This window comes from Pseudomonas sp. R2-37-08W, assembly GCF_003851705.1.
Taxonomy (GTDB): Bacteria; Pseudomonadota; Gammaproteobacteria; order Pseudomonadales; family Pseudomonadaceae; genus Aquipseudomonas.
Genome location: NZ_CP027728.1, coordinates 1,215,152 through 1,272,822 on the forward strand (window position 1 = coordinate 1,215,152; position 57,671 = coordinate 1,272,822).

Here is a 57,671-nt window from a genome sequence, read left to right on the forward strand (position 1 = left end):
TTCCCGGTCGAGGCCCGGCGCGCTCTGGCGCAAGGCCTCGGGTTCCAGGCAGGCGCGCAGTTCGTAGTCTTCGGTGACTTCCCGCGCGGTCAACGGCCCGGCCAACCATTGGGAGTAGGGCTCTTTCTCCACCAGGCCACGGTCGCGCAGGCGCATCAGCGCTTCGCGGACCACGGCGCGGCTGACGCCGTAGTGGTCGGCGGCGGCTTGTTCGTCCAGGCGGTAATGGCCAAAGGCGATGCAGGTGGACAGTGCTGCGCCGATTTCTTCGACGATCCGCTCGCCCAGGGGCCGGGTGTCCACCAGTTCGTCGTCGCCGTTGAGGCCCAGGTGCGCGTGGCTCAGGGGCAGGCGCAGCGGCTCCACGGCCAGGCCTTCGGGATTGATCAGGTAGCCACGGCCGTTGAAGCGGCAGATCAGGCCCTCATCGTGCAGCAAGTCCAGCGCCTTGCGCACCGGCACGCGGCTGGTGCCGAACAGCTCGGCCAGCGGCGCCTCCAGCAGCACAAGCCCGTGGCGCGCGGTGCCGTTGACGATTGCGTCACGCATCACCTTGTGAATCATCGCGTAACGGGATGCCGGGGCGGACACTGGTTTCATCTGCTTCTCTGGGTCATGAATGCTAGGGCGTGACGATGGCCGGGGATTCTCTCATAGATGGGCCTGTCACTCCGCGCCACGTCGGTGGCACTTTTTTGGGGCCTTTGGCGCAGGACTGTTACTTTTTTGCACCAAAATGTATTTATTAATCAAAGATACGTTATTTAATTGAAGAGCAGACCCAGCGTTGATCTCGAAATATTTTGCTTCTTACAAAAGCCTCTATCCCGTGGATATTGACGAAAAGCCGAAATAATACGCGCGGACACATAAAGAGACTGGCACGAAAGCTGCCTCTACAAAACGTACATTTTATAAATATATACGTTTTATGGGGTGATCTTCATGTCAGACGCCACGTCAATGGCCGAAGCGTTCGCCACCGGTCGCAGCGACCCGGTGCAAGTGCTCGAACAAGCGCTTGCCCGCGCAAGCACGGCGCCCAGCGTGTTCATCTCGCTGTGCACCGAGCGTGCCCTGCGTGAGGCGCAAGCGTCCGCCGCGCGCTGGCGTGCCGGTCAGCCGCTGAGTGTTTTCGACGGCGTACCCCTGGCCTGGAAGGACTTGTTTGACGTGGCCGGCAGCATCACCACCGCAGGCGCCGCTTATCGCCGCGACGCGCCGGCCGCTTTGCTCGATGCGCCAAGCGTGGGGCTGTTGTGCCGCGCCGGGATGGTCAGCGTGGGCAAGACCAACCTCAGTGAGCTGGCGTATTCGGGCCTGGGCCTGAACCCGCATTTTGGCACGCCCCACAACCCCAACAGCAGCGACCAGCCGCGGATTCCCGGCGGCTCGTCATCGGGTTCGGCCGTGGCCGTGGCGGCCGGGATCGTGCCGATTGCCATGGGCACCGACACCGCTGGCTCGATCCGCATTCCCGCCGCCCTGAATGGCGTGGTGGGCTACCGCAGTAGCTGCCGCCGCTACAGCCGCGACGGCGTGTTTCCATTGGCGCGCAGCCTCGACAGCCTCGGCCCGCTGACCCGCAGCGTGCGTGATGCCCTGGCCATCGACGACCTGCTCCACGGCCGCGCGCACACCCATATCGCCCGCAGCCTGAAGGGCCAGCGGTTCGTGCTCGAGCAAGGCGCGCTGGAAGGCATTGAACCGGCGGTGCGCGATAACCTGCTGCGCGCGGTGGACCAGCTCAAGGCTGCCGGCGCATTGATCGACCTGCGCCCCTGCGCCGCCTTCCAGGCCGCCCTCGACCTGATCCGGCAACACGGCTGGCTTGGCGCTTTCGAAGCCTTCGCCCTGCACCAAGCCCTGCTCGACAGCCCCGACGCCGAGCAACTCGACCCCCGCGTGCGTCGCCGCCTCGAAGCCGCGCGCGGCTTGCCAGCCAGCCAACTGATCCACCTGACTGACGCCCGCAGGCGTCTGCAGAACCAACTGAGCGACGACCTCGACGGCGCTCTGCTGATCACCCCAACCGTCGCCCACGTCGCCCCGGCGCTGGCGCCGCTGGAGGCCGACGACGAATTGTTCGTCAGCACCAACCTGGCGACCCTGCGCCTGACCATGCCCGGCAGCCTGCTCGACATGCCGGGCGTCAGCCTGCCCAGCGGCCGCGATGCCCTGGGCCTGCCCACTGCGCTGCTGCTCAGCGCCCCTTGTGGCGAAGACGCGCGCCTGCTCAGGGCTGCGCTGTCGGTCGAAACCGCACTCAACCCTTAAGGAGACACACCATGGCTAAAGACATTCTCTGTGCATTTGGCGTCGACGTTGACGCCGTCGCCGGCTGGCTCGGTTCCTACGGCGGTGAAGACTCGCCGGACGACATCTCTCGCGGCCTGTTCGCCGGTGAAGTCGGCGCGCCGCGCCTGCTCAAATTGTTCGAGCGCTACGGCCTGCGCACCACCTGGTTTATTCCCGGCCACTCGATGGAAACCTTCCCCGAGCAGATGAAGGCCGTGGCCGACGCCGGCCACGAAATCGGTGTGCACGGCTACAGTCACGAAAACCCCATCGCGATGACCGCCGAGCAGGAAGAAATCGTCCTCGATAAATCCATCGAACTGATCACCCAGGTCACCGGCAAGCGCCCCACCGGCTACGTCGCGCCGTGGTGGGAATTCAGCAAAGTCACCAACGAGCTGCTGCTGAAAAAAGGCATCAAGTACGACCACAGCCTGATGCACAACGACTTTCACCCTTACTACGTGCGCAAGGGCGACAGCTGGACCAAGATCGACTACAGCCAGCACCCCGACACCTGGATGAAACCCCTGGTGCGCGGCGAGGAAACCGACCTGGTGGAAATCCCGGCCAACTGGTACCTCGACGACCTGCCGCCAATGATGTTCATCAAGAAAGCCCCCAACAGCCACGGCTTCGTCAACCCGCGTCACCTGGAAGAAATGTGGCGCGACCAGTTCGACTGGGTCTACCGCGAGCATGAACACGCGGTGTTCACCATGACCATCCACCCCGACGTGTCCGGCCGGCCGCAAGTGCTGCTGATGCTTGAGCGTCTGATCGAACACATCCAGAGCCATGCCGGTGTGCGCTTCGTCACCTTCGATGAAATCGCCGACGACTTTATCCGCCGTCAACCCCGCACCTGACCCCCACCCCGAGGCGCGCTCCATGTCTATCTACAACAAGCTTGACCTGACTGGCTGGAAACCCCGGCAACTGACGTCCCAGGAAGTGCGCTTCGCCACCTGGATCGCGTTTTTCGCCTGGGTGTTCGCGGTGTATGACTTCATCCTGTTCGGCACCTTGCTGCCGGAGATCGGCCGGCACTTTGGCTGGGGTGAAGTGGAGCAGGCGCAAATCGCGACCTGGGTGGCGGTGGGCACGGCGGTGGTCGCGTTCGCCATTGGTCCCATCGTCGATAAACTGGGGCGCCGCCAGGGGATTATTCTGACCGTGGCCGGCTCCGCGCTGTGCTCGGCGCTCACCGCGATTGGCGGGGCGTGGGGCAAGTCGCCGCTGATCCTGATTCGCTCGCTGGGTGGCTTGGGGTATGCCGAGGAAACCGTCAATGCGACGTATCTGAGTGAGCTGTACGGCGCCTCGCAAGACCCGAAACTGACCAAGCGTCGCGGCTTCATCTACAGCCTGGTACAAGGCGGCTGGCCGGTCGGGGCCTTGATCGCGGCGGGGTTGACCGCGCTGCTGCTGCCGATTATCGGCTGGCAGGGCTGTTTCGTCTTCGCCGCGATCCCGGCCATTGTGATCGCGATCATGGCGCGCAAGCTCAAGGAGAGCCCGCAGTTCCAGATTCACCAGCGCATCAGCCAACTGCGTAAACGCGGTGCGGTGAGCGAGGCGCAGAACGTCGCCGTGACCTACGGCGTGGATTATGACGAACACAGCAAGGCCGGCCTCAAGGCCGCATTCCGGGGCCCGGCGCGGCGCGCCACCCTGGTGATCGGCGCCGCGCTGTTGCTCAACTGGGCGGCGATCCAGGTGTTCAGCGTGCTGGGCACCTCGGTGATCGTCAGCGTGCACCACATCTCGTTCGAGAACTCGCTGATCATCCTCGTGCTGTCGAACCTGGTGGGTTATTGCGGGTACCTCAGCCACGGCTGGATGGGCGACAAGATCGGGCGGCGCAACGTGATCGGCCTGGGCTGGATGCTCGGCGGCCTGGCATTCGCCGGGATGTTGTTCGGCCCGAGCAACATGCCGATGGTGGTCGGGCTGTACAGCCTGGGCCTGTTCTTCCTGATCGGGCCGTACTCGGCAGCGCTGTTCTTCATCAGCGAAAGTTTCCCCACCAGCATCCGCGCCACCGGTGGCGCGATCATTCATGCCATGGGCCCGATCGGCGCCGTATTGGCCGGGTTTGGCGCCACCCAGGTGTTGTCCGCCGGCAGCGACTGGCAGACCGCCGCGCTGTGGTTCGGCGCGCTGCCGTGCTTCCTGTCCGGCGCCTTGATGTTTGCCGCGCGCCATGTGCGTCCGGAAACCGTTCAGTAAGGAGTTCTCGATGAGCCGTAAAGTTGCCTTGATTACCGGTGCTGCCAGCGGCATCGGCCAAGCCCTTGCCGTGGCCTACGGGCGCAGCGGCGTGGCGGTGGTGGGCGGGTATTACCCGGCCGATCCCCATGACCCGCAAAGCACGGTTGCCCTGGTGGAAGCAGCCGGTGGCGAATGCCTGATGCTGGCGCTGGACGTGGGCGACAGCGCCTCGGTGGATGCCATGGCCGAGCAAGCGGTGCAGCACTTCGGGCGCCTCGATTACGCGGTGGCCAATGCCGGCTTGTTGCGTCGCGCGCCGTTGCTGGAGATGAGCGATGCGTTGTGGGATGAGATGCTCAATGTCGACCTCACGGGGGTGATGCGCACCTTCCGCGCGGCGACCCGACATATGACCGAAGGCGGCGCGCTGGTGGCAATTTCCTCGATTGCCGGCGGCGTGTATGGCTGGCAGGAGCACAGCCATTACGCGGCGGCCAAGGCCGGGGTGCCGGGGTTGTGTCGTTCGCTGGCGGTGGAATTGGCGGCCAAGGGCATTCGGTGCAATGCGGTGATCCCGGGGTTGATCGAGACGCCGCAGTCATTGGATGCGAAGAATTCGCTGGGGCCTGAAGGGTTGGCCAAGGCTGCCAAGGCAATCCCCCTGGGCCGGGTAGGGCGGGCGGATGAAGTGGCGTCGCTGGTGCAGTTTTTGACCAGTGATGCATCGAGTTATTTGACCGGGCAAAGCATCGTCATCGACGGCGGCCTGACCGTGCGCTGGCCTGACTGAATGTACTCAATCGAAAAATGTGGGAGGGGGCTTGCTCCCGATAGCGGTGGGTCAGTCACTGATGTTTTGTCTGGGCCATTGCTATCGGGAGCAAGCCCCCTCCCACAGGGGAACTGTGTTTTTTCGGGAGTTTTTGTATGAAGCAACTGACCAATCGCCGCGCCGTCATCACCGGGGCCGGCAGCGGCATCGGTGCCGCCATTGCCCAGGCTTACGCGGTCGAGGGCGCTCGCCTGGTGTTGGCCGACCGCAACGCCGCGAGCCTGGCCGAAGTCGCGATCACCTGTCGCAACCTGGGTGCCGAGGTGTTCGAATGCCTGGCCGATGTCGGTACCGTCGAAGGCGCCCAGGCCAGTGTCGACCGGTGCGTCGAGCACTTCGGCGGGATCGACATCCTGGTCAACAATGCCGGCATGCTGACCCAGGCGCGTTGCGTCGATCTCTCCCTCGAGATGTGGAACGACATGCTGCGGGTCGACCTCACCAGCGTGTTCATCGCCAGCCAGCGCGCCTTGCCGCATATGCTCGCGCAGCGCTGGGGGCGGATCATCAACGTCGCCTCGCAACTGGGCATCAAGGGCGGTGCCGAGCTTTGCCACTACGCCGCGGCCAAGGCCGGGGTGATCGGCTTCACCAAGTCCCTGGCCCTGGAAGTGGCCAAGGACAATGTGCTGGTCAACGCCATCGCCCCAGGCCCGATCGAAACCCCGCTGGTGGGCGGCATCAGCGACAGCTGGAAACGCGCCAAGGCCGCCGAGCTGCCCCTGGGCCGGTTCGGCCTGGCGGACGAAGTCGCGCCCACCGCCGTGCTGCTGGCCAGTACCCCGGGCGGTAACCTGTTCGTCGGCCAGACCCTCGGCCCGAACGCCGGCGATGTCATGCCATGAGCGGGGCTTAGCCATGTGCGGACTCTGCGGCCTGCTCGGCGAAGACGTGCATTGGAGCGACCCCTTGGGCGATGCACTGCCCAGGCGACGCGAGCGCCTGCGCCGGATCGCGGCGATCAACCAGGTGCTGGCGGTGTTTCGGCTCAAGGTCGAGGATTTCCAGGGCGCGTCGTACCTGTTGCTCGGCGCGACCGGCAAACAGGCCCTGGCCAGCGGCCTGGATCAACTCTGGCAGGCGGCCGAAACCATGCTCGGCCGCCCGCTGGACCCCCTTGACCCGCGTCTACTTGACCACCTGGAAAACACCCCACTGTAGGAGCGAGCTTGCTCGCGAAAAACGTCAACCCTAACGCGTGTTGTCTGGATGTACCTGGCGCTCTCGGGTTTTTCGCGAGCAAGCTCGCTCCTACAGGGGGCGGAGGTAAATATGAGCATTGCTCTGAATGTGATCACCGGTTTCCTCGGCAGCGGCAAAACCACCTTGCTCAAGCGCCTGTTGCAGGGCGAAAGCCTGGGCGACACCGCGCTACTGATCAATGAGTTCGGCGATGTCGGCATCGACCATCTGCTGGTGGAGGAAGTCGCACCAGACACCGTCCTGCTGCCCAGCGGCTGTGTGTGCTGCTCGATTCGCGGCGAGTTGAAAGACGCACTGCTCGGCCTGTTGCAACGCCGTGAACGCGGGGAAATCCCGGCCTTCAAACGGGTGATCCTGGAAACCACCGGCCTGGCCGACCCCGCGCCGATCCTCGCCACGCTGAACAATGACGTGCAACTGCGCGGGCGTTTTCATATCGGCCTGGTGATCACCCTGGTCGATGCCAGCCATGCCGCCTTGCAGGAACGCCTGCACCCGGAGTGGCTGGCCCAGGTGGCGGCGGCCGACCGGCTGTTGCTGAGCAAGACCGACCTGGTCGACGATTGCGCCGCGCTGCGCGAGCATCTGCACGCCCTCAACGGCGGTACGTTGATCCTCGATACCCAGGCGATTCACAGCGGCGATCAACTGCTGCTCGGCGAGGGTGTGCGCGGCGCCGAGCCCGCCGTCGAGGTCAGTCGCTGGCAACTGCATCAACCCGTCACGGCCAACCACGGCGCGGCGCAGGTGTGCTGCCTGACCTTTGAGCAACCGCTGGACTGGGTCGGGTTCGGGGTGTGGTTGTCGATGCTGCTAAGATGCCACGGCGAACGAATCCTTCGCGTCAAAGGACTGCTCAACGTGAACGCAAGCTCGGCCCCCATCGTCATCCATGGTGTGCAGCACTGCCTGCATGCCCCGGTGCATTTGCCTGCCTGGCCAGGCACTGAGCGCCAGTCCCGCCTGGTGTTCATCCTGCGCGGCCTCGACCCCGCGCTGTTGCGCCGTTCCTTCGACGTGTTCGCGCGGCGGTTCGCGGCATGATCACACTGCGCGTGCTCGGCACCTCCGTGACCTTGCTCGAATGCCTGCGCGTGCGGGCCGAGCAGGAGCTGGGCATTCGCCTGGTGTACCAGGTGCATGATGTGGAACAAGCCCAGCGTATCGCGGTGATGCAGCCGGACAGCTACGACCTGTACGACCAGTGGTTCCACAACGTCGACTTTGTGTGGCCGGCGCGGGCGATCCAGCCGATCGACACGCGGCGCATCGCGCTGTGGCATGAGATCAACGACCTGCCCAAGCGTGGTCGACTGTCGCCCAACGACCGCCTGGGCAGTGGCAGCGTGCCGAGTGAGCGGCTGTTCGTGCAGCACGACGGCAGCCTCGGCAGCAGCGTAACCGAGCGCATCAGCATGCTGCCGCTGACCCACAACGCCGACAGTTTTGCCTATCGCCCCGAGCGTTTGCCCGAAGGTTTCTGCCACGGCAACGAAAGCTGGGGCTGGCTGCTCGACCCGGCGTGGCGCGCACGCACCGCCCTGCAAAGCGATGCCGCCATCGGCGCCCTGGATGCCGCGCTCGCCGTGCAGGGTGCGGGGCTGGCGCAGTTCCGGGACATCGGCAACATGAGCATTGAGGAGATCGATGTGCTGGCCGAGATCCTGGTGCGCAAGCAGAAGGAGGGGCACTTTGCGGCGTTCTGGTCGGACGACGAAGAAGCCGCGCAATTGATGCTCAGCCCGAGCATCGACATCCAGAGCCTGTGGTCGCCGACCTTGATGCGCCTGCACCGTGCCGGGGTGAAATACCGGCTCGCCGTGCCGCGCGAAGGCTATCGCGCCTGGTTCGGCGGCTTGTCGTTGTCGCGCCATGCCCAGGGGCCGGGGCTGGATGCGGCCTATGCCTACTTGAATTGGTGGTTGTCCGGCTGGCCGGGGGCGGTGATGGCGCGCCAGGGTTACTACATCGGTAACCCGGCGCGTACCCGCGATCATCTGAGCAGCGCGGAGTGGGATTACTGGTACGCCGGCAAGCCTGCGCGTGAAGAGCTGTCGGGCAGCGATGGCTTGCCATTGATCGACATCGGCGAGGTGCGCGACGGCGGCTCCTATGAGCAGCGCATGGGGCACATTGCGGTGTGGAACTCGGTGATGGACGAGCACAACTACCTGGTGCGCCGTTGGGGCGATTTCATGCGCGCACGTTGCGTGTAAAACCCACGACGGCTTATCAGGCGTGCACAAAAAAGGCGGCTACCCATCAGGTAGCCGCCTTTGTTTTACCGCCGGGTTTACTTAATCCGGCAGTTTGAACGCCATCACGTAGTCACCCTGCTTGGTGCCCAGGGAACCGTGACCGCCGGCCATGACCAGCACGTATTGCTTGCCGTCCTTGCCGGTGTAGGTCATCGGGGTGGTTTGCGCGCCTGCAGGCAGGCGGCCTTCCCACAGTTGCTTGCCGTTTTTTACGTCGTAGGCACGCAGGTACTGGTCGAGGGTGCCGCTCAGGAACGCTACGCCACCTGCAGTGGTGAACGTACCGCCCAGGCTTGGCACGCCCATGGTCAGCGGGATCGGAACCGGCGAGCTGTCACGCACGGTGCCGTTCTTGTGCATCCAGATGGTTTGGTGGGTGGTCAAGTCGACCGCCGCCACGTAACCCCAGGCTGGCGCCTGGCATGGCAGGCCCAGCGGCGAGAGCAGCGCTTCGAGGATCACACCGTACGGCGCGCCTTTGTTCGGCTGTACGCCTTGAGTTTCGCTGACACGTGGGCCTTGCTTGGCGATATCGGCGGCCGGGATCAGTTTCGATTTGAACGCCATGTAGCTCGGGTTCACGAAAGCGATCTGGCGGACTGGGTCAACCGAGATGCCGCCCCAGTCGAACACGCCGAAGTTACCTGGGTAGACGATCGAGCCTTGCAGCGACGGCGGCGTGAACGGGCCGTCGTAGCGCATCGACTTGAAGTCGATCCGGCACAGCATCTGGTCGAACGGTGTCACGCCCCACATATCGCGTTCTTTCAACGGCGGTGGCATGAAGTTCAGGTCGGACTTGGGCTGGGTAGGGGAGGTGCGATCGCCGGCAACGGCGCCCTGTGGTACCGGGATTTCATTGACGGGCACCACCGGTTGGCCGGTGGCGCGGTCCAGCACGTAGATGCTGCCTTGCTTGGTCGATGCCATCACCGCTTGCTTGACGCCTTCAGCGGTCTTGATGTCGATCAGCGAAGGCTGGCCGCCCACGTCCATGTCCCACAGGTCGTGGTGGGTGAACTGGAAGGTCCACTTCACGTGGCCGCTGTCGATGTCCAGGGCGGTCAGGCCGGCAGCGTATTTTTCGGAGTCATCGGTACGGTCACCGCCGTACTGGTCGGGCATCTGGTTGCCCATCGGCAGGTAGAGCATGCCGAGTTTTTCATCCACGGCGAACATGGACCACATGTTCGGCGAGTTGCGGGTGTAGGTCTTGCCCTCGGCCAACGGGGTGGTGTCGTCCGGGTTGCCGCTGTCCCAGTTCCACACCAGCTTGCCGGTGTGCACGTCGAACGCACGGATCACGCCGCTTGGCTCGTCGGTGGAGACGTTGTCGGTCACGTGACCGCCGATCACCACCAGGTTTTTGGTCACGGCCGGTGGCGAAGTGGAGTAGTAACCGCCTGGGGCGAAGGTGCCGATATTGGCACGCAGGTCGACCTGGCCTTTGTCACCGAAGTCTTCGCACATCTTGCCGGTGTCGGCATTCAGGGCGATCAGGCGGGTGTCGGCAGTCGGCACGAAGATGCGTTTCGGGCAGGCGGTCGGCGCGGCGGCCGGGCTGGCGCTGCCAGTCGGGCTCTGCTCGGAGGCGTAGGCGGCGTCATCGTGATACGACACGCCACGGCAGGTCATGTGCGCCCAACCCTTGAAGTTCTCGGCACCCTGGGTGGTGATCTTCGGGTCGAAACGCCAGATTTCCTTGCCGGTGTCCGGGTCCAGGGCGATAACCTGACTGTGCGGGGTACACACGTACAGCATGCCGTTGACTTTCAGCGGGGTGTTTTCCGCAGTGGTTTCACCGGGATCGCCTGCGCCCGGAATATCACCGGTACGGAAGGTCCAGGCCGGCACCAGCTTGTGCGCGTTTTCCGGCGTGATCTGGGCCAGTGGCGAGTAACGGTCACCAAAGGCCGAACGGCCGTACGAGTTCCAGTCGCCATCGGCCTGGGCAGGCGCCGCGCTGGCCATGCCAGGCACAGCATCGCGGTCCAGTTGGCCGGTCTTGACCATTTCACCGGGGTTGGTGAATTGGCTGGCCAGGGCGGCAGCACCCGCCAGCACCACGGCCACGCTCAGGGCGCCGGTGCCCAGCGGCGCGGCTTGACCACGCAGCAACGGACGGCGAAACCATGGCAACAACATGACGATGCCCAAGGCGAACAGCAGGGCCAGGCGCGGCACCAACTGCCACCAGTCCAAGCCGACTTCCCATAGCGCCCACACCGTGCTGGCGAACAGCACCAGTGCGTACAGGCCCAGCGCAGCGCGGCGGGTGGCCAGCAGCAAAACGCCGGTCAAGGCGATGCCGATACCGGCCAGCAGGTAATACAGCGAGCCGCCGAGCATGCTCAGCTTGACCCCACCGGCCAGCAAGGCCAGCCCCATGATCAGCAGCAAGACGCCTAGCAACCTGGGCAGCAGGCGGCTTGGGCTTGAGGCACCATCAGTGCTCATAGTGTGTTTCTCCGTTACGTTGGAATTATGTAAGCCCGTGCTTCACTCACTGTAGATGACGATTCGGCGCGGGCTTGGTTCAGCGTTATTTTGGGTTTTTTCTGTGGATAACTGGGTTATCCACAGGCGGGCAATAAACCCCCAGGCGCAGGTCGATTTAAGACAGCGCTGTCTTTGCGTGAAGGGAAGATTCGGCAAATGGGGTCAGACCGGGGGGTGAAGCGTTTCAGGTTGTTGCAAAGGATAATGCGGCGGGGCGTTTAGAGAAAGGGTGAATCGCAAGATGCATCATTTCAGATTTGGTAACAGTGACTCAGTGTCGCGGCAAAACAGTGTGGGAGGGGGCTTGCTCCCGATGGCGGTGGGTCAGTCATTTAATGTGCCGACTGGCGCACCGCTATCGGGAGCAAGCCCCCTCCCACAGGGGATTTTCGGCGCGGTTTAGAAAGTGGTACGGATGCCGACTTGCACGCTGCGCCCCGGCGCCGGCGCAATATCGCGCAGGATCGAGCTGGCGTAGCGCACGGTCTGGTTGGTCAGGTTTTCGCCATTGACGAACGCCAGCCACTGGCTGCTGCCGACATTGAAGTGATAACCCGCGCTCGCGCCGAGGGTGGTATAGCCATCGGTGCCGCTTTCGTTACTCGGCACGCGCCCTTGGCCGGCGGCATGTTCTACGTCGATACGCGCCTGCCAGCGATCCAGCTCCCACAGCAAACCGCTGTTCAAGCGCAACGGCGCAATGCGCGGCAGGGCTTCGCCGGTGTCCAGGTTGGTTGCACGCGTGTAATCGCCCGACAGCTCCAGGGCGAACTTGCCGTAGGCGCTTTCGCCAAGTTTCCAGTGATCCTGGGCTTCGAAGCCGGCGAAACGTGCGCGTACGCCGGAGTAGGTGTACTCGGGAATACCGCCTGCGTCCTCTTCACCTTCGTCGTTCAATGTACGGCCAGTGCCGAGCAAACCGATGTAGTTGGAGAAGCGGCTGTAGAACACGCCAAAGCTGCCCTTGTGGGTGCCATTGTCAAAGCGCAGGGCCAGGTCGCTGGACACGGCTTTTTCCTTCGACAGGTTGGCGTCGCCCAATTCATAAGTGCCGGTGGCGACATGCGCACCATTGGCGTACAGCTCGTAGAACGTCGGGGCGCGCTCGGTGTAGCCCAGGGTGGCGGCCAACGACCAGATCGGCGTCAGGCTGTAGACCGCGCCTGACGACAGGCTGCCTGCGGTGAAGGCATTGGCCTTGTCGGCATTGGCGAAGCGCGCATTGCCCTTGGCATCCGGGTCAACGCTGGTATGTTCCAGGCGCCCGCCGAGGCTGAGGGTGAGGCGCTCGGTGGCGTGCATCTGCTCAAGAATGAACAGTGCGCCGGCGTTGGTATCGGTCTGGGGCACGAAGGCTTCTTCGCCCAGGGCCGAAAATTCGTTGCGGGCCACTTGCGCGCCGACCACGCCGTCGAATGGCCCGATGGGCTGGTGGCGGGCTTCCACGCGGGCTTCATAGCCTTTGTTCTTGAAGGTGGTGCCGGTCTCGCCCCCTTCGATCTCGCGGTGCTGGTAGTCGGTGTAGCCTGCGTCGATTTTCACCGAGGTAAACGGGCCTTGCAGGTTGCGGATTTCGGAGGCGAACGCGTAGTGCTCCTGTTGCATGCGGATGCGCACGTCCTGCTCGGCGGGCGAGCCGTAGTTGCTGTCGTAGTTGCTGTAGGACAGGCCCGCGTAGCCATCGTCCCAGGTGTAGGACCCGCCCACCGCGCCGCCATCCTGGCGCCCGTCGCTGTTGCCCAGGCGACCGTTTTTGCCGGGGCCTGCGTCGGTTTCGGGTGCATGACGGCTGCGCGCATCACCTGGAATTTTCAGGTCGTTGAACTCCCGCGCGTTGGCGTCCAGGTGCAAGGCGAAGGTGCCGTCGCCGGCTTCCAGCTTGCCCGCGCTGCTGCGGGTGGTGTCGGCACCGCCGTAGCGCAGTTCACCGGCACCGTGGATGCCCTCGATGGCTGTGGTGGGGATGCGGTTGTCGAAGGTGTTGACCACCCCGCCGATGGCGCTGCCGCCGTACAACAGGGCCGCCGGGCCGCGCACGATTTCAATGCGCTCGACGTTGATCGGGTCCAGCGGCACGGCGTGGTCATAGGACAGTGACGACGCATCCAGCGCGCCCACGCCGTTGCGCAGCACGCGAATACGGTCACCGTCCTGGCCACGAATGATCGGCCGGCTGGCACCGGGGCCAAAGTACGAAGACGATACGCCCGGCTGTTTGTTCAGGGTTTCGCCCAGGCTGCCTTTTTGTTGCAGGGTCAGGTCGTCGCCCTCCAGCACGGTGGTGGGCGAGGCGAGTTGCGCGCTGCCCAGGGGATTGCCGGTGATGATTTGCGATGGCAGTTCCAGGGCGTGGGCTTCGGAGCAGATCAGCAGGGCGGCGGCGAGGGGCGACAGGCGCCAGAGACAGGAGAGCGACATCGGACATTCCTTGGCAGGATCTTGATAAGTATAGTTACAATATAACATCTCTTTTTTCGCTGAAAAGGGGAACTTTTACCGACGGGCTATATTCAATGCAGTGCTTCCACCGGTACGCCCCGTCCGCTAAGGTGCGCGGCTGTGTTTTCTCTCTCGCAAAAGGCCCGGCATGACCGCGACAAGCAACGACCCACTTCACGGCGTGACCCTGCAACACGTCCTCACCACCCTGGTGGAACACTACGAATGGGCAGGCCTGGCCGAACGCATTGATATCCGCTGCTTCAAGAGCGATCCCAGCATCAAGTCGAGCCTGACCTTCCTGCGCAAGACCCCATGGGCGCGGGAAAAAGTCGAAGGCTTGTACGTCAAGCTGATGCGCACCAAACGCCCGCTGGACTGAGCCCGTGAAGCGTTTTGTGACAGCGGCCGCGTTGGCCGGTTGGGTGGGGCTGGCGATTCAGCAATATCTGATTCTGTATTCGCGCTGGTCCAGCGGTGCCAGCTTGCTGGGCGGCTTGATCAGTTTCTTCAGTTTTTTCACGGTACTGACCAATACCTTGGTCGTCGTGGTGCTGAGCTATTGGCTGGTCAAGCGCGAATCAGCCGGCAAGCGGTTTTTCCTCGCGCCGGGTATCAGCAGTGGTATTGCCGCGAGCATTGTCGTGGTAAGCCTGGCCTACAACCTGTTGCTGCGGCACTTATGGAGCCCCGAGGGCTTTCAATTCATTGCCGATGAATTGCTGCACGACGTGATGCCGGTGCTGTTTCTGATCTATTGGTGGCGGTGCGTGCCCAAGGGCACCTTGCGGCTCAAGCACATTGCCGGGTGGGTGGTTTACCCCCTGGTGTACTTCGCCTATGTGCTGTTGCGCGGGCATTTGCTGGGGCAGTATCAATACCCGTTCATGGATGTGGGCAGCCTGGGTTACCCGCAAGTGTTCGTGAATGCTGGGGGGATTTTGCTGGGGTTCTTGCTGATTGCGCTGGCAGTGGTGGTCTTGGATAACCGCCTCAAATCACCCTCGACTTAAAGTGGGCACAGTCAATGTGGGAGGGGGCTTGCTCCCGATGGCGGTGTGTCAGATAGAGTTGTGTTAACTGACCCACCGCCATCGAGAGCAAGCCCCCTCCCACAGTTTTGACCGAGTTCAGGTTTAATCTTCTTCGCTGCCTTCCGCACGCCAGTAGCCTGCGGCCTTGAGGTACTCCTCATTGACCTTGTGCATATCCAGCAACACCCGCCGCACCTGGCGCGACAGCTTGGTTTCGGTCGCGACAAAGCTGTACAACTTTCCGCCGGGCAGCGTGAGGTTGCGCACGACCTCGAGCAGGTCGGCCTCGCCGCGCACCACCCAAATAATCTCGACATCCGCCGCGCTCTGCAGCACTTGCTGCTCTGCGGCATCGGCAATTTCGATCACCGCCAGCACCTTGCGCCCGGCGGGCAATTCTTCCAGGCGCCGGCCGATGGCGGGCAGGGCGGTTTCATCGCCGATCAGCAGGTAGCTGTCGAAGATATCCGGCACGATCATCGAACCCCGTGGCCCACCGATATACAGGTGCTGGCCGACTTGCGCCTGCTCGGCCCAGGTGGATGCAGGGCCATCGCCGTGCAACACGAAGTCGATATCCAGTTCGCCAATGCTCAGGTCGTGACGCCGTGGCGTGTAATCGCGCATCGCCGGTTGCGGGCCGTCGCCTTTGATGGTGAACGTCGGGCTTTCCAGGGCCGCTTGTTCGGCGGCGTTCTGCGGGAACAGCAGCTTGATGTGATCATCGCTGCCCAGGCTGATAAAACCCGCCAGCTCCGGGCCGCCCAACGTAATGCGGCGCATGCGCGGGGTGATGTCCACCACCCGCAGCACTTGCAGGCGGCGGCGTTTGACGTCGTGGGTCACGCGGTGAATGGCTTGTGTGTTCATTGGTCTTTCCCGTCGGCAATGGCTTGCGCGGTGCGGTTGAGCAGCGCCGCGACACGCGTGATTTCGTCCGGGCTCCAGCGCCCGTGGTGCGAGTGCAAGGCATGGCGCAGGTTGTGCACCGCCTCGTGGATTTCCGGTGGCCGGTCGTGGCCGCGCAGCGAGCGTTTGCTTACACCCATGCGCATGCGAATGCCTTCGAGGGCAACCGCCTGTTCACTCAATAAGAGACGACCGGCATCGGTGATTGTGTAGCGTTTTTTCCCGCCCTCGGCGTCGCCCGTGATCAATTCGCTTTCTTCGAGAAAGGTCAGGGTGGGGTAGATCACCCCAGGGCTGGGGCTGTAGGCGCCGTCGAACAGGGTTTCGATCCGGCGGATCAGGTCGTAGCCGTGGCAGGGCATTTCGGCGATCAGCGCCGGTAGCAGCAATTTCAGATCACCCGGCGCAAAGACGCGCGGGCCACGCTCGGCCCGTTCGCGGCTGGAGCGTTTGTCAAAGATGTCGCGGCCGCTACCGGTTGCGCGGTGGGAATGAGGGTCTTTCATAGTCGTGCTCTCTGAAAAATCAAGATACAACTTAAGATATATCTTATCCTGCGTAAAGACCTTCTCCGATGAGCGGTTCGGCGGCTGCCAAAGGCGATGACGGACTGGTAATGACGAACATACCGAGTTATTAAAAAACTAAGCCAGGATTAAAAGATTGAGTTAATACTCTAATTAGATGTTTAATTAAATCTCGTTATATCGCCATGTAATACGTTTCTGACAGTCCGGGTTTTTAGCGCGCGAAAGTCATGAGTTTATAGTGTCTATGTAGGACATGTATTACAGGTGCTGATGGTATTGTTTGGCTTTTTTGTTTTTATCTTACTGGCTATATGGCCTATGGCTACATGCTTTGGAGAAGGCTCTGGCTTACTTTGTTTTTAATTCGGTGGAAGATATGCCTGCGTCTTAAGACACAGTCGGATCTTGCAAAGCTGTGCTCTTTAAATACGTGAGAAAGTTGCAAGCTGATCGGGCTTTCAACTCAATTAATGCGATATACAGGTACCTGATAATGCTCAAGAAAACTGCTTTCGTACTGCCACTGGTTATGTTGGCCTTCGGTTCTTCCAGCGTCTTTGCCGCCGGTGAAGCCACCAGCGTCATCAACATCAAGGCAACCATTCCTACCAAACAGTTCCACGCACAACCGCTCAACCCGGACTTCGGTCGCGATGAGACCATGACCTACAACACCGTGACCGGTAACCTGAGCAGCCTGCGCGAAACCTACGCGGTAAAAAATACCGACGGTTCGGTCAAGGCTTACATCGAAGGCGGTCCAGCTTCCCTGAGCAACGGCACTGCGTCCATTGCCCTGACCACATCCTTCAACGGCGTCACCCTGACCGGCTCGCCGCTGGAAGTTGTCGATGATGCCAGTTCCACTCCAGGTACCCAGGCTGACTTGGTTATTGTTCCAGCCAAACCTGCCTACACGGATGCGGGTCTCTTCACCACCAACTTCACCGTGGTCTTCGACCACGAGCCTCGCGTCACCCTGTGAGCGCAATAAGTTGACCCGTAAGCGTCGTTTTATTGGGTAGCGATTACCGATCAACAGGCAGTGTCCCTGTCGGTTGATCGGCCTTTATTGTGTTGAAAATCCGTATTCAGAGTATTCCGTTCATGTTCCCGATGACTCCCATCGCGGCAGCGCTTGCCCTGTTGTTTTGTGCGGGTGCGTTAGCTGCTCCAGTGGCCGATGGCACAACACCGCGCAGTTTGCTGGCTCAGGCCAAGGGTTTGCCGGCGGACTTTGAAGAGCACTTTTTCGATGTGCCCCTGGCCGTTCGAGTTGAGCGTGACCAAGAGTTCGTAGGGGAGGCAATGATTGTCTTGTCTCGTGAAGACACCCTGACCCTTCTTTCGTTTAACGACCATGAAGGAAGCCCGGTCAAGGACGATGAACGTGAGCGCTGGGCCGAGTACCTCAAGCAGCAAGTGCCACTGGGCACCTGCGAGAGTAATTGCCCCGACCAGTTGCTGGCCGTGCACTACAACCTGGAAAAATCTCTGGTCTCACTGCTGACCGAGAACGCCGAGCGCGACACCGAAAGCCGGCGTTACCACGAGCTTCCCCACGAGGGCAGCGCAGGCCTGATCGTGCGTAACCAACTGAACCTTAACGGCGGCCAGGGCCAGGACACGGGCGGGCGTTTTGGGATTGACGCCAGCAGCAGCCTGGGCAATTGGAGCCAGGTGTTGAACGCGCAGTTCTCGCGCCTCGGCGGCCCCGACAACGACGCCCTCAACCATGCGGTGTACTCGCTCTACACCCAGCGCGAACTGGAAGGCCAGTTTTTGCGCCTGGGTTATTTCACACCCAATGCCGAAGGTCTCACCCGGCAACTGCGCACCTTCGGCGCCAGCCCCGACACCGCCATCGGCGTGATGTACGGCAGCTCCGACACCTTGATGATCAACAACCCCAAGGCCAGCATCTATCCAATTGCCATTACCGCCAACCGCCAGGGCTCGGTGGAGATTTATCGCAATGGCCTGTTGATCAACACCCAGCCCGTCACCAGTGGCCTGCAGAACCTGGACACACGTCCGTTGCCCGGCGGGATCTATGAGGTCGAAGTGCGCCTGATAGAAGACGGCCAGGTCACTAACACCACCCAGGAATTGGTCTACAAGCCCAACAACTGGCGCAACAACGATGACCGCTGGCGCTATAACGTATTTGCTGGCCAGGAAAGCAAGTTGCTCAGCAACTGGGATGAACAGTCCAGTGGCGACACGACCGCTGGCGTCTCCCTCAACTACCTGGCCCACCCGCGCGTGGTGTTGGGCGTTTCGGGGCGCCAGGTTAAAGACCGCATGCAATACGGCACCTCCATCGACTGGACGCTGGCCAGCTCCGCCAGCGTGTACGCCAACGTCTACCAGACCGACAACTACGGCACCGGTGTCGACCTCAACGGGCTCTATAACTATGGCGCCGGTACGGTGGTGTTTAACCATACCCGCAGTTGGCTGGACACACGCAACACCTACGAATACCTGCCCGATGGCACGCGCATTCGCCAGGTGAATGTGTTTGTCGGCCAGACCAGTAACTCATCGATTTCCCTGAATCACCGGCTCAGTAACTTGCGTTCGGTGAGTGCCAGACTGTCCCACACCGAAGGTAACGTAGAAGGTGTTGGCCTGGACCTGGGCTGGAGCGAGCGCGCCCATCTGTTTGGCAGCGACGCCAACTGGCGCTTGTCCTTGTATGACCGGCCGGGCAGCGCCAGCACTGGCGACAAACGTAATCGTGGCGTCGATCTGAGTGTCAGCCTGGCGCTCGGCGGCCCGGGTGAACAGTGGTCCGCCAGCCTCGGGACGCGCACCGCCCGGGACGGCTCACGCGATAACAACGCCTCTGTGACCTATCGCAAAGACCTGCAAGATCACCTGCTGCAAAGCGTCTCGGCCACGGCAATTACCGACACCTACGGCATCGGCATGTCGGGCATGGCCAGCTTTGAAACCGAAGCCCTGCAGGGCGATGCGTTTGTGCAGCAATCGTCGTTCAATAATGAGCTGAGCGGTGGCTTGAACCTGGAGAGCACCCTCGCCCTCGGCGGCCAGAAAATGGTCCTCACCAGCCAGTATTCCGGTACCGGCGCAGGAATGATTGTCGACGTCGAGACCGATATCGACGACATCGCCCTGCGCGCCGATGACTTCAGTGGCGGCAGCACCGCGTTGCGGATTGGGCGCAATTTTATCCCGATCACGGCCTACAAGGGTGGCGCGGTGACGTTTGACTTCGAGGGCAACCACGCGCCTTCGGCCTCGATCCAGCCGCACCGTGTCAGTTACCACCTGAACAAGGGCGGGGTGGAATACCTCAAGGTCAACGTGATGCAAACCGTGACCGTCCTCGGGCGCCTGGTCGACCCGCAGGGCAAACCGCTCAAGGGCCATCACGTCATCAACCACGCCACTCGTGGGGTGAGTGAAGTGGATGGTTTCTTCTCCCTGGAGATGAACGCCAGCTCGCCGACCCTGGAGGTGCGCCACAACAATCAGTTGCTGTGCCAGTTCCGTCTTGATCCGTCCAAAGCGCCCAGTGAAAACAATGTGCTGATGATTGGTGATCTGCGCTGCACGCCGGACACCTTGGCCGATTCCACCCTTAACGCTCAGACCGCCGGTTGAATGTCATGACGAGACCATTCATCGGCATGAAAACCATGAGCGCACTGTTTAGTCAGGTTGTGGCCGTGGCAGCGGCCCTGTTGTTCAGCTCGTCGGCGCCAGGCGCTACTGAAGAGATCACGGCAGTGTTCCGTCCGGATCCCGGCAACCCGATGGTGAACCAGTTTGAGAACACCACGCCGCCTGGAGGGTATTGCCGTGATCACCCGACGTATTGTCAAAATGGGGTGTTCAGCATCAATTTTCCGATCAACTTCAACGCCGTCGTTCCGATTCAGCCTCTGGACGAGATACGTAACGGGCCGATGTTCCAAGTCCCTTCTTGGTTAACGGCAGTGACTGTCAGGCATCGGGAGATGGGGCATACAGAGCAGGTTCTGTTGCGGGTCAGCGGTATAGGCGGAGCCCATGAGCAGACGCAGCCACTGCATGAGGGTACATGGGAGGGGGGCAACTGGGTCAATGCTCCATCCCCGTGTCAATACGGCGGCGTAGGGTATGGCAACGCTTACTATTACGGGTTTTTCTGGCGGGTACCTCCAGGCGCCGGTGTTTGCTTTAAGCGCCCTACGCACATCCTCCCTGACTTCAAATACTCGAACTTGAGTATTTCCTATGAACTGATCACACCGAACCCTCTGGGTATGTTATCGGGCACTTATGAGGGGACTCATACTTTTCTGATCGGCCCTGGCCAGGACTTCGACATGGGTGACGTCATGTTGCCCGACGACAACGTATTAACGCTCAACTTCGTTCTGGACGTGGAGCACGCCCTTAAGGTCGAGCTTCCTGCGGGCGGTAATCGTATTGAGTTGGTCCCTCAGGGCGGCTGGCAAACCTGGTTGAACCAGGGCCGCAAACCCGCGCGGTTGTTCCGCGATCAGACTTTCCACATCTACGTGTCGTCGCGTTTCAAGATGCAGTTGGAGTGCGAGCGTGTAATCGGCGACACCTGCGCCTTGAAAAACGGTGACGGCCACAAGGTCCCTCTGGATATCAGCGTAAGCCTTCCCCACGGCCTGACTCGTCCCGATGGCTCCGGCGTTGATCGTCAACCTTTGCTCTTGAGCGGTGCTGGTACCGAGGAGTTCCAGCCAGGGTTCTACGTCAATCACCGCCCGGGAACGCTGCATTTTGAGGTCAAGAAAGAACATGCCGACACGATGGTGGCGCAGGGAGGCACCACCTATTCGGGGCAGGTGACGGTCGTTTGGGATTCGGAGCTTTGAGGTATATGTCCATGAAACATCTATTCGCGCTGTGCGCGCTCTGCTGGCTGCCGCTGTCACAGGCCGCGCCGAATATCAATGTCGGGGTGTTCTACGACTACCTCGACGGCGATAAATCCACCTACCTCAAGCGCGTCTTCAATGGCGGCGACAGCACGGCGTTTATCAAGGTCGCGGTGATGGAAATTGTCTACAACGCTGACGGCACGTCTGAGGAAGTGGAGCTTAAGAGCAACGCCGACAACACCGCCCGCGACGGTCTGATGGCCACCCCGGCGCGCATGATCGTACCGGCCAATGGCATGCAGAGCACCCGCTTGCTGTACCTGGGCGAGCGCGAAAGCGAACGCTATTTTCGCCTGCGCTTCGTGCCGGTAATGCCCGAAAAAGACGATGAGTTTGGCGTCTCCAGCGACGATCGCGAGGCCTACAAAAACAGCCTGTCGGCAGGCGTCACGGTGTTGGCGGGATTCGGCACGGTGTTTTTCGTGCGCCCCAAAACCACCCGGTTTGACACGCGCACCGAAGAGCGTGAGGGCGAGTACGGGTTGCGCAACGCGGGCAACAGCGTGGTAGTAGTCGATGAGTTCAAGGACTGCTCCACCGCTGAACCCCAGGACTGCCAGCCCACTACCAAGAGCCACATCCTGCCCGGTCGCGATTTCAGCTTTACCAAGCAGGCCGGTCGTACCTACCGCTTTACCTTGATCGAGGGCGGCGAGAAAAACACACATGAGGTCAAAGGCTGATGGTCATTGAGAGAGCCCATGCGGGCAAATTCCGCAAGGTCGTCCTGGGGATGTTGCTGTTGGTGACCGGGGTGGTGCTCAGTGCCCAGGCCTTGGCCATTCGCGAAGTGCAGGTCTTCGACGTGTCGGTGACCATTCCCACCCGCGACTTTTATGTACTGCCGATCAACCCCGGATTTCTGGAGCGTGAGCAGGAAATGGCCTGGCAACTGGTGCCGGGCACCCTTAAACCGCTACGTGAACACTTCGATGTGAAGAACAGCGGCGGCGGCATTGCGGCGCGCCTGAACCAGGCGCCCGTCCTGTCCAACGGTCCTCGTTCGATTGCGTTGAACGTCACCTTCAACGGCCAGGTGTTGAGCCTGGACGAAACCCTGGTGGTGCCGGAAGCCGAAGCCCGTGCCGGTAAACGGGTGTTGTTGGAGATTGCCGCAGTAGAGCCTGAGGGCGGTTATACGGCGGGTGAATACTTTGGCAGCGTACATCTGCTGTTTGATGCGGTGAGGCCGTGATGTCGAGCGATTTGGCGAGGTGCTTATGAAATATCTATCTGCTGTGTTGGTGTGCTGCCTGTGGGCCGTCAATGTCCAGGCCGGGCCGGCCATTCATGTCGGGGATTTTTACGACTACTTGAGTGGCGATAAAAACAACTACCTCAAGCGCATATTCAATGGTGGCACCAGTACCGCCTTCGTCAAGATCAGCGTGACCGAGATGCTCTACAAGCCTGACGGCACGTATGACGAAGTCCCGATCAAGAACCAGTCGGACGCTCTGATCGCCAGCCCGGCGCGCCTGATCGTGCCGGCCACCGGCATGCAGAACACGCGTTTTGTGTTTATGGGCGAACGTGACCGCGAGCGTTACTTCCGGGTGCGCTACCTGCCCGTGGCGCCGGAGAAAGACGACGAGTTTCTGGCCACGGAAGAGGAGCGCAAGGCTTATGAGGACAAGATCGCGGGCGGCGTGCGGGTGATGGCAGGCTACGGCACGGTATTTTTCGTGCGGCCCAAGGACAGCCGTTATGACACTCGGATCGAAAACGGTGGCCGCAACTACACCTTGCGCAACGCCGGCAACACGGTGGTGGTGGTGGATGAGTTCAAGGACTGTTCGGCCAGCAATCGAACCGATTGTGCACCCACTACCAAAAACCACATCTTCCCGGGGCGGGTGTTCAGTTTCGAGAAACAGGCCGGGCGCGTGTATCGCTTTCATGTGGTGGAAGGCGGGTCTGACAGGATTGTGGAAGTAAACGGCTGAATCGTCTCGGCCCAGTACCTGTACGTGTCGGCCTCGGTCAGGTGAATAACAAAGTAGGTAACGTGATGCCCATACGCAAAAAACTATCCGTCGCGCTGATGCTGGCAGCCAGTGTATTTTCATGGCCTGCACAGGCTGCGGATCAGGAGATCCGGGCGACGTTCGTTCCCGATCCATCCAACCCGATGGTCAACCAGTTTGAGAATAAAACGCCCCAGGCGGGCGTCTGCGCTCTGTGGATGGCCGCCCGTTGCAAGCAACTGGGTATTTTCAGCCTCAGGCTTCCACAGCTTGCGTTCGTTACGGGAAGGGGGATTGAAGCGAACCATGAAGACCCGAGACAAGGCTTCATGCTCACAGTGCCTTCCAGTTGGCGGGATGTGGAGGTGGTCCACGGGTCCGGCGACACAGAAATCGTGCAGATGCGCATTGCCGGTGTCGGTGGCAGCTGGAATATGTCTCATCCGCCGGGGGTGAGTGCCTGGGCGCGCCCAGGGGTGCCCTGGCAGTCGGCGTGGCATTCCGCCCCGGCTCCCTGCGCGAGTACCAACTTTCTCGCGGCGGGTGCCGCCTATGCCCAGTTTTTCTGGCTGACGCCCGAGGGCGCCGGGGCATGTGCAAGGACGCCGTCGGTGACGATTCCTTACTTCCGCTGGAGCGGGCTCGACTATGCGTATGAACTGCGTACCCCCAACCCGTTGACCATGCAGGCCGGTGAGTACCGTGGCGCGTTGTCTTACGCCATTGGCAGGGGCATGGACTTTGATATGGGGGATGAACTGAGCCCCAATATCGACACGGTGACGCTCAATTTTGTCCTGAGTGTGGTACATGCCCTCAAGGTCGATATCCCTGCGGGGGGTAACCGCATCGAGTTGGTCCCCCAGGGGGGTGGCAGAACTGGCTCAATCATGGACGTACGCCGTCGCGGCTGTTTCGCGATCAAACCTTTGTGATCGCCGCCAGTTCGCGTTTCAAGATGCAACTTGAATGCTCCGTTATTGCAGGCAATACCTGTGGTTTGCGCAATAACAATGGCGATGAGGTACCCGTGCAGGTTGCCGTCAGCCTGCCCTATGGCTTGGCCGGTCAGGACGATCAGGCGGTCAGCCGTCGCCCCTTGCGCCTCGACGGCATCGGTACCGAGCTGTTCCATCCGCGCTATTACGTCAATGATCGGCCAGGCACCCTGCACTTTGAGGTGACCAGGGATGACGTGGCCGACATGCTCAAGCAGCCGGGCAGTACCTATTCGGGCATGGTCACGGTGATCTGGGATTCCGAGGTGTGATGCTCTGCGGGTGAAACAGTGACCGGCAGTGGCTTGAGACACGTTCGATTATTCGTACGCGTCCAGCAGTGCCTGTCGCGTCAAACGGCGCGCCAATTCGTCGTAGTCATCCTGGATGTCGCTGTAAAGCCGTCGCACGGTGGCATCGGAGAAGGCTTCTTCGGCCAGCACCACGGTATGGGGGATCGTCAGTTCATTGGCCAGCGTGATGATCTGTTCGCGCAAACGTGCCTTGCGCTCAGGCGTCACCTCGGCGCCGATCCATTCCGTGTGGGCATCCCGTAGATCCTCCAGTTGGCTGCCTGCGTGTGTGCGTTTCTCGGCTTGAGCCTTGAACGCTTCCAGATGGGCGTCATGCAGGTAGTCGGCCCAGAACGGTTGCTCAAGAATGCCATTGACCAGGCCGTCGCCCTGGGACAGCTCGATAACCTGGCGCACCGCAGTATCCAGGTGTTCTTGAGTCAGCCCGGCCGTGTTGCGGTAGACCATGTGTTCGGACAGCCACGGCAGGTCGAGACGGCGTTTGAGCCCGGTTTGGTAGGCGAGGTACACCTGCACGTCATCGACCTGGTTTTCACCGCTGCCAAACGTCTGGCCCAATCCGCCCTCGCTTTCTGGCGCGATGCGATGCTGGATTTCCTTGTGGGCGATTTGGTTGATCTGCTCCAGGCGCCAGGTCTGTTTGGCCAGTGTCACCAGGTGACGTTCGAGGTGAGGGCTGTTGTCATTGCGGATGATTTCCAGCAGGGTTTCCACGCCGATACGGTTGAACGTATGGGCCCCGGCATCTGCGCACAGGGCCGGTGCGCCGGCCAAACTGAATATCCGCTCGCGAAACCCGGTGTTCTCATAGGCACGAAACACCACCTGCCAGATTCGCTGGGAGAGGTCCTCGCGACCTTGTTCAAACAACTGCGCATCGATTTCGGTTTGAAAACCTGCAGGCGGCTGCAACAGTCTGAACACCTCGAACAAACCCTGGGAGCCGTGTTCCGCTTCCACCTCGTCCCACACCTTCTGTGCCGTGTTGCGCTGTTCAGGTGTCAGGCCAACCATCCAGAATTGGCTGTCGGTTTTACCGCCGCGAGGCGTGGTGCGGTAAGGGTCGATTCCCTGGGCCCGGCGATAACTGACGAAGCGTTGTTCATCCTCGAATTCAAGCCTGGTCATATCCAGCCAACTGTTGGCCACAATCCTGGCGGCGGGAGTTTCTGGCGCAAACACGGGGACGGTGTTGATCGCCGTGTTTCTCAGGTCCAGTTCCAGCAGAGCGGGCCTCGGGCTTTCCAGCCCTTGCGGCCATTGAGTGATACCGGTTCTATTGAGTACCAGCAGGCGCAGCTCCGGCATTTGGCTGACATCCGGTGGGGTTTCCAGGCGGGTATTACCTTCCAGATTCAACGCGCGCAACTGTGGGCATTGTTTAAGCGTGGCGTGGTCGGAGGGCGACCATGCAATAGGGTTGTCACCCAGGTTCAGGGCGGTCAGGCCGTTCATGGGCAATATCTGCGACGGCACTTTGTCGAGACGATTGGCCGACAGGTCCAGGTTGCGCAGGTTGTGGAAATTATCGAGAAAGGGTAATTCGCGATCGCCCAGCGCTGAGCCGCTGAGCTTCAAGCGGGTGACATGACTGAAGTCTGCTCGCAGTGGTCCCAGGCGTTCCAGGTGAAGACCCAGGGCCAGCCCGTTCAAGTCCAGCAGGGTACCGCGGGTTTTCGCTTCCATCGGTTGCATGCGCAGGTAGGCACCGTCTTCCCAGCAGGCAGTCAACTCATGGATGGCCTGGTTTCGAGTGTGTATTTCAAGCAGGGCTTGATCGGTGCTTGCCATGGGGTCTACGAGTGGTTTTTTGCGGAACCTGTTCATGTCTTCGTGCAGCGTCGCATGGTCAGCTTCAAGTGTGCCGAGCAGTTGCTCGCCTTGCATAGTGCTCAGGTGGGGCAGCACTTTCTGGATCTGTTCCTCAGTCAGGCGCGGGCACAGCTTCATCAGCGTTTCCCGAGGGGTCGGCGGCTGTGGGGGTTGCCTCAGGACCCATCGGCGGAAAGCCCCCACATGGGTTTTTGCAGTAAGTATTGTGTGGTGCGCTGCTCAGCCGGGGATAGCGGGCTGTCCGCTATCACGCTGCGGCGTTCGGCCGGTGGCGCCAGTTGCGCTTTGAGCCATTCCTTGAAGTTCGCGCCTTGACCTGGCCGGTAGTCAAGCGTGTCCGTGGGGACCACGCGCAACAACGCTTCATAAAAGGTGTACTGCGGCGGGGGAGTGGAAGACGACGCAGCGTGCAGTTGGTAACGCCCCTGGCCCTTGTACAGGAGTATTTTTTTCGTGCCCGCGTCGACCGGCCCCACCTGGCAACGCAGGCTGCCGCTGGGCGTCTGATCGTGAATGGCAATGTTCAAGTCGCCCAGGGCATCGGTGTGCAGGCGCACGATATTGAGGGCCATGCGCTCGGTGTCCGGGGTCAGCAAGGCGTCGTGGTAGAGGCCTTCACTGGCATGGCTGGCGCGGACTTCATTGGCCAGTTCCCGGGCCAGGTTTTTCAGGCGCAAGGGGATGCGCCGTTCACGGCTCATCACGCTCGACTCTTGTGGCGAGGTGCGCAGCAGCAACGTGGTCACCAGGTCTTTGGGCAATAGCGCAAACTGCTGTTGAATCAGTCGACCCTGCGGGGTATTGAGCGCTTCACGGGTGCTGTAAAGGTGGTTGAACACGCTGGTGTTCTGCTGCACCAACTCATTGGCCAGGCGCTCACGCAGCGCCATGACGGGTTCGGGCACGGTTTGCGCGCCGGGCGCTGCAAGCAAGGCCATCCGCTCGGTGTCGCTCAGGAACGCGATGACCTGTTCGAACCACTGGCCGGCTTCCACAGCCTGATAGCTGAGGCGCAGAGTGTTGGCAGCGGTGGCGTCAGTGGCGCCGTAGACGATGGAATGGCCGGTCAAGTCGCTGTTGACGAACACCCGGATGGCTTTGTTTGCCGGCCAACCCTGGAGTTCGGTGGTGGTTTGCACCGTCCAGTTGGTCGGCAGGTCCGCACTGGCCCCGGTGCGAACCTGCTGCGGGGCACTTTCGAGTTGCTGGCGCAGCTTTATCCGCTTGAGGCTGTCGGCCAATAGCGGCGGTGGGGTGTCGCGTTGGGCGTACATCATGCGCAAGGCGTCGTCGTGGGTGCCGCTGGTCTGGCAGGCCTGTTCAAGTTGGGCGGGGCTGAGGTCCTCCACCGCAGGCCCGAGGCGCCGACGCAGCGTCTCGCTGTCCCAGGTGTTGGGGGCCTCGCCTTCATGGACCCACGCGCCACTGGGGTGATGCTCGATGCTGGGTGAATAGGCGTCGGGACGGGTGGGATGCTTGATGCGATGGGTGTGGTGGATGGTGTCGTGTTCGATGACGTAGTGCCGGTTATCCAGCGGCAGGACTTTCTGGTCCTGGTGCGTATGCAGGCCCAGTTCATCGGGCTGAGAATCGCTCGCCAGCTGCAGGTTGTCGTGGGCGTAAGGCGCCAGGTCCGGGTTCCACAGGCGCTGTTGCCCGTCGACTTCAACCGCGCGCAAATTGTCGACGAAGAGCGAGCGTTTGAACGCGCTCGCGACTTCTCCACCGACGGCGAAGAGTCCCAGTTGGATCGTATCGGTTGCGACCGTGACGAGGTGTTCGGCGGCTTCTATAAACTGCCCTTCGGCCAGGTCTACCACGCCTTCGATCACATCGCTGGCCAATTGGTAGGCGGTGTATGCCAGCATCAGCTCGCCGAGGAACGGCACGAACGGAGTGATGACCAGCAGCGCGACATTGAAAATATCCGAGAGGATTTTTGTGAAGTTGTCCCACCAGGCCCAGCGCTCTGCTCTGTCGGCGTCGGCCGTAGGCACCGCGATGCTGCGTGCGTCGTTGAGTATCTTGTTGAAGGATTGCTGGTAGCGGTATTCCCATAGATCGCCCTCGATGGCGGGCGAGGAGAAGTGCAGTTTGGGATTGTCCAGCGGCGCTTCCCGCCATTGAGGGCGCGGGTCCAGTGGCTGCGCCGGGTGCCACCGAACGTTGGACAGCCGCTGATTGAGTCCGGCAAAGAAATGCCCGCGTTGATTATGGTCGACAAACTGGCTGAAGAACTGTTGGTAGGTTTGCCCCTGGCGAGACGGTATCGACGCATTGGTTTGCAGCTTGCGGGTCAGGTCGAGCATGAACGCAAGGTTGGAGGTGTACTCCTTGACGGGACTCTCGGGGTCATGGGGGATGTAGGCGATCAGTTTCGATACGCTGGAAACCCGATCCAGGTCAGCGGCGATCAGCAGGATACCGCTCAGTGAAGCATCGAGGATGTGCAGTTGATAGAACCGCATCACGCCCCGTTCACCGCGCAACGCGCGCATCAACACGTGGTAGGTCGCGGCACTCAGGTCCGCGACCTGTTGGTCGTCGGTGGGCAGGTAAGCCAGGTGTGCCGCCGCCTTGAGCGCGGCTTTCTGGCTGGCGATGACCTGGTTTTTCAAGGTGGTGCGAGCGCTGAGGTCCGTTGGCAGCAAGTAGTTGTTCAGGTGTTGTTGATAGCGTGCGCCGAGGTCCAGTTCACGGCACAAGGCCTTGAACTGTGGGATGGACATCGTGTCGCTCAACGCCAGGGGCTGGAAGTGGCCACGGTAGTCGGGACGGGTGATATAGCTGGAGTCGCTTTCGAAGGATTCCCCGACGGCAAAGTTCTGCAAGGCCGCGTCGAGCAATGACACCTTGCGGCCGGTCACGCCCTTGAAAAAACTGTGGGCGTACCAAGGCAGTTTCTTGGCGATATACAGGTGCAGAAACGTAGCTTTGACGTCCAGGTCAAGGTGGTACTTGTCCAGAATGGCTTGTTTGAGCAGGGGTTCGGCAAAGGCATACACGTCCTGTATGTCGCGCAGTTGTCGGTCCACGGCGTTTTGCGTTCGCCAGCCTTCAGCATTGGCCGCCTGCAGGGCTTGATGCTCTGCGGGGAGGGCGCGGGTGTAAGCGGGCAGTCGAGAAAGGTCGGCGGCGCTCATCTGATGGGCCCGGGCCAGGGAGGTCGTGGCAAGCCAGTCCGGAATTGTTTGTTTGATCAAATCATAGTGAGGGCCTTTATAGGCGCGCGCAGGCGTGCTGGAAGGCAGTGAACGTATAGGCATCAAGTTGAACTCGTTAAGTGGCTCGAGTGCTTAGCCTATCCGTCGAAATCAAGAACAAACGTTCAATATATTGCAGCTAAGTCGGGACTGAAATGTGCGGGTTGTTCGGTGTGCGAATGCAGAATTTGTGCACTGAATGTGCCGGGCTCCCCCGGCTGGCACTGCGTCCGGCTGCCGGGTTGCAGATAAGGGCTGAGCAGCGGCGCCATGCCCTTGAGCACTTGCACCGGCAATGCCGAGGTGAAGGTGAAGCCTTGGGCCGAGGCGCCGGGGACGAATGCGGTCAGCGTGCCGAAATGGCGGTCGCCGATATAGAACACAAAGGTGGCGGTGCGGTTGATCGCCTTGGAGCTGAGTAGGCGCCCGCCGGCACCGATTGCTTCTATGCGGTTGTCGCCGGTGCCGGTCTTGCCGCCCATGGCCAGGGGTGTGCCGTCAGCCAGTTTGAAGCTGCCGGCCACACGTTTTGCGGTACCGGCATCCACCACCTGGGACAACGCCTCGCGCAAGGCGTTGGCGACTTCACTGGGCATGACCCGCTTGCCTCGGTCCGGGTTGTTGACCAGGCGGGTTTCATACGGGGTGCCGGCGGCAAAGTGCAGGCTGTCGATACGCACGGTCGGCTCGCGCACGCCGTCATTGAGAATGATCCCGACCAGCTCCGCCAGGGCCGCCGGGCGATCTCCCGAGCTGCCAATGGCGGTGGCCAGGGACGGCACCAGGTGATCGAACGGGTAGCCCACAGCCTGCCAGCGTTGATGAATATCCAGGAACGCTTCGATCTCCAGCATGGTGCGGATGCGACTGTCGCGGGCGCTCTTGTGGCGGCTCTTGAACAGCCAGCCGTAGACTTCCTGGCGTTCGTGCTCACTGGCGGCGACGGCCTGGGTGAAGGTGGCGTCGGGGTGGTTCAGCAGGTAACCGAGCAGCCACAAATCCAGTGGATGGACCTTGGCGATATAGCCTTGGTCCGGCAGGTCGTAGGCGCCGGGACCGTAATCCTTGTAGAGCTTGGCCAGGCGTTCATCGGTGAGTTTTTCCGGGGCCTTGGTGGGCAGGTGCGCGCGCACGAAACGGTTGAAGCTGTCCTGGTTGGCCTGGGGCAGCAGATAACGGTGCACCGCGGCCAGGCGCATGGCGGTGGGGTGCATGCTGTCGAGAAAGGTGTCGAGCCGGGCCTGGGTGTCTTTGTTGCGGTAGCGCTTCCAGAAGCGCAGCAGGAAGGTGGTGCCCTCGCGGTCGGCGAATTGCGCCAGGTACTCCTGGCGGCGTGGGTCGCTGTCGTCCTTGAGCAACTCGGCGCTGCTGTTGGGGCCCTGATAGGTGCTGTAGCGCACCAGGTCGCGCATCAGGCGAATGAACGGCAGGTTGATCGACTCACGCAGGGCCTCGCGCAGCGTGGGGTTACGCCCGTTGTCTTCGTTGCGAAAGTTATTGAAGTGATGCAGGCCGCCACCGGTGAAAAAGCGTTCGCCGGGGCTGGCCGAATATTGCCGCTCGAGCGCCGCGTCGAGCATCTTCGGCAGGCTCCGGTCGCGGTTTTGCGCCAGGTAATCCACGGCCCAGCGCGACAGGCGATCCTGCTCGTCGACGCTGAGCTTTTTCAGCTCGGCGGGGGGCTGGTCGGCATAACGATCATGCAGTTCGCTGATGATTTGCAGGTAGGTGGTCAGCACCCGCAGCTTGGCGGTGGAGCCCAGTTCCAGCTTGCTGCTCTCGTTGATATCGAAGGGTTGGTCGGTGTTGTCGGTCTGTACCCGCACCCGTGCGCCATCGGCGGTCATCTCATAGAGCGTGAAGCTGTAGCGCACTTGCGCGGTGCTGGCGGGCGTCAACAGGCGTGGGCCGAGCAAGCCGATTTGCCCGGCGAAGGCGGGGTCGGCCAGGTGCTTGAGGTAGGTGGTGGCTTGGGTTTGCAAGTCATCCTGCAAGGTGCTGGTGGCGGACAGGTCCAGGCGGTCGAGGTCGTACAGCGGGCGATTGAGCAGGGCGGCCAGGCGGCTGCGGGCAACACTGATGCCTTTGTTGGTTTCAATCGGTTGAATCGTCGGCTGTTGCAGCCAATCGCGATAGCTCACCTTGCTGGCCAGGGCGGCCTGTGCCAGGGCCGGGTCGATGACCGCGTTCTGCGCGAGCAGGCGAATGTGGCTGTCGGTCAGGTTCGCCAGTTCGGCGTGGCCCTTGGACAGGTAGTGCGAGGGCCGGCGCTGGGCGATCATCAATGACAACACTTCACGCAGGGCCAGGCCTTTTTGCCCGAGGTTTTGCGTGCTGCTGTCGGCGAGCAGGGCGTTGGTGCGGTTGAAGTCGGCGCCGTACCACACCCGTAACCCTTCGGCCAGGCCATGCACTTCACCGTGACCGGGCACGGCGGACAACGGCACGCTGTTGAGGTAGTCGCGCACGATATTGCGGCGTGCCTGCAAGGTCTGCGGACCCTCCTGGTAGGCGCGTACGCTGGCGGAAAACATCTGCCGCAGTTTCTCGCCGCCCGACAGGGTCAGGCCGTCGGGGGAGTGACGGTACTTTTCCAGCTGGGTCGCGAGGGTGCTGCCACCGGCGGTCTGCCCGGGCAAATGCAGGAGCCTGGCCACTTGTGACCAGGCCGCTTTGGCGAAGCGCGGCCAGTCCACCGCCGGGTTGGCTTCGGGCTGAGCCGGGTCGAGCAGGTCGCGGTTCTCGATGAACAGCAGGCTGTTGACCACCACCGGCGGGATCGCGGCGAAGTTTTCGTACAGTTGTTGCGGATAGTTGTATTGGTAGAGCGGCACGGCGCGGCAGTCGGTGATGGACAGCCCGGCCTGGATTTTTTCCGCGTAGGGCACGAACAGGCCCTTGGTGCTGTAGTCCATCAATTCGGCCGAAAAGCGCGCCTGGGTTTCAATCACATACCCGCGTTTGAGCAAGCGTGGCAGGAACGTGCCGAGGTCGCTGTAACCGAGACGCCGGTCGAAGGGGCCGGCGCCGGGATAGGCGATTGCCGGGCTGGGGCCGGGCTCCAACCGATAGGTCAGGTCACGGGCCAGGCGGCTGAGTTCCTGGGCCTGCAGGCGTGAGGTGCGCAGCTCCTTGGCGACGGCAAACCCCAGGGCCGCCAGCGCCATCAACACAATCAACCAGAACAGGCGCCGTGCGTAACGAGGCCTGGGTTTATTTTTGGATAAAGGCGCTGGGTCCGAACTGCCATGTACTTTCGCAGCCTTGCTCGATTCGGTTTGCCACAGTGCGCCCATAGTCGATTGATCCCTTCACGCAGATAGATCGGACTTGCCTGAAGTTTAGTCGCTGATGGCTGGGTGTGAGGGAATTGTGTTTTGAGTGTAGGAATCTTCCGGTGAATCTGCAGCGGCGCCTCCGCGACGTTTTGTCGCCCGATGCAGGTCAGATGCTCCTGTAAAATTGCATTTTGACCAACGCTTCCCCTAAATTGCCTCGTTTTTATAGTGAAAGACCCTACTCCGGGCTTTTTATACTGCACGCCCCGTTGATCTTGCCTGGCAAGACTGGCCCGTCCATGAGGCGGCCCCGGTTCCAACAAGGGTGCAGGCTACCGGCTTGCACCGTGGAAACTCGACGGACAATCCAATAACAAGATGAGGTTGTATCCCTATGCCAGTCGGCAACCAACTGCCCCATGGCGAGACCGCTTCAGGCGGCCCGCTCAAACGCGAATTGGGTGAACGGCATATTCGCCTGATGGCCCTCGGTGCCTGTATCGGTGTCGGCCTGTTCCTCGGCTCGGCCAAGGCCATCGAAATGGCCGGCCCGGCCATCATGCTGTCCTACATCATCGGTGGCCTGGCCATCCTGGTGATCATGCGTGCCCTCGGCGAGATGGCCGTACACAACCCGGTCGCCGGTTCCTTCAGCCGTTATGCACAGGACTACCTCGGCCCGTTGGCCGGTTTCCTGACCGGCTGGAACTACTGGTTCCTGTGGTTGGTGACCTGCATCGCGGAAATCACCGCCGTGGCGGTGTACATGGGCGTCTGGTTCCCCGACACCCCGCGCTGGATCTGGGCCCTGGCGGCGCTGATCAGCATGGGCACCATCAACCTGATCGCGGTCAAGGCCTTCGGTGAGTTCGAATTCTGGTTCGCCCTGATCAAGATCGTCACCATCATTGCCATGGTGATCGGCGGCGTCGGCATCATCGCTTTCGGTTTCGGCAATGACGGCGTGGCGCTGGGCATTTCCAACCTGTGGACCCATGGCGGCTTCATGCCCAACGGCGTGCAAGGCGTATTGATGTCGTTGCAGATGGTGATGTTCGCCTACCTGGGCGTGGAGATGATCGGCCTCACCGCCGGTGAAGCGCGCAACCCGCAGAAGACCATCCCCAGTGCCATCGGCTCGGTGTTCTGGCGCATCCTGCTGTTCTATGTGGGCGCGTTGTTCGTCATCCTGTCGATCTACCCATGGAATGAAATCGGCACCCAGGGCAGCCCGTTCGTGATGACGTTCGAGCGCCTGGGTATCAAGACCGCAGCGGGCATCATCAACTTCGTGGTGATCACCGCCGCGCTGTCATCGTGCAACGGCGGCATCTTCAGCACCGGGCGCATGCTCTACAGCCTGGCGCAGAACGGCCAGGCGCCCGCAACGTTCGGCACCACCTCAAGCAATGGCGTGCCACGCAAAGCGCTGCTGCTGTCGATCTTTGCCTTGCTGCTGGGCGTGTTGCTCAACTACCTGGTGCCGGACCAGGTGTTCGTGTGGGTCACCTCCATCGCAACCTTCGGCGCGATCTGGACCTGGCTGATGATCCTGCTGGCCCAGCTCAAATTCCGCAAAGGCCTGAGCCCGGCCGAACAGGCGGGCCTCAAGTACCGCATGTGGCTGTACCCGGTCAGCTCCTACCTGGCGCTGGCGTTCTTGGTGCTGGTGGTGGGCCTGATGGCTTACTTCCCGGACACGCGCGTGGCGCTGTATGTAGGGCCTGCATTTTTGGTGTTGTTGACGGTGTTGTTCTACGTGTTCAAGTTGCAGCCGACCAATGGGGCGGTGCGTTCTGCAGCCTGAGGGCCTGCCTGGGATGGTGGTGTGTCAGTTACACCGCCATCGGGGGCAAGCCCCCTCCCACATTTAGACCTGCAGCGACAACGCGATTCGTGCTGGTCCTGATTGGGCGCATAGCATTGTCCTGATCGAATAAACGCCGCAAAACCCATGTGGGAGGGGGCTTGCCCGCGAAGCAGTGTGTCAGCCAGCTAATGTGTAGCTGATACACCGCCATCGGGGGCAAGCCCCCTCCCACATTTAGACCTGCAGCGACAACGCGATTCGTGCTGGTCCTGATTGGGCGCATAGCATTGTCCTGATCGAATAAACGCCGCAAAACCCATGTGGGAGGGGGCTTGCTCCCGATAGCAGTGTGTCAGTCAGCTTATGTGCAGCTGACCCACCGCCATCGGGAGCAAGCCCCCTCCCACATGTCAATCAGCTCGGCACTAACCAGGCGCGGGCACAGCGGCTCTGCGCTGGTCCAATCGCTTGTTGAATTCCAGCCACGCGGCAAACAGCATCATCACTGCGGCCCCCACCAGCGCGGTGAATATCCGCATGGCAAAGGTGTCACCGGTCAGGGCGTTGGCCATGTCCGCCAACGGCGCCAACACTACACCCAGGCAAAAGACTTCCAGCGAGTAGCGCCCCATCCGCCCCAGTTGCCGGGCCAGTGCATGTTGCGTCCAGCCGACACCGGGAAGCAATTTGGCGGTGACATAGGCCAGGGCCAAAAAGTGCAGCAAGCGCACCGGTGACAGGTCGGTCTTGCTGATGGGGTACAGCCATTCGCCGATCAGGCGTGGCATCCAGGCGTCGTGCACCTCGGGCCAGCGCCACGACAGGGTGAGCACGCAGCTCGTCAGCACATACGCCGCAGCCGCCAGGAACAACGGTTGACGCAACACGGGCCGCTGGTCAGCCGGACGGGCCGACCGCAAGGCCGCTGCGCCGCCGAGGATAAACAAGCACTGCCAAGTCACCGGGTTGAAGTACCAGACCCCACCGTTGCTGGCCGGCAGGTTCCAGCCCTGCCAGGGCGCCAGCAGGTACACCGCCACAGAAACGCCCACCGCGACCCTCGGCACACGCAACAGCAACGGCAGCGTGAGGGGCAGGCTCAGAATCAGCACGATATACAGCGGCAAAGGGTCGGTCAGGTTGGGCTTGAACCGCAGCAGCAATTCATCGACCAGGGCCTGCTGGGTATTGTTGAGGAAATACTCCAGGCCCATCTCCTGCACCAGGTCGCGGGTTTCGATATGGCTGTTGGCGAATATCACGATGCCCATCAATAGCGCCAGCAGGAAAATGTGCACCACGTAGAGCGTCCACACCCGGCGCAGGATTCTTAAACAGGCGATGAAATAACCCTCACGCTGCAGGATCTTGCCGTACGCCAGCACCGCCGCGTAGCCGGCCAGGAATACGAAGATTTCGGCGGCGTCACTGAACCCGATGTTCTGCACGGTGACATGGGCCAGGGGATTGTGGGGCACGTGATCCCAGAATATGAAGATCAACGCCAGGCCCCGAAAAAAATCGATGCGTGGATCGCGTCCGTTCAGCATGGCAGCGGGCTCTTGAACAAGTTGTTGAGTGAGGGGTGGCGAGCGCGCGCGTTGTCGTACGCCGCACGTCGGGCGGGCGCAGGTTGGCGGTATTTGTAAGCGATTGCAAAAGGCTGGGTATTACCGAATGTCTCAATGGCCTGCCCGAAGGCCGGGCAGGCTTCAACCGTGTGAATCAGGCGGCGGCTACTTCATGCGGTTCAAAACTGTCCGCCCGCGCCATCTGCCACATCCGCGAATAGAACTCGCCATTCACCTCGCCGGTGAGCAGCTCACCCGGTTTGAGGAACACATGCAGCTGCGAGAACAGCTTGATCTCGGTTGCCGACATGCGTCGCACCAAGTGCTTGGCCGACAACTGCGAAGGATGCTCCAGCCCGGCGGCGGCGAGCATTTCCGCCAGGGCGTGGAGGGTATTGCGGTGGAAGTTGAACACGCGCTGGGCCTTGTCCGGTACCACCAGCGCACGTTGGCGCAGCGGGTCCTGAGTGGCGACGCCGGTCGGGCATTTATTGGTGTGACAGCTCTGCGACTGAATGCAGCCGATGGCGAACATAAAGCCGCGCGCCGAGTTGGCCCAGTCGGCGCCGATGGCCAGCACACTGGCGATGTCGAAGGCACTGACGATCTTGCCGCTGGCGCCGAGCTTGATCTTGTCGCGCAGGTTCAGGCCCACCAGGGTGTTGTGCACGAACAGCAGGCCCTCGCGCAGCGGCACGCCGATGTGGTCGGTGAATTCCACCGGTGCCGCGCCGGTGCCGCCTTCCTTGCCGTCGACCACGATAAAGTCCGGAAGGATGCCAGTTTCAAGCATGGCTTTGGCAATGCCCATGAACTCCCAGGGGTGGCCCAGGCAGAACTTGAACCCCACCGGTTTACCGCCGGACAACTCGCGAAGCCGGGCGATGAATTGCATCAGTTCGATCGGTGTGGAAAATGCGCTGTGGCGAGACGGCGAGATGCAGTCCTCGCCCATCATGATGCCGCGGGTGTCGGCGATTTCCCGGGTGACTTTATGCTTGGGCAGGATCCCGCCATGGCCGGGTTTGGCGCCCTGGCTCATCTTGATCTCGATCATGCGCACTTGCGGGTCCTGCGCTTGGGTGGCAAAGCGTTCCGGGTCAAAGCGGCCGTCACTGGTGCGGCAGCCGAAGTAACCGCTACCCAGCTCCCAAGTGAGGTCGCCGCCGTTTTCGCGGTGGTAGGGGCTGATGCTGCCTTCGCCGGTGTCATGGGCGAAGTTGCCGAGTTTGGCGCCCTGGTTCAGCGCGCGAATGGCGTTGGCGCTCAGTGAGCCAAAACTCATCGCCGAAATATTGAACACCGACGCCGAGTACGGCTGTGTGCACTGCGGGCCGCCGACGATTACGCGAAACGCGCTGGGGTCGCTCAACGGCGCGGGCCGCATGGAGTGGCCGATGAATTCAAAGCCCGACTGATAGACGTCGATCAAGGTACCGAAGGGCTTGTCGGCGGTTTCGTTCTTGGCGCGTGAATACACCAGCGAACGTTGGGCCCGGGAGAAGGGCAGGGCATCGCTGTCGGATTCGAGCAGGTACTGGCGGATTTCCGGGCGGATGGCTTCCACCAGATAACGGATATTGCCCAGGATCGGGTAGTTGCGGCGCACGGCGTGGGGGCTTTGCAGCAGGTCGAAGATGCCGATCAAACTGAGCAGGCCGGTGACTATCGTGATGGGCCACAGCCATTCATGTTCGATAAAGGGCAGGCTGGCAAGGGTGAACAGGATGCATACGGCAAAGAACGCGTAACGGCTTAGTAACGACAGGCTCATACGGTTTTCCTTGGTTCGGACTCTTGAGGTCGATCCGCCATTCTGCGCCTGTACTGAAACAGGGGACAAGGATCGGAGGCTCTGGGGCGGCATTTGCCAGGCGCGGGCCATGGAACCGTTCGGCGAAAGGCGGCCACTATCGTGCAGGACGCCCTTTCTCTCATGCTCTTGGAGTCATCGCTCATGTCGAACATATCTGCCGCTTTCGGCCCTTCCATCATTCATCAAGGCGCGTCCGCCGCGATCGACCCTGAGCAGCGAATGCAATCCGCTCAGCACCACCACACTTCCCACGCGTACCGCGACGGCACCCCACCGGGAAAATTCCAGCGGTTTGCCGCTGACGCGGCCAAGAGCCTGTGGTTTATCCCAGGCATGAGCAACGTGTTGCAGGGAATTGCAAAGGCTAAGCCAGGCCTTGATGGCACCATCAGCGGGGCGCTGGACGGGTTTCGTAAAACCCGCGAAGACGGTTTTGACAAGGCGCTTCTCGGTGCGGTTACCGGCGATTACCATGCGATAGCCAACGGTTACCTCAATGCGGTGGTAAGGAACGACGCCACGCCTGAGTCCGTCAAAAAAGGGCTGCGCGAAGGTTCAGGCTTGTTAGACCTGGCCGCGACGCTGCGCCAGCAAAAAATAGCGCTGCAGGCTTGATGGGTAACTGGCCGTACCCGGCGGCGTGCCCTACGCCGCCGTCTGCCGAATCGGCAGCACCACCCGAAACGTCGTGCCCTTGCCCAGCTCGCTGCTGACCGAGATATGCCCACGGTGTTTCTTGACGATGCCGTAGGACAATGACAGCCCCAACCCGGTGCCTTCGCCCACCGGCTTGGTGGTGAAGAACGGGTCGAAAATCTTCTGCACGGTGTCGGGCGCGATGCCGCAGCCGTTGTCCGCCACTTCCAACCAGATGGTGTCGCCGTCCACGCCGTTGCTGATGGTGATGGTGCCGCGCTCCGGCCCCATGGCCTGGGCGGCGTTGATCACCAGGTTCATCACCACCTGGTTGAGCTGCGAGGCCAGGCATTCGATGTCCGGCAGGGGCGTGTAGTGCTTGACCACATCGGCCTTGTACTTGAGTTCGCTGGCGACGATGTTCAGCGTCGAATCGATGCCCTGTTGCAGGTTGGCGAACTGCCAGGTCTGGTCGTTATCCACTCGCGAGAAGTTCTTCAGGTCCTTGACGATCTGTACCACGCGGCCAATGCCGTCCTTGGACTCGCGGATCAGCACCGGAATGTCTTCCTTGAGAAACTCCAGTTCCAGTTCTGTGCGCAACGCCTTGAGCCGCTCGCGCTGGTCCTGCGCCGGGATCAGCGCTTCGCTGTGTTGATAAGCCTCCAGCATCTGTTGCAGCTGGTTGAAGTAGCTGTCGAGGGTACTGAGGTTGGATGAGATGAAGCCCACCGGGTTGTTGATCTCATGGGCGACGCCGGCCGCGAGTTGCCCCAGTGAGGCCAGCTTCTCCGATTGCACCAACTGGCTTTCCAGGTGCTTGCGCTCGTTGATTTCCAACTGCAACGCCTGGGTGCGTTGTTCCACCAGCTGTTCCAGATGCTGGGTTTGCAGGGACGCGCGCCGGGCCATGTCCCATTTATTGGCCAGGGTGTTGGCCATTTGCTGGACTTCGATGTTGTCGAACGGCTTTTTCAGGATCAGCAAGCGGTCATAGGCGTTCAGGCGCGACAGCAGGTCATCCCAGGAATAATCCGAGTACGCGGTGCATACCACCACTTGCAGGTCGGGTGCGACCTTCCACAGTTGCTCGATGGTCTTCGCGCCGTCCCAGCCTTGGGGCATGCGCATATCCACGAAGGCCAACGCGTAAGGGCGTTGCTCGGCCATGGCGGTGCTCAGCAAGGCCAGGCCTTCTTCGCCGCCATAGGCGCAGTGCAGCTCGAACGCCTGGGCCTGCGGCTGGGCGGTATCGCCAAACAGTGCCGACTCCATCTCGTCCAGCGCCTCGTTGGATGGCGCGCTCGGCATCAGGATCTTGCGAAAATCCTCATGAATGGACGGGGTGTCATCGATCAGCAGGATGCGCCGGTTGGGAGGCTGGTTCATGCAGTACTTCCGACAAGGGTCAAGGGAATCGTCAAGGTAAACACCGCGCCAAGGCCCGGTCCGTCGCTGTGAGCCGTGAGTTGGCCGTGCATTTCCACGGCGGCCAGGGCGCAGCTGTGCAGGCCGAAGCCGTGGCCTTCCTTACGGGTGGTAAAACCGTGGGTGAAGATCCGCGTCATGTTCTCGGCCGGTATGCCTTCGCCATCGTCCTTCACACTGATTTTAAGGGCCTGGTCACCTACCTGTTCGACCCTCAGGGTGATTTGCCGGGGCCGCTCGGAAAGACCGGTCATGGCGTACTTGGCGTTGCTGATCAGGTTGACCATGATCAGCAGCAACCGGTGTTTGTCCCCCAGAATCTGCGGCACCGGCGCGTATTCCTTGACCACCGTGACGTGGTGACGACTCAGGGCGCCGGCGTTCATGCGCAAGGCATCGTCCATCAGGGCACCGATATCCACAGGCTCCAGCAGCTTGGAAGCGCCGGCATAGGATTGCTGGGTCGAGACGATGTCCTTGATGTGGTCGACGCTTTTGCTCAACTGCGCCAGCTCATCGCTCATGCCTTGCTGCTCGCTGGCAATCGCGTCCACCAGTTGGTTCAGGTAGGCCGGCAGCAATTTGCCTTTTTCATCCTCGGTGAGGAAGCTGCCCAGGTCGCCCTGATGCGCGTTGATCAGTTGCATGGCCTTGCCCAGGCCCTGGGCCTTGCTGCTGCGCAGTTTGCGGCTGACCAGGTCGGCGGAAATATTCACGCTGTTGAGCACGTTGCCGACGTTGTGCAACACGTTGGTGGCGATCTCGGCCATGCCTGCCTGGCGGGCGCTGTCGAGCAGTTCGCTCTGGGCGTCCTTGAGTTGCTGCGTGCGCCGTTCCACCCGTTGCTCCAGGGTTTCGTTGGCCGATTGCAAGGCGCGGTTGACGCGGTTGATCTCGGCGAAACTGCGCAGCAGGCGCACGGCCAGGTAGAGCAGCAGCACCACCAGCAACGTCGAGAACACCAGCAGATAGCGGTGGTATTGATGTTCGATGAGGTCGGCGGCCTGCTGGTCCTGATCGAGGTGGGTGGTCAGCGCGTCGAGGTGCTCGGCCACGGGTACGGCGGCAATCCGTTCGAGCAGGCTGTTGACCACCGGCTGTTCGCGCAGGATCAGCGAAATATGATTGCTGAGGATATCCACCGGCGCCTGGAACTCAACCGGCAGGCTCTGTTTGTTGATCGCCAGTTTGCCCAGGCCCACCAGGATATCGGCAGCGCGTTCGTCGCTGGTGACTTGGGCGAACTCCAGGCTGCTGAGCAGCAGGTCGTAGGTGTCGGTGGCCACGCCCTGCAGTTTCAGCCGGCCTTCATCGTCCATGCTGCTGAATTGGGCCTGGATGTCATCTTCGGCGGTCGGCAGAAACGCCAGCGAATTACGCAATACCGCGTTGTGGGATTTGAACTGGTCCACCAACCGGGCTTTGTCCTGGATGGCCGCCTGATAGGCCGCCTGGCTGGCTTGCCAACCCGGCAGGTCGGCAGCGCTGTGGTAGGAGTCGCGGCTCGCAAGTTCAGCGCCGATCCGGGTCATTTCCGTCAGGGGCATGACCAGCGGGTCGTAGTTGTGGGTCAGCGCGATCCGCGCCTTGAGCACTTCGCTGTCCCACTGGGCATTGAGCTGCTGGAGCTGGCGGATCAGGTCTCGCGACTGGGTATAAGTGGCCGTCTGGTCGCGGGAAGACTTGAGGTACAAAAACACCAGCGTGGAAGCCAGGAACAGGCTCATCAGGCCAAGCAGCACTTGGCTGGCGCGGCGGCGATACAGGCGTGACAAACGTCTCATAGGGACTTGCCCGCCCAGTTACCGGTCAGGGTCTTGAGAAATTGAATGATGAGGTCCTTGTCTTCCTGGGTCGGGTTACGCCCCAGTTGGTACTTGAACATCACATCGACCGCTTCTTCCAGGGTCTTGGCCGAAGCGTCGTGAAAATACGGTGCGGTGACGGCGACATTGCGCAGGCTGGGCACCTTGAACACATAGCGGTCCTCTTCGTCCTTTGTCAGCAGGTAGCGCCCCAGGTCTGACTCCTGCGGGTTGCCGCGTGCCTGGAAGTAATCGCCCATCACTCCGAATTTCTGGAACATATTGCCGCCGATGTTCACGCCCTGGTGGCAGGCAATGCAGCCGTACTCCTTGAAGCGCTGGTAGCCGTACTTTTCCTGGGTGGTCAGTATCGCGGTGTTGCCCTGCAGATACTGATCGAACCGCGAGTCGGGCGTAAGCAGCGTGCGCTCGTAGGTAGCCAGTGCGTTTTGCACGTTGGCGGCGCTGAGGCCATCGGGGTAAGACTGGGCGAAGGCGCGTTGGTAGACGGGCAGGGCCGCCAGGTTCTGCACCACGGTGTTCCAGTCACTGCCCATTTCCACGGGGCTGGTGACCACCTGATCAACCTGTGCTTCCAGAGTGTCTACCCGACCATTCCAGAACTGCTTGAAGTTCAGGCTGGCGTTGAACACCGAAGGCGTGTTGAGCACCACAGGTTTACCGTCAAAGCCGATCGAGAACGGCTTGTTGTCGGCGCCGCCGGATTCCAGGCGGTGACAGCTGGCGCAGGACAGCGTGTTATTCGCCGACAAGCGCGGCTCGTTGAACAACTGGCGGCCCAGTTCAACCTTGGCCGGGTCCAGCGCCGGTATTGCCGGCATGGGCTTGAGCGCCTCGTTCAGCGGTGCGGCGGCCAGCGGTGCGCCGCTGCCCAGGCACAACGCGAGAATGAAGCCGGTACGGACAGTTGAAACATGGCTCAAGCGAGCACTCCTTGCGGCCTGGGGCTATTGATCGGGCATCAGTGTCGCGCTACCCACCTGCAGCAACTGGACGAAATCCTGCGGCGCCAACGCTTTGCTGAAGAGAAAACCCTGGCCCTCCTCACAGCGCTGGGCTTTGAGGAAATTCAGTTGGTCGATGGTTTCCACGCCTTCGGCAATTATTTCCAGTTTCAGGCTTTTACCCATGCCGATGATAGCCCTGATCAGTTGTTCGTCCTGACTATTAATGCTCAGGCCGTGCACGAAGGATTGGTCGATCTTCAGCACATCGATGGGAAAGCGCCGCAGGTAGCTGAGGCTGGAGTAGCCGGTGCCGAAATCATCCAGGGCCAGGCGCACCCCCAGCGCCTTGATCCTTTGCAGGATCGCCACGGTTTCATCGACGTTCTGCATCAGCACGCTTTCGGTAATTTCCAGCTCCAGCAGGGCGGGCGGCAGGCCGGTTTGTTCGAGGATGGCGGCCAGGTTGTCGACGAAGTTGCGTTGGCGAAAGTCGATCGCCGAAATATTCACCGACATGCGCAGCGGCGCCAGGCCCATGTGCCGCCAGGCTTGGGCTTGTGCGCAGGCCTGGCGCAGTACCCACTGGGTCAGGCGCACGATCAGGCCGCTGTCTTCGGCGACCGGAATGAACTCGGCCGGCCTGACCCAGCCGGACCTTGGATGAAACCAGCGTGTCAGCGCCTCCGCGCCGACGATCCGCCCGGATTCCAGCGCAAGCTTGGGCTGGTAGTGCAGCACCAACTCGTCGTGCTCCAACGCCTGGCGTAGCGCGCTCTCCAGGTTTTGCTGGTGTCGGGCGCGCAGGTTCATGTCTTCGGTATAAAAACTGAAGTCGTTCGGGCCGCGCTCCTTGCTGGTGTGCATGGCGGTTTCAGCCTGCTTGATCAACCCTACCGCGTTGGCGCTGTCGTTGGGGTAAACGCTGATCCCAAGGCTCGCGGTCACGCTCAGGTCCTGCCCGGCGACGTGCCGCGTCGCGCTGATGGCATTCAGCACTTTTTGCGCAATGTGCTGGGTTTGCTGGGGGTGCTGGATATCGTTGAGCAGGATCACGAACTCATCGGCGCCGTAGCGAAACACCGAATCAGAGGCCCGTACCGTTGCCACCAGGTTCTGGCTGACCTGCTCGAGCACTTCATCGCCCACCGGGTAGCCCAGGGCATTGTTGATGCGCTTGAAGCGATCGAGCCCGATAAACATCACCGCCAGTTGCGTGTCATGTCGCCGGCCCAGGGCGATGGCCTGGGTCAGCCGGTCGCCCAGCAGCGTACTGTTGGGCAGCCCGGTGAGGGCGTCGTATTGCAACAGGTGCGAGACCTTGAGCAGTTCCTGCACGCGTTCTTCGATGGTGCGCTCCAGGCTGATCACCTTGAGCGCGGCGTCCTGGGCCAGTTGCCATTTCCACGTCAGGGCGCTGGCCATCTGGCGGATTTCCAGGTGATCGAATGGCTTTTTCAGGATCAGCAACTGGTAGTTGTACTTCAAGCGCGCTTCGATCGCCTCGAAGGAATAGTCGGAATAGGCCGTGCACAGGGCAATTTGCAGGTTGGGGTCGACGTCCCACAGTTGTTCGATGGTTTGCAGCCCGTCCCAACCGGGGGGCATGCGCATGTCGATAAACACCAGCGCATAGGGCGCCTGGTCCTGCAGTGCCTTGTTCACCAGCGCCAGCGCTTCCTGGCCCTGGTAGGCGGAGTCCAGCTCGAATGCCTGGCGTACCGGCGCGGCGGTGCCGAAAAGGGCCGACTCCAAGGTGTCCAGGGAGGGCTCGCCGTGCTCGTCGGCGCAGAGGATCTTGCGAAAATCCTGGTGGATCGAAGCCGTGTCATCGACGATCAGGATGCGACGGTTGGCCCGCCCTGATTCCGGGGTCATGGTGCCCTGCGCCTGTGCAGAAGACTCGACGGCATAACGATTCCTTCCCTGGTTTTACAATCAAAGGGGTGTAAACATGCAGTGACAGCATAGCTGAGCTCCCTTGATATCGACGGCCAGTTGGCGTCAAATCAACAGCATTTTCGCGCTGCTGGCCTGGATCGGCACGGCGCACCGGTTCAATCGAGCTTCACATCGTTTAATTTGAAGGCAGAGTCGCCATGGATGAACAACTCGCTACGAAGTCCGCTGTGCTGCTGGTCGACGATGAAGAGTCGATCCTCAACAGCCTGCGCCGCCTGTTGCGCAGCCAGCCTTACGAGGTGGTGTTGGCCACCAGCGGCGCCCAGGCCCTGGAGATCATGGCAACCCGGCCCATCGACCTGGTGATGAGCGATGCGCGCATGCCCGGTATGGACGGGGCCACGCTGTTGGCGGAAGTCCACCGCCTGTACCCGGCCACCGGCCGCATCCTGCTCACCGGTTACGCCGATTTGACCACCATCGTCAAGGCGATCAACGATGGGCAGATTCACCGCTACATCAGCAAACCCTGGAATGACGAAGAGTTGCAGCTGGTCTTGCAGCAGACCCTCGAACATCAGCGGCTTGAACGCCTTGCGCGGGAGCAGAACGACCAGCTCAAAGCGCTGAACGCCACGCTGGAAAAGCGTGTGACGGCGCGTACCGCCGAACTGCAACAGACCGCCGACATGCTCGACCTGGCCTACGACGAGCTCAAGCGCAGCTACGTGACCGGTACCGAAGTGTTTTCGTTGCTGGCCAACCTGCGGCTGCCCAAGGACAAGCAGACCAACCGCGCGTTGATCGAATTGATCCGCGTGTACTGCGCCGCCCAGGTCATGGATGAAGCCAGCACCCGCGACCTGACCATGGCCGCCGCGCTGTACAACATCGGCAAACTGAGCTGGACCGACAGCATGATGGTTGCGCCGTCCGACAAGCTGTACAGCACCGACCGCGCGCTGTATCGCGAATACCCGACCCAGAGCGAGTCGCTGTTGATGACCCTGGAGCCGATGAAGGACGCGGCGCGGATCATTCGTCATCACCAGGAGCGTTGGGATGGCTCGGGGTTTCCCGACCACCTCAAGGGTGAGGCGATCCCGGCGGGTTCGCGGCTGCTGAAACTGGCCGTGGACTTCATCGAGCTGCAAAAAGGCCTGATCCTGGAGCGGCACCTGAACAGCGATGAAGCGTTACTGTATATCCGCAAGTACGCCGGGCGCCTTTACGACCCGGAGTTGGTCGAGGATTTTGTGCAGGCCTGCGCCACCTTCCTCAGCGATGTGACCCTGGGCGACCCCACGGTCAAAGTCCTCACCACCCGCGAACTTGAAGACGGCATGGTCCTGGCGCGCAACCTCAACGCCGACAACGGCATGCTCCTGCTCAACGCCGGCAAGGTGCTGAACCTGCCGCTGGTGGACAAGCTGATCGCGTTCGAGTCGATGGAGGGCGCAAAATACAGCGTATTTATCAAACAACCCGACGAGATAACGATTCCCACATGAGCCCTTCAATTATCCGCATCGCTGCCGCGGTCCTGATCGACAAACACGGCCAGACCTTGCTGGTGCGCAAACGCGGGACCCTGGCCTTCATGCAGCCCGGCGGCAAGATCGACGCTGGCGAACAACCGGTCGAGGCGCTGGCCCGCGAGCTGCAGGAAGAACTGAACCTGCGTATCGATCCGGCACAAGCTGTGTACCTCGGCCAGTTCTCGGGGCCTGCGGCCAACGAGCCGGGCTTCACCGTGCAGGCTGACATGTTCCAGCTGCACATCGACGTGGCGGTCACCCCGGCCGCTGAAATTGAAGAAATACGCTGGATCGACCCCATGGGCGACGGCGGCCTGCCGTTGGCGCCGCTGAGCCGTGACCAGATCCTGCCGCTCTACCGCGCGTCGCTGATCGGCGCATGACGATTCGCCCACTCAATGCCTGCGATGCCGAGGCCTATCGGGCATTGATGCTCGAGGCCTATGATGTTTATCCCCAGGCGTTCACCTCCAGCGTCGCCGAGCGCGCAGCGATGCCGTTGACTTGGTGGCAAAAGCGCCTGGACGGTGCGTTGGACCGTTTGCTCGGCGCATATGCCGGCGACGCACTGGTCGGCATCGTCGGCCTGGCGTTCGAGCCTCGGGAGAAAGCGCGGCACAAGGTGACGTTGTTCGGCATGTACGTGACTCCAGCCCATCAACGCAACGGCCTGGGCCGCCGGTTGGTGCAGGCGGCACTCGACCAGGCACGCGAGCACCCGCACCTCAAGGTGGTCCAACTGACCGTCACCGCCGGCAATGACGCCGCCTTTGCGTTGTACCGGCGCTGCGGCTTTATCCAGTACGGCCTGGAACCGTTGGCGGTGCGGGTGGGCCTGGACTACTTCGACAAAATCCACATGTGGCGTGAGCTGCGCGGCGAGGGTTAAGGGGGCATTACATTCCCCAGGCGACCGGCCTGGCACCGTGATAATCAAAGATACCCCGGAGTACGAAGACATCTTTGCCATCCTCTTTTGCGGTGCGCTCAATGGCCACCCGCCATCGACCACGGCCCGCGCCTGCCTCTACCTGGGGTAAATCAATATAGGTGTAATTGCCGATTTTTTTGCGGCTGACACGACCTGCCTGAATGTCCTCAGTGATCTGCTCAAGTTTGTTTTTCGCACTGTCTGATAGCAGCGGGCTTTGCGCTTCTAACAGCTCGTCCTGTTTTATGATGTTGACCACGGCGTCTCGGGCCGTTGGGGGAGGCGGGGAAGGTGTCGGTGCGGGGGATGGTTTTTCAATTTTTTTGATGGGTACACGGGGGGCGTCAAACTCTAAAGACGCTGAAAACCGAGGGAGGTTCTTTTCAAAATCCGTGACGGCGACACTGTCGATCATTCTTACGCCAGACTCACCGCTCTTGTATGTACCGCGTGACATGGCGACATAGGGAATGCCCGATTTTTTAAAGTCCTCGGCGTAGGACACCACGCCAAGTTCCTTGAGCTTTTCCTTGAATTTTATTGTTCTGAACAGGGTCAAGGATTTTTGTACTTCAGGGTTCGACAAAAGCGATTCCAGCGCCTCTTCGCGCGTAATTTTATTATCGGTAGCTATTCGGGTAAGCGTTTGTTGGCGTCCTTTTTCGTTTAGAAACGCCTTGAGCGAATCCGATGACCAAGTTGAAAGTTTATAATTTTCATCAAATTTATCCAGGCTCTTCATCTGCTTGGGTGTGATCGCATAACCTACAAACTGTGCGTTTGTGTCGGGGTCCTGAATTCTAATGGAGGCTCGGATTTCTTTTGAAAAGTTATCGTTTTTGCCAATTAGTCTTTTTATTTTTTTAAACAATTTATCTTTGTCCAACGGGAGCAGGGGAGGGACCAGGTTCAAGGTTGATCTGTTTATGTGGACGTAGATGTCCGCCTCCGAATGCAGCCTCAACAATGCGTCACGTAATTCATTTTTGGCGCGTGGGCTTAAATTCCGCTGCCCCGAGATCCTGCGACGAAAGGTGGCTTCGTCGATATTACCCATCTGCTGTCGTGCGTTCGCCAGCAGCGCTCGCTTCTGTGGCTCCGTCATTTCTTTAATGAGGGGTTCGAAATACCTTAACTGCTCATCTGTTGAGTAGATACCAAGCGCCGCGATCAGGTCGGCATCGACTTGCTGTTCAGGCGTGAGCCCGCGCAGCATGCCCATCACCGTGCCGCCGCCCGCTGTCGTGCGTTCGAAACGTGGCTTCCAGCTTTTTGCGTCGCCCGGCACCACCATAAAGCTCGCGCTGTTTCCTGCCGGGTCTTTTACATAGCGCGCACCGTCTTCGACAAAGGACTGAAACAGGTGATAACGCCCGCCTTCATCCCTCATCGCGATCAGTTGGTTATTGTGTTTGTCAAAAAAACACGGGGCGTTGCCCGATGTGCGCCACAGCGTGTAGTGGTTCGCCTGGGCAAATTCTTCCACGTCAAAGAATGCGTCGATCGGTTGGGGCAACCGATACGCGGCAACATCGACCCAGGCCGGCTCCAACGGCCGGATCGAAGCCTTTGTGACCGCGATGCGTGCCCTGTGGTGGGTGCCGATTTTTCGGACCAGCCCCGGCATACGGCGGCCCAGTTGTCTGGCCAGGCCTAGCCCTTTCTCTATGCGCCTGCGCACAAACGTCTGTGCGGCCCTGCCGGGCACCAGGCCGATAAAAAGATCGGCCACTTCAATGCCGAACATGAAGGCGTTTACGGTGGACTCGCGGGAAATCTGCGCATTGCTGCGTGAACGGAAAGCGGCATGCGCGAGTTGAAACCCAAGCTGCACCAGATACAAATACGCGTGAAAATTGCCGGTTATCGTTGTTAAGGCATAGCGGTGCACGCCGCGTGTGTCGCTGAAGATCCGTGAGCGCTCGTGCGCATCGTTAGTGGCCATACGCGCGCTGAAGTAGGCTCGCCATTGCGGTTTTGCCTTCAGCACGTCCAGCTCTTTCAGGCCGTTGGCCAGTTCCCTGAACGGCGCTTCATCCGGGGCATCCGGTGTATACAGCACGCAGACGCCGCCAGGCGTGGTGCTTTTTCGCTGAATGATCAACACGCCGTTGATCACTTGCCCCCCTCGGCCTTCATCCAGTGCGCCGCCCATCACCAACAGGTTCACGTCGATCTCGAACGCGCTGACCCGTGGGCGTTCTGTGGAATCGGGGTACTCGACCACCGCCTTTATCCAGTCAAACCCGCTCCCGGGCGTCTTGAATATAAACAGCTTGTGAACATCGGGATTCAACCGGCTCTCCAGGGCGTCCTTGTGCATTTTCGCCGCGTTGGCGCGCTGCCAGGCGGTGGCGAAGCTGTTGCCTTCGCTGCCCTGTGAAAAGGTTGACCTCAGGTACTCGGCGTATTTTTCTCCAATGTCGGCTTCTTGGGCGAGCGCGCGTAAATCCGAATTGCCCAGCGTGCCCTTGGTGTTGCCGTCGGTATCGACAAGGGTGGCGGTGGCGCTGATGGTTCTGTGGAAGTCATGCGCGGACCATGGGTCGACATTGCGCTGGGCGTAACTGCCCAGTGTGCGTAGGTCTATGACGACCCGGCTCTTCCAGGTGCCACGGGTCAGTGTCTGGCCTTCCAGAAACCGTGGGATGTTTATTTTTTCATCGGCGGTGATGTAAACGACCGAGGTGTTCTCGTCGCGATACCCCATCAACTCCACCGGCAGGGAGGCGGATATACGCAGATGAACCAGGCTTTTATACGGGGCAATATCCACGTCGGCATAGGCCGGTTTCTGTTTTTTCAGGACCTTGTCTGTGTGTTCGAGTGAAAACGCTTCCAGTGTCTGAACCTTTTCAAGAAAAGGCATGAGCGCCGTATTGCTGTCACTCATCGCCTGTTCCAGTTGCCTGTAGCGGGCCTGGTCGTGCACGTCGGCAGTTTTCAGCCACTCGGGTTCGCGCACCTCTATCAGGCGCAGATTACGTGTGGCAAAGGCATCGGCGATGTCCAGATACTGGGTGGTGTCCGCCGCCAGATCGAGTTCGCCGGCCACCGGCAATGTTTCCTTGCGCAGGGCTTCGCGCACAGCAAAATATTGTCGAATTCGCACTGAGCGAACACAGTGAGCCACGATATCGGCCTCTATCGTTGGCGGGCTTGCGGCCAGCACGGGCAAACCGGGCAGCCCTGCGCGGGCCGTTTTCGACAGGCTTGCGAGCAGGCGCTTGCCGGCCGGGCCGCCTTCGCGTATGCGCGCCGCCACGGCCTGATTCAAACGGTCCAGGTTTTCATATTCCTCAAACGCCTCGCCCGGGCTGTACAGCATCACGCTGCCCGTAGGCGGAGTCTTGCCCGTGGCGTTGAGGATGAATGCCGCGGCGAACTCACTGCCGTCCTCCAGCATCAGCCGGTATACCGCGGGCCTGTTGTCGATGGCGAAGGCCTTTTCCCGCGCCGCCGCAGTGGGGTACTTGAGCACATTGTCGGCCAGTGTCCGCCCGGCCGCCGACAACGTGCCATCCACCGTGCGCAGCGCCAGTTGATGGGCCAGCACCTGGCGACGCAAGGCAATCAGTTGTTCCTCCGGGTCGGGTTGGTCGTCCTCGGCGGTGTCCCAGAACGCGTTCAGACTTTGGATGACGGCGATTTCCGTCGAGCCGGCCAGTTGCGCCGCCGTGCCGTTTGAAGACAGGTGCTTGTCCGCGTCCAGTGTGTTGGGTTCCCGGTAGAAGGCACCGCTCTGTTGGGTCAGATAGGTGCCGCCGTCTGGCGCGCGCAACCGGGTGAGCAACGACCCCAGCGGCTCGCTGGACAAGAGTTGCCGTTGCCCCTCCTGGTCCTCCCGGTAACGGCTGTAAAAGATCTGGTTGGGGTTGATGGGCCGGGGCGAATTGGGAAAGGCTTCAGTCAATTTATGCTGATACACCCTGCCCAGGCTTGGCTGTGCCTGTATCAGGTCGTTGGTTTGGACGTTGAGTTTGGCAAGCTCGCCGATGAGGTGCTCCTGCTGGTCCTCGGTCGAAGACGCCGGGGGTACCACAGGCAACGTCACGGGCTGAAAAGTGACGAGGGGCGTGTATTTGGCCTGGATCGGTTGTGGATCGTCACCCTGTCGGACTGGGGAAGAAGGCAATGAAGTGTGCATGCGCGAACCCTTACTAAAGGGCGCAAGTTGAGCAAGGTGCTGTGCGCCCGGATGAATGTAAGGGGCGAGTGTAGGCGCGGCACCAAGGGGCCCAGCGGTGCATGTGTCTCGGACAGCCGAGCACTATGCAAGGTTGGTCTCAGGTAACGCATAGGTATCTACATAGCTTTGTAGCAGCCTACGGTAACCACGATGCGAAGCGAGCCGCTCTTGCTCTTGCTCTTGATCCTGCTCTTGATCTTAGGCGGCCCCCCAAATCACTGTCGGATTACGGGCACACCGAGCCTAAGCGAGGTGCCGAGTGGTGGGGCAAGAGCGTTTTGCTTACTTTTGCGCTTTTTGTACGGACCGGACACATGGTTGACACCTGTGCGGGGACATAGTGGACACATTATGCCCCGTAGTCAGGGTTATTCACGTCGAAGGTCCGTAGAAATTGATGACAGAAGTAGACGTCAAATAAGCCATCTCTCTCAGCGTTAGGACGTATTGCGATGTGTTGTCCACGCAGACCTTTGGCGATGCTGAAGTAGCGTTTCTGAAAGCGAAATCGACTGTCATAAACCTTAGCCAACACATCATCTGGGCCATATTCAAATTCCGACAGTTGCTGTGGATACGCCCAGGGACTGCTCCGATAGCGGTCCATAGGCACCTTGTAGCCCAGCGCCTGATGAGGGCGCTGCAGGTTATAAACCTCACGCCATTGATCAAAAGCCGATTGAGCCTCCATCAGTGTGGAAAAATAACGCCCATCAAGCACTTCTGCTTTGAGCGAGCGGTGGAAACGTTCGATCTTCCCATTGGTTTGAGGATGGCGAGGACGGCTGAAGCTGATCCGAATTCCCAGGCGAATCAGCCAGATACTCAGTTCTGAAACTTCACCCGGATTGCGTGGCGAGCCCCAGGGAGCGCCGTTATCAACGTTGATCCGAACTGGCAAGCCATAGCGCTGGAAAACCTCGATCATCTTCTCCTTCACCGTGGCTCCCCGTTCGTTATCACAGGCATCAATGGCTAGGCTGAACCGGGAGTGGTCATCCAACAGAGTCAGGGGGTGGCATCGACCTTGTTGCAGTGCGAAATGTCCTTTGAAATCCATCTGCCACAGATCATTAGGCGCGTCGTGTTCAAATCGCAACGTCGCCGTATGTTCCTTCTGAGGCGGTTGAATCAGGCCATGGCGGTGCAAGACATTGGTGACGGTGCTGGGAGCAATGCGCTTTTCCAACAGGCTACTAATGGTGCGTCCACCCCATGCTGGATGGGCCTGTCTAAGTGCGATGATTTGGGCTTCCAAAGCCGTCTGAGTCAGTTTAGGGCTGGTCGCTGGCCTGCGGGATTTCTCTTGCAGACCAGGCTGACCCAGCGCCTCGTAGCGTTTGAGCCACTTGTACGCTGTTTGTGGGCTGATACCGAATCGTCGACACAACTCACGTTTGTTGCTGCCGGGTTGCCGTGCTAAGGCAACGAACTCTTCTTTCAGGCTCATGGCGTCTCTCGTAGTCCAAGGCATGATGGCTTTCCGACGAAGTTGGCTCGCCGCAAAGTGTCGACCATGTCCCCGCACACCCGTCAACCATGTGTCCGGTCCGTACACGCTTTTCAAAAGTGAGCCGCCGTAAGGGCGGAACCCATAGCAGCCGTTACCGCAGCAACGGATATGTACTCGTACTGATCCAGCATCTCGGTCGGCTGTCAGGCCGCAATCGGGGGCAAGCCCCCTCCCACATTTGGAACGCGGCATCAGTTAGAGAGGCTTCGGCTTCCGAGCCGCCACAGGTTCAGGGTCGTGCCAAGTTGGCAGGTAACGGGGAGCCTGTCGCGGGCCTCAGCGCACCGCACTCACGCCATCGAGCGTCGAAAATGACGTGTCCTTGGCCGTCAGCAAGAAGTCACGCATGTACGGCGCATCCAGCATGTCCGCGCGAATCCCCGCATACAGCGTGGCGAACAAACCTTTCTCGCCCAGCCGCTTGGCCTTTACATAACCGCGTGAGCTGTACTCGTGCAGCGCCCAATGGGGCATGCCGCACACGCCACGGCCGCTGGCCACCAGTTGCATCATCATCACCGTGAGTTCCGAGGTGCGCACCTGGGCGGGTTCCACGTCGGCCGGCTCCAGAAAGCGGGTGAAGATGTCCAGGCGATCACGCTCCACCGGGTAGGTGATCAGGGTTTGCGTCAGCAGGTCTTGCGGCACGATGTAGGATTTATTCGCCAGCGGGTGCTGGTTGGCCACGGCGAGCATGGCTTCGTAGGTGAACAGCGGCACATAAGTGATGCCCGGCAGCTCCAGCGGGTCGGAGGTCACCACCAGGTCGAGGTCGCCACGGGCCAGGGCCGGCAGTGGCGCGAAGGCAAAGCCCGAGGCCAGGTCGAGCTCGACTTCGGGCCAGGCATCGCGGAACTGGTCGATGGTCGGCATCAGCCACTGGAAGCAGCTGTGGCATTCGATGGCCATGTGCAGGCGCCCGGCGGTGCCGCCGGCCAGGCGTGCGATGTCACGCTCGGCGCCGCGCAGCAGGGGCAGGGTGGCGTCCGCCAGTTGCAGCAGGCGCAGGCCGGCGCTGGTGAAACGAACCGGTTTGGTCTTGCGCACGAACAGCGGCATGCCCAAGCGCTCTTCGAGTTCCTTGAATTGGTGAGACAGCGCGGACTGGGTCAGGTGCAGGCGCTCGGCCGCCTCCACCAGGCTGTCGGCTTCGCGCAGGGCGTGCAGGGTCTTGAGGTGACGGATCTCGAGCACGGGCTCTCCATGAAGACAATTTGTGACGAAGCGCAATGGCGTGAGTTTGTCTCATGTTGCAGCGCATGTCGACCAGGACCGCCTGGCACTCTTCATCAAACTGTCATCGAACTGTGGCAGCGCGCTTGAACAAACTTCATCAGACTCGCGCTCTACTGGGGTTCTGCGTTTCGGTGTTTTTCATGCGCGTGTTGCTTTTACTGGCCGCTCTGTTGTTCGGCCTGCCGTCTTTTGCGGCTTCTCGATGTGACGTCAATGTCCCGACCCAAACGGTCGACCTGGCTCAGGTAAGCATCGCCTACCAAAGTATCGGGCGTGCGTCCGACCCTGCCTTGCTGTTGGTGATGGGCCTGGGCGGGCAGTTGATCCACTGGCCTGACGAAGTGGTTGTCGCGCTGTGCCAGCAAGGTTTTCGGGTAATCCGCTACGACAACCGCGATGTTGGCCTGTCCACCTGGCGCCAGGCACCGGCCAGCGCCAACCTGACCTTCGAGGTGCTGCGCTACAAGCTCGGCCTGCCGGTGGCGGCGCCCTACACGCTGACCGACATGGCCGACGATGCCTTGGGCTTGATGGATGCATTGCAGGTCCGGCAATTTCACGTGCTGGGGGCGAGCATGGGCGGCATGATCGCCCAGCACCTGGCGGCGATGGCGCCGCAGCGGGTGGAAAGCCTGACCCTGATCATGACCAGCTCCGGCGCCGAAGGCCTGCCGGCCCCGAATGCGGCACTGGTGCAGTTGCTGTCGCGGCGCAGCGCGCCTAATCGTGAGGTGGCGTTGGAACAGCAGGCGGATTTGCTTGCGGCACTGGGCAGCCCAAATGTGCAGGATGATCGCCAGGCATTGCTGCATCAGGCGGCGCTGTCCTATGACCGTGCGTTCAACCCCGAAGGCGTGAAGCGCCAGATCATGGCGATCCTCGCCGAGCCGAGCCGCGTGCCGTTGCTCAACCAGCTGCGGGTGCCGACCCTGGTGGTTCATGGCACCGCCGACCCGTTGCTGCCAGTGATGCACGGCGTTCATCTGGCCGCGCATATCCAGGGCAGCCAGTTGAAATTGATTCCAGGCCTGGCCCACCGTTTCCAGGAGGCGTTCAAGGCGCCGTTGCTGGCGGCGGTGCTGCCTTACCTGCAAGCCCATCGCGAAGATACCGCGCATTGGGCGCAGATCGACCTGGGCGAGCCTTCGAAGCTGCTGTGAAGGTGGTGTATCGTGTCGCTTTTGCGGCGCATTAATGCCAGCGAGGTGGCCTGCCCATGAGTACTCCCCTGAAAATCGATTTCATCAGCGACGTGTCTTGCCCCTGGTGCATCATCGGCCTGCGCGGCTTGACCGAAGCCCTTGATGAGCTTGGCGCCGAGGTGCAGGCCGAGATTCATTTCCAGCCGTTCGAATTGAACCCGAACATGCCCGCCGACGGGCAAAACATCGTGGAACATATCACTGAGAAATACGGCTCCAGCGCCGAAGAGTCCCAGGCCAACCGCGAGCGCATTCGCGACATGGGCGCCGCGTTGGGCTTTGCCTTTCGCACCGATGGCCAGAGCCGTATCTACAACACCTTCGATGCGCACCGCCTGTTGCATTGGGCCGGCATTGAAGGCTTGCAATACAACCTCAAGGAGGCGCTGTTCAAGGCCTATTTCACCGACGGCCAGGACCCCTCCGACCACGCCACCCTGGCGATCATCGCTGAAAGCGTCGGCCTGGACCTCAAGCGCGCCGCCGAGATTCTCGCCAGCGACGAATATGCAGCAGAGGTGCGTGAGCAGGAGAAGCTGTGGATCACCCGTGGCGTGACCTCGGTGCCGACCATCGTGTTCAACGACCAGTACGCTGTGAGCGGTGGGCAGCCGGCTGAGGCCTTTGTTGGGGCGATTCGCCAGATCATCGCCGAGGCCAAACAATAAGCATAATGTGGGAGGGGGCTTGCTCCCGATGGCGGTGGATCAGTCAATGTATGCAGAGACTGACCCACCGTCATCGGGAGCAAGCCCCCTCCCACATGTGCCCTGTGTTCATTGCCCCCTGGCCCATCCCTTGCATTGCCCCCCTAAAGCCCACCCGGTCTGCGGTTGGGCGCTGCCATTAGGGATGAAACACTGCCTTGAATATTCTTGACCTCGACCACAGCCTCACCGCTCAGGCGCCGATTGCCCAGCGGTTGGCCAGCGGCCGGGCCACGCGCCTGGATCTGCTGGACCTGGGCCCGAAACTGCGCCTGTGGTCCACCGAAAAAACCTGGAAACGTTTCGTCGAGCGCCTGGCCCAGCGGCCACGGCCCAGGGATGCGCGCCCGGAAATCCTGTTCGTCGGCTCCGGCGACTATCACCACCTCACGCCGGCGTTTCTCGCCGACCTGAAAGAACCCATCAGCCTGATCCACTTCGACAACCACCCCGACTGGGTGCGCTTTGCGCCCAAGCGCCACTGTGGTTCGTGGGTCAACCGCGCGCTCAAGATGCCGGCGATCAAACGCATCGTCACCCTGGGCCCCTGCAGTGACGACCTGCATAACCCGCAGCTGCGCGGCGGTAACCTCGGGGCCCTCAAGCGCGGGCAGTTGCAGCTGTTCCCCTGGCAGCACCCGCCCTCGAAAGTCTGGGGCCGGGTCGGCGATGGCGCCGGACACCGACAGCAGGAAAATCACCTGCACTGGCGCAACCTGGCGGAGCTGGACTGGGCCACGTTCCTTGACGAGATGATCGCCAGCCTGCCCACCGACGCGGTCTGGATCACCCTCGACAAAGACGTGCTCGCCAGTGAAGACGCCGCCACCAATTGGGACCAGGGCGGCATGCGCCTGAGCCACTTGCTCCAGGCCCTGCGGGCGTTGGCCGCGCATAAACGCATCATTGGCATCGACGTGTGCGGCGAGTTCGCGGCGCCTGCCTTCAGCAACGCGTTCAAGCGCTGGGAAGCCAAATCCGACCAGCCCCCGCCCGAGCGTTGGAGCGTGCAGGATTTGCAGCGCAATGCCGCGACCAATGCGGCGTTGATCGATCTGTTCGAGGAGTTGTTCCCGTGAGCCTGACCGTGGTGATGTTGCTGGCGCTTTCCATCGTGCTCGATGTGATCGGCCAGTTGTGTTTCAAGCTCGGCGTGGACCGTTTGCCGCAACTCGATGGCGGTTTCCGTCTGCGCGGGTTTTGGGGCCAGGTGTTCAATGCGCCGCTGCTCTGGGCCGGCATCGGGGCCTATGTCATCGAGTTTTTCGTCTGGCTCGAAGCCTTGTCCCGGGCGCCGTTGAGCTTGCTGTTTCCGTTGGCAGCGTTGGCGTATTGCCTGGTGGTGCTGGCGGGCCGTTGGGTGCTCAAGGAGACCGTCAGCCGCCGCCGTTGGCTGGGCACGCTGGTGATTACCTTCGGCGTGATGTTGGTGGCGATTGCGGGGGGCCAGGCATGAGTACGCAAACCGTCGACACGGGCTGGTTGCATGGGCGGCTTGGCACGCTGGTGCTGTGGGCGCTGTTGATCGCCACTGAAAGTGCCGGGCAGCTGTTTACCAAGGTGGCCGGTGATCAATTGGGGCAGATGGATTTCACCTGGCAATGGCTGGCGGATGTCGCGCGCAACCCGGGGATTCTGGCGGCGATTGCCAGTTATATCAGCGCGTTTTTCGTGTGGATGCT

Annotated in this window: 45 protein-coding genes (2 of these 45 running past the window's edge); 28 read left to right on the top strand and 17 right to left on the bottom strand. The window is 61.1% G+C overall.

Annotated elements, in window-relative coordinates:
* A protein-coding gene (locus C4J93_RS05385) for a GntR family transcriptional regulator (protein ID WP_124369763.1) crosses the window boundary here: on the bottom strand, positions 1–600 show its 5' portion. 390 nt of this gene lie to the left of the window's left edge; only the first 600 of its 990 coding nucleotides appear in the window; it begins with the start codon at positions 598–600; its stop codon lies beyond the left edge, outside the window.
* Between the two features lie 345 nt (positions 601–945).
* On the opposite strand from C4J93_RS05385, the gene C4J93_RS05390 reads away from it, so the two are divergent.
* The 8 genes from C4J93_RS05390 to C4J93_RS05425 all read left to right on the top strand — a co-directional run bounded on the left by C4J93_RS05390 (position 946) and on the right by C4J93_RS05425 (position 8,763).
* The gene (locus C4J93_RS05390; protein ID WP_124428772.1) at positions 946–2,277 is read left to right on the top strand and encodes an amidase; all 1,332 of its coding nucleotides are present in this window, start codon (positions 946–948) and stop codon (positions 2,275–2,277) included.
* A gap of 11 nt (positions 2,278–2,288) precedes the next feature.
* On the top strand, positions 2,289–3,167 hold the full coding sequence (locus tag C4J93_RS05395) for a polysaccharide deacetylase (RefSeq protein WP_010212857.1): 879 nt from the start codon (positions 2,289–2,291) through the stop codon (positions 3,165–3,167).
* A gap of 22 nt (positions 3,168–3,189) precedes the next feature.
* On the top strand, positions 3,190–4,530 hold the full coding sequence (locus tag C4J93_RS05400) for an MFS transporter (RefSeq protein ID WP_124403195.1): 1,341 nt from the start codon (positions 3,190–3,192) through the stop codon (positions 4,528–4,530).
* A 10-nt stretch (positions 4,531–4,540) separates the two neighbouring features.
* Entirely contained in the window at positions 4,541–5,302 is a 762-nt protein-coding gene (locus C4J93_RS05405; RefSeq protein WP_124428773.1) for an SDR family NAD(P)-dependent oxidoreductase, read from the top strand.
* A gap of 137 nt (positions 5,303–5,439) precedes the next feature.
* Positions 5,440–6,189: an SDR family NAD(P)-dependent oxidoreductase gene (locus C4J93_RS05410; protein WP_124369767.1), complete on the top strand. Its 750-nt coding sequence runs from the start codon at positions 5,440–5,442 to the stop codon at positions 6,187–6,189.
* 13 nt (positions 6,190–6,202) lie between these two features.
* Positions 6,203–6,505: a hypothetical protein gene (locus tag C4J93_RS05415; RefSeq protein WP_124409132.1), complete on the top strand. Its 303-nt coding sequence runs from the start codon at positions 6,203–6,205 to the stop codon at positions 6,503–6,505.
* Between the two features lie 111 nt (positions 6,506–6,616).
* Complete coding sequence (locus C4J93_RS05420; protein ID WP_124428774.1) at positions 6,617–7,591, top strand: GTP-binding protein; 975 nt, start codon at positions 6,617–6,619, stop codon at positions 7,589–7,591.
* Positions 7,588–8,763, top strand: a complete 1,176-nt coding sequence (locus C4J93_RS05425; protein ID WP_124428775.1) for a PotD/PotF family extracellular solute-binding protein — start codon at positions 7,588–7,590, stop codon at positions 8,761–8,763. The genes C4J93_RS05420 and C4J93_RS05425 overlap by 4 nt, the downstream gene beginning before the upstream one ends.
* An 81-nt stretch (positions 8,764–8,844) precedes the next feature.
* Here the strand turns inward: C4J93_RS05425 and C4J93_RS05430 are convergent, their stop codons facing one another.
* Entirely contained in the window at positions 8,845–11,262 is a 2,418-nt protein-coding gene (locus tag C4J93_RS05430; protein WP_124428776.1) for a glucose/quinate/shikimate family membrane-bound PQQ-dependent dehydrogenase, read from the bottom strand.
* Positions 11,263–11,703: 441 nt separating this feature from the next.
* Entirely contained in the window at positions 11,704–13,722 is a 2,019-nt protein-coding gene (locus C4J93_RS05440) for a TonB-dependent receptor (RefSeq protein ID WP_124428778.1), read from the bottom strand.
* A gap of 169 nt (positions 13,723–13,891) precedes the next feature.
* Between C4J93_RS05440 and C4J93_RS05445 the strand changes: the two genes are divergently transcribed.
* Both C4J93_RS05445 and C4J93_RS05450 read left to right on the top strand, forming a co-directional pair.
* Entirely contained in the window at positions 13,892–14,125 is a 234-nt protein-coding gene (locus C4J93_RS05445; protein ID WP_024073644.1) for a VF530 family DNA-binding protein, read from the top strand.
* A 4-nt stretch (positions 14,126–14,129) separates the two neighbouring features.
* Positions 14,130–14,756 (top strand): Pr6Pr family membrane protein, encoded by a 627-nt coding sequence (locus tag C4J93_RS05450; RefSeq protein WP_124428779.1) that lies wholly within the window; start codon positions 14,130–14,132, stop codon positions 14,754–14,756.
* Positions 14,757–14,879: 123 nt separating this feature from the next.
* On the opposite strand, the gene C4J93_RS05455 is transcribed toward C4J93_RS05450, so the two are convergent.
* Both C4J93_RS05455 and C4J93_RS05460 read right to left on the bottom strand, forming a co-directional pair.
* The gene (locus tag C4J93_RS05455) at positions 14,880–15,647 is read right to left on the bottom strand and encodes a siderophore-interacting protein (RefSeq protein ID WP_124428780.1); all 768 of its coding nucleotides are present in this window, start codon (positions 15,645–15,647) and stop codon (positions 14,880–14,882) included.
* The gene (locus tag C4J93_RS05460; RefSeq protein ID WP_124428781.1) at positions 15,644–16,192 is read right to left on the bottom strand and encodes a PadR family transcriptional regulator; all 549 of its coding nucleotides are present in this window, start codon (positions 16,190–16,192) and stop codon (positions 15,644–15,646) included. Before C4J93_RS05460 ends, C4J93_RS05455 begins: the two co-directional genes overlap by 4 nt.
* Before the next feature lie 517 nt (positions 16,193–16,709).
* Between C4J93_RS05460 and C4J93_RS05465 the strand changes: the two genes are divergently transcribed.
* The 8 genes from C4J93_RS05465 to C4J93_RS27305 all read left to right on the top strand — a co-directional run bounded on the left by C4J93_RS05465 (position 16,710) and on the right by C4J93_RS27305 (position 24,384).
* Positions 16,710–17,201 carry a CS1 type fimbrial major subunit gene (locus tag C4J93_RS05465; protein ID WP_124428782.1) on the top strand — a complete coding sequence of 164 codons (492 nt, stop codon included), beginning with the start codon at positions 16,710–16,712 and terminating at the stop codon, positions 17,199–17,201.
* A 122-nt stretch (positions 17,202–17,323) separates the two neighbouring features.
* Positions 17,324–19,849, top strand: coding sequence for a CS1-pili formation C-terminal domain-containing protein (locus tag C4J93_RS05470; RefSeq protein WP_124428783.1), 2,526 nt, complete (start codon positions 17,324–17,326; stop codon positions 19,847–19,849).
* Positions 19,850–19,854: 5 nt separating this feature from the next.
* Complete coding sequence (locus C4J93_RS05475) at positions 19,855–21,081, top strand: hypothetical protein (RefSeq protein ID WP_256660142.1); 1,227 nt, start codon at positions 19,855–19,857, stop codon at positions 21,079–21,081.
* Between the two features lie 11 nt (positions 21,082–21,092).
* On the top strand, positions 21,093–21,830 hold the full coding sequence (locus C4J93_RS05480; RefSeq protein ID WP_124365973.1) for a molecular chaperone: 738 nt from the start codon (positions 21,093–21,095) through the stop codon (positions 21,828–21,830).
* Entirely contained in the window at positions 21,830–22,342 is a 513-nt protein-coding gene (locus C4J93_RS05485; RefSeq protein WP_124428784.1) for a CS1 type fimbrial major subunit, read from the top strand. Before C4J93_RS05480 ends, C4J93_RS05485 begins: the two co-directional genes overlap by 1 nt.
* A 25-nt stretch (positions 22,343–22,367) precedes the next feature.
* Positions 22,368–23,093 (top strand): molecular chaperone, encoded by a 726-nt coding sequence (locus tag C4J93_RS05490; protein ID WP_124428785.1) that lies wholly within the window; start codon positions 22,368–22,370, stop codon positions 23,091–23,093.
* A 65-nt stretch (positions 23,094–23,158) separates the two neighbouring features.
* Entirely contained in the window at positions 23,159–24,049 is an 891-nt protein-coding gene (locus C4J93_RS05495) for a hypothetical protein (RefSeq protein ID WP_256660143.1), read from the top strand.
* 23 nt (positions 24,050–24,072) lie between these two features.
* Complete coding sequence (locus C4J93_RS27305) at positions 24,073–24,384, top strand: hypothetical protein (RefSeq protein ID WP_256660144.1); 312 nt, start codon at positions 24,073–24,075, stop codon at positions 24,382–24,384.
* A 48-nt stretch (positions 24,385–24,432) separates the two neighbouring features.
* Here the strand turns inward: C4J93_RS27305 and C4J93_RS05500 are convergent, their stop codons facing one another.
* From C4J93_RS05500 to C4J93_RS05510, 3 genes are all read right to left on the bottom strand, one after another.
* On the bottom strand, positions 24,433–26,376 hold the full coding sequence (locus C4J93_RS05500) for an NEL-type E3 ubiquitin ligase domain-containing protein (protein WP_124428786.1): 1,944 nt from the start codon (positions 26,374–26,376) through the stop codon (positions 24,433–24,435).
* A gap of 38 nt (positions 26,377–26,414) precedes the next feature.
* Positions 26,415–29,525, bottom strand: coding sequence for a dermonecrotic toxin domain-containing protein (locus tag C4J93_RS05505; RefSeq protein ID WP_124428787.1), 3,111 nt, complete (start codon positions 29,523–29,525; stop codon positions 26,415–26,417).
* 62 nt (positions 29,526–29,587) lie between these two features.
* Complete coding sequence (locus C4J93_RS05510; protein WP_124428788.1) at positions 29,588–32,758, bottom strand: transglycosylase domain-containing protein; 3,171 nt, start codon at positions 32,756–32,758, stop codon at positions 29,588–29,590.
* Positions 32,759–33,134: 376 nt separating this feature from the next.
* Between C4J93_RS05510 and C4J93_RS05515 the strand changes: the two genes are divergently transcribed.
* Entirely contained in the window at positions 33,135–34,547 is a 1,413-nt protein-coding gene (locus C4J93_RS05515) for an amino acid permease (RefSeq protein ID WP_124369782.1), read from the top strand.
* A gap of 428 nt (positions 34,548–34,975) precedes the next feature.
* Here the strand turns inward: C4J93_RS05515 and C4J93_RS05520 are convergent, their stop codons facing one another.
* Together C4J93_RS05520 and C4J93_RS05525 are read right to left on the bottom strand one after the other, a co-directional pair.
* Positions 34,976–36,100: an OpgC family protein gene (locus tag C4J93_RS05520; RefSeq protein ID WP_124428789.1), complete on the bottom strand. Its 1,125-nt coding sequence runs from the start codon at positions 36,098–36,100 to the stop codon at positions 34,976–34,978.
* 175 nt (positions 36,101–36,275) lie between these two features.
* Positions 36,276–37,895 (bottom strand): FMN-binding glutamate synthase family protein, encoded by a 1,620-nt coding sequence (locus tag C4J93_RS05525; RefSeq protein WP_124406386.1) that lies wholly within the window; start codon positions 37,893–37,895, stop codon positions 36,276–36,278.
* A 141-nt stretch (positions 37,896–38,036) separates the two neighbouring features.
* Here C4J93_RS05525 and C4J93_RS05530 point away from each other — a divergent pair, with 141 nt between their 5' ends.
* Positions 38,037–38,552, top strand: a complete 516-nt coding sequence (locus C4J93_RS05530) for a hypothetical protein (RefSeq protein ID WP_124406387.1) — start codon at positions 38,037–38,039, stop codon at positions 38,550–38,552.
* A 30-nt stretch (positions 38,553–38,582) separates the two neighbouring features.
* Here the strand turns inward: C4J93_RS05530 and C4J93_RS05535 are convergent, their stop codons facing one another.
* From C4J93_RS05535 to C4J93_RS05550, 4 genes are read right to left on the bottom strand one after another with little or no spacing between them, the layout of a single operon-like run.
* Entirely contained in the window at positions 38,583–39,962 is a 1,380-nt protein-coding gene (locus C4J93_RS05535) for an ATP-binding protein (protein ID WP_124428790.1), read from the bottom strand.
* Positions 39,959–41,785, bottom strand: coding sequence for a DAHL domain-containing protein (locus C4J93_RS05540; RefSeq protein ID WP_124428791.1), 1,827 nt, complete (start codon positions 41,783–41,785; stop codon positions 39,959–39,961). The genes C4J93_RS05535 and C4J93_RS05540 overlap by 4 nt, the downstream gene beginning before the upstream one ends.
* Positions 41,782–42,750, bottom strand: coding sequence for a cytochrome-c peroxidase (locus C4J93_RS05545; RefSeq protein WP_124428792.1), 969 nt, complete (start codon positions 42,748–42,750; stop codon positions 41,782–41,784). Before C4J93_RS05545 ends, C4J93_RS05540 begins: the two co-directional genes overlap by 4 nt.
* A gap of 24 nt (positions 42,751–42,774) precedes the next feature.
* Complete coding sequence (locus tag C4J93_RS05550) at positions 42,775–44,649, bottom strand: bifunctional diguanylate cyclase/phosphodiesterase (protein ID WP_124428793.1); 1,875 nt, start codon at positions 44,647–44,649, stop codon at positions 42,775–42,777.
* A gap of 221 nt (positions 44,650–44,870) precedes the next feature.
* Between C4J93_RS05550 and C4J93_RS05555 the strand changes: the two genes are divergently transcribed.
* From C4J93_RS05555 to C4J93_RS05565, 3 genes are read left to right on the top strand one after another with little or no spacing between them, the layout of a single operon-like run.
* Positions 44,871–46,184 (top strand): HD domain-containing phosphohydrolase, encoded by a 1,314-nt coding sequence (locus C4J93_RS05555; RefSeq protein ID WP_124428794.1) that lies wholly within the window; start codon positions 44,871–44,873, stop codon positions 46,182–46,184.
* Positions 46,181–46,594: an NUDIX domain-containing protein gene (locus tag C4J93_RS05560; protein WP_124428795.1), complete on the top strand. Its 414-nt coding sequence runs from the start codon at positions 46,181–46,183 to the stop codon at positions 46,592–46,594. Before C4J93_RS05555 ends, C4J93_RS05560 begins: the two co-directional genes overlap by 4 nt.
* A complete protein-coding gene (locus C4J93_RS05565; protein WP_124428796.1) occupies positions 46,591–47,100 on the top strand; it encodes a GNAT family N-acetyltransferase in 510 nt (169 codons plus the stop codon). The genes C4J93_RS05560 and C4J93_RS05565 overlap by 4 nt, the downstream gene beginning before the upstream one ends.
* 7 nt (positions 47,101–47,107) lie before the next feature.
* On the opposite strand, the gene C4J93_RS05570 is transcribed toward C4J93_RS05565, so the two are convergent.
* From C4J93_RS05570 to metR, 3 genes are all read right to left on the bottom strand, one after another.
* Complete coding sequence (locus C4J93_RS05570) at positions 47,108–51,289, bottom strand: dermonecrotic toxin domain-containing protein (protein WP_124428797.1); 4,182 nt, start codon at positions 51,287–51,289, stop codon at positions 47,108–47,110.
* Positions 51,290–51,680: 391 nt separating this feature from the next.
* A complete protein-coding gene (locus C4J93_RS05580; protein WP_124369797.1) occupies positions 51,681–52,805 on the bottom strand; it encodes an IS481 family transposase in 1,125 nt (374 codons plus the stop codon).
* 315 nt (positions 52,806–53,120) lie between these two features.
* Positions 53,121–54,038 (bottom strand): transcriptional regulator MetR, encoded by a 918-nt coding sequence (gene metR / locus C4J93_RS05585; protein ID WP_124365990.1) that lies wholly within the window; start codon positions 54,036–54,038, stop codon positions 53,121–53,123.
* Between the two features lie 182 nt (positions 54,039–54,220).
* Between metR and C4J93_RS05590 the strand changes: the two genes are divergently transcribed.
* From C4J93_RS05590 to C4J93_RS05610, 5 genes are all read left to right on the top strand, one after another.
* The gene (locus C4J93_RS05590; protein ID WP_124361488.1) at positions 54,221–55,240 is read left to right on the top strand and encodes an alpha/beta fold hydrolase; all 1,020 of its coding nucleotides are present in this window, start codon (positions 54,221–54,223) and stop codon (positions 55,238–55,240) included.
* A 56-nt stretch (positions 55,241–55,296) separates the two neighbouring features.
* Positions 55,297–55,950, top strand: a complete 654-nt coding sequence (locus tag C4J93_RS05595; protein ID WP_124428799.1) for a DsbA family oxidoreductase — start codon at positions 55,297–55,299, stop codon at positions 55,948–55,950.
* A gap of 197 nt (positions 55,951–56,147) precedes the next feature.
* Positions 56,148–57,068: an arginase gene (locus tag C4J93_RS05600; RefSeq protein WP_124428800.1), complete on the top strand. Its 921-nt coding sequence runs from the start codon at positions 56,148–56,150 to the stop codon at positions 57,066–57,068.
* Positions 57,065–57,445, top strand: a complete 381-nt coding sequence (locus C4J93_RS05605) for an EamA family transporter (RefSeq protein ID WP_124428801.1) — start codon at positions 57,065–57,067, stop codon at positions 57,443–57,445. Before C4J93_RS05600 ends, C4J93_RS05605 begins: the two co-directional genes overlap by 4 nt.
* On the top strand, positions 57,442–57,671 hold the 5' portion of the coding sequence (locus tag C4J93_RS05610; RefSeq protein WP_124365994.1) for an EamA family transporter. It continues 175 nt past the right edge of the window; only the first 230 of its 405 coding nucleotides appear in the window; it begins with the start codon at positions 57,442–57,444; the stop codon falls past the right edge of the window. The genes C4J93_RS05605 and C4J93_RS05610 overlap by 4 nt, the downstream gene beginning before the upstream one ends.

Excerpts from the sequence above, each read along its gene's own strand:
- C4J93_RS05390 (WP_124428772.1), top strand. The coding sequence starts at position 946 with ATGTCAGACGCCACGTCAATGGCCGAAGCGTTCGCCACCGGTCGCAGC.
- C4J93_RS05395 (WP_010212857.1), top strand. The coding sequence starts at position 2,289 with ATGGCTAAAGACATTCTCTGTGCATTTGGCGTCGACGTTGACGCCGTC.
- C4J93_RS05400 (WP_124403195.1), top strand. The coding sequence starts at position 3,190 with ATGTCTATCTACAACAAGCTTGACCTGACTGGCTGGAAACCCCGGCAA.
- C4J93_RS05405 (WP_124428773.1), top strand. The coding sequence starts at position 4,541 with ATGAGCCGTAAAGTTGCCTTGATTACCGGTGCTGCCAGCGGCATCGGC.
- C4J93_RS05410 (WP_124369767.1), top strand. The coding sequence starts at position 5,440 with ATGAAGCAACTGACCAATCGCCGCGCCGTCATCACCGGGGCCGGCAGC.
- C4J93_RS05415 (WP_124409132.1), top strand. The coding sequence starts at position 6,203 with ATGTGCGGACTCTGCGGCCTGCTCGGCGAAGACGTGCATTGGAGCGAC.
- C4J93_RS05420 (WP_124428774.1), top strand. The coding sequence starts at position 6,617 with ATGAGCATTGCTCTGAATGTGATCACCGGTTTCCTCGGCAGCGGCAAA.
- C4J93_RS05425 (WP_124428775.1), top strand. The coding sequence starts at position 7,588 with ATGATCACACTGCGCGTGCTCGGCACCTCCGTGACCTTGCTCGAATGC.
- C4J93_RS05430 (WP_124428776.1), bottom strand. The coding sequence starts at position 11,262 with ATGAGCACTGATGGTGCCTCAAGCCCAAGCCGCCTGCTGCCCAGGTTG.
- C4J93_RS05440 (WP_124428778.1), bottom strand. The coding sequence starts at position 13,722 with ATGTCGCTCTCCTGTCTCTGGCGCCTGTCGCCCCTCGCCGCCGCCCTG.
- C4J93_RS05445 (WP_024073644.1), top strand. The coding sequence starts at position 13,892 with ATGACCGCGACAAGCAACGACCCACTTCACGGCGTGACCCTGCAACAC.
- C4J93_RS05455 (WP_124428780.1), bottom strand. The coding sequence starts at position 15,647 with ATGAACACACAAGCCATTCACCGCGTGACCCACGACGTCAAACGCCGC.
- C4J93_RS05460 (WP_124428781.1), bottom strand. The coding sequence starts at position 16,192 with ATGAAAGACCCTCATTCCCACCGCGCAACCGGTAGCGGCCGCGACATC.
- C4J93_RS05465 (WP_124428782.1), top strand. The coding sequence starts at position 16,710 with ATGCTCAAGAAAACTGCTTTCGTACTGCCACTGGTTATGTTGGCCTTC.
- C4J93_RS05470 (WP_124428783.1), top strand. The coding sequence starts at position 17,324 with ATGTTCCCGATGACTCCCATCGCGGCAGCGCTTGCCCTGTTGTTTTGT.
- C4J93_RS05475 (WP_256660142.1), top strand. The coding sequence starts at position 19,855 with ATGACGAGACCATTCATCGGCATGAAAACCATGAGCGCACTGTTTAGT.
- C4J93_RS05480 (WP_124365973.1), top strand. The coding sequence starts at position 21,093 with ATGAAACATCTATTCGCGCTGTGCGCGCTCTGCTGGCTGCCGCTGTCA.
- C4J93_RS05485 (WP_124428784.1), top strand. The coding sequence starts at position 21,830 with ATGGTCATTGAGAGAGCCCATGCGGGCAAATTCCGCAAGGTCGTCCTG.
- C4J93_RS05490 (WP_124428785.1), top strand. The coding sequence starts at position 22,368 with ATGAAATATCTATCTGCTGTGTTGGTGTGCTGCCTGTGGGCCGTCAAT.
- C4J93_RS05495 (WP_256660143.1), top strand. The coding sequence starts at position 23,159 with ATGCCCATACGCAAAAAACTATCCGTCGCGCTGATGCTGGCAGCCAGT.
- C4J93_RS27305 (WP_256660144.1), top strand. The coding sequence starts at position 24,073 with ATGCAACTTGAATGCTCCGTTATTGCAGGCAATACCTGTGGTTTGCGC.
- C4J93_RS05500 (WP_124428786.1), bottom strand. The coding sequence starts at position 26,376 with ATGAAGCTGTGCCCGCGCCTGACTGAGGAACAGATCCAGAAAGTGCTG.
- C4J93_RS05505 (WP_124428787.1), bottom strand. The coding sequence starts at position 29,525 with ATGCCTATACGTTCACTGCCTTCCAGCACGCCTGCGCGCGCCTATAAA.
- C4J93_RS05510 (WP_124428788.1), bottom strand. The coding sequence starts at position 32,758 with ATGGGCGCACTGTGGCAAACCGAATCGAGCAAGGCTGCGAAAGTACAT.
- C4J93_RS05515 (WP_124369782.1), top strand. The coding sequence starts at position 33,135 with ATGCCAGTCGGCAACCAACTGCCCCATGGCGAGACCGCTTCAGGCGGC.
- C4J93_RS05520 (WP_124428789.1), bottom strand. The coding sequence starts at position 36,100 with ATGCTGAACGGACGCGATCCACGCATCGATTTTTTTCGGGGCCTGGCG.
- C4J93_RS05525 (WP_124406386.1), bottom strand. The coding sequence starts at position 37,895 with ATGAGCCTGTCGTTACTAAGCCGTTACGCGTTCTTTGCCGTATGCATC.
- C4J93_RS05535 (WP_124428790.1), bottom strand. The coding sequence starts at position 39,962 with ATGAACCAGCCTCCCAACCGGCGCATCCTGCTGATCGATGACACCCCG.
- C4J93_RS05540 (WP_124428791.1), bottom strand. The coding sequence starts at position 41,785 with ATGAGACGTTTGTCACGCCTGTATCGCCGCCGCGCCAGCCAAGTGCTG.
- C4J93_RS05550 (WP_124428793.1), bottom strand. The coding sequence starts at position 44,649 with ATGACCCCGGAATCAGGGCGGGCCAACCGTCGCATCCTGATCGTCGAT.
- C4J93_RS05555 (WP_124428794.1), top strand. The coding sequence starts at position 44,871 with ATGGATGAACAACTCGCTACGAAGTCCGCTGTGCTGCTGGTCGACGAT.
- C4J93_RS05560 (WP_124428795.1), top strand. The coding sequence starts at position 46,181 with ATGAGCCCTTCAATTATCCGCATCGCTGCCGCGGTCCTGATCGACAAA.
- C4J93_RS05565 (WP_124428796.1), top strand. The coding sequence starts at position 46,591 with ATGACGATTCGCCCACTCAATGCCTGCGATGCCGAGGCCTATCGGGCA.
- C4J93_RS05570 (WP_124428797.1), bottom strand. The coding sequence starts at position 51,289 with ATGCACACTTCATTGCCTTCTTCCCCAGTCCGACAGGGTGACGATCCA.
- C4J93_RS05580 (WP_124369797.1), bottom strand. The coding sequence starts at position 52,805 with ATGCCTTGGACTACGAGAGACGCCATGAGCCTGAAAGAAGAGTTCGTT.
- C4J93_RS05590 (WP_124361488.1), top strand. The coding sequence starts at position 54,221 with ATGCGCGTGTTGCTTTTACTGGCCGCTCTGTTGTTCGGCCTGCCGTCT.
- C4J93_RS05595 (WP_124428799.1), top strand. The coding sequence starts at position 55,297 with ATGAGTACTCCCCTGAAAATCGATTTCATCAGCGACGTGTCTTGCCCC.